Origin of the sequence: Actinomadura roseirufa (assembly GCF_900659635.1) — a bacterium.
Lineage (GTDB): Bacteria > Actinomycetota > Actinomycetes > Streptosporangiales > Streptosporangiaceae > Spirillospora > Spirillospora roseirufa.
The window spans coordinates 1-57,606 of the sequence record NZ_CAACVB010000025.1 but is presented as its reverse complement, the minus strand read 5'-3'; the positions used below and the strand labels follow the sequence as shown (position 1 = coordinate 57,606).

The 57,606-nt window shown below is 72.4% G+C and carries 51 protein-coding genes and 2 tRNA genes; 27 read left to right on the top strand and 26 right to left on the bottom strand.

Annotated elements, in window-relative coordinates:
* The 3 genes from E1291_RS08445 to E1291_RS08435 form a co-directional block, all read right to left on the bottom strand.
* A partial coding sequence (locus E1291_RS08445) for a hypothetical protein (RefSeq protein ID WP_242614024.1) occupies window positions 1–195 on the bottom strand: 195 nt, incomplete at its 3' end.
* A gap of 13 nt (window positions 196–208) precedes the next feature.
* Window positions 209–823, bottom strand: a complete 615-nt coding sequence (locus tag E1291_RS08440) for an RNA polymerase sigma factor (RefSeq protein ID WP_131737175.1) — start codon at window positions 821–823, stop codon at window positions 209–211.
* 162 nt (window positions 824–985) lie between these two features.
* Window positions 986–2,230: a vanadium-dependent haloperoxidase gene (locus E1291_RS08435; RefSeq protein ID WP_242614023.1), complete on the bottom strand. Its 1,245-nt coding sequence runs from the start codon at window positions 2,228–2,230 to the stop codon at window positions 986–988.
* 136 nt (window positions 2,231–2,366) lie between these two features.
* Here E1291_RS08435 and E1291_RS08430 point away from each other — a divergent pair, with 136 nt between their 5' ends.
* The 4 genes from E1291_RS08430 to E1291_RS08415 all read left to right on the top strand — a co-directional run bounded on the left by E1291_RS08430 (window position 2,367) and on the right by E1291_RS08415 (window position 4,553).
* Complete coding sequence (locus E1291_RS08430) at window positions 2,367–2,831, top strand: hypothetical protein (protein ID WP_131737174.1); 465 nt, start codon at window positions 2,367–2,369, stop codon at window positions 2,829–2,831.
* 208 nt (window positions 2,832–3,039) lie between these two features.
* Entirely contained in the window at window positions 3,040–3,369 is a 330-nt protein-coding gene (locus E1291_RS08425) for a hypothetical protein (RefSeq protein WP_131737173.1), read from the top strand.
* 141 nt (window positions 3,370–3,510) lie between these two features.
* Window positions 3,511–3,933, top strand: coding sequence for an SPW repeat protein (locus E1291_RS08420; RefSeq protein ID WP_131737172.1), 423 nt, complete (start codon window positions 3,511–3,513; stop codon window positions 3,931–3,933).
* Between the two features lie 179 nt (window positions 3,934–4,112).
* Window positions 4,113–4,553, top strand: a complete 441-nt coding sequence (locus E1291_RS08415; protein WP_131737171.1) for a DUF1622 domain-containing protein — start codon at window positions 4,113–4,115, stop codon at window positions 4,551–4,553.
* A gap of 24 nt (window positions 4,554–4,577) precedes the next feature.
* On the opposite strand, the gene E1291_RS08410 is transcribed toward E1291_RS08415, so the two are convergent.
* On the bottom strand, window positions 4,578–6,005 hold the full coding sequence (locus E1291_RS08410) for an MFS transporter (RefSeq protein WP_165495019.1): 1,428 nt from the start codon (window positions 6,003–6,005) through the stop codon (window positions 4,578–4,580).
* 165 nt (window positions 6,006–6,170) lie between these two features.
* Here E1291_RS08410 and E1291_RS08405 point away from each other — a divergent pair, with 165 nt between their 5' ends.
* Window positions 6,171–7,094 carry an ankyrin repeat domain-containing protein gene (locus E1291_RS08405; RefSeq protein WP_131737169.1) on the top strand — a complete coding sequence of 308 codons (924 nt, stop codon included), beginning with the start codon at window positions 6,171–6,173 and terminating at the stop codon, window positions 7,092–7,094.
* Between the two features lie 59 nt (window positions 7,095–7,153).
* On the opposite strand, the gene E1291_RS08400 is transcribed toward E1291_RS08405, so the two are convergent.
* Both E1291_RS08400 and E1291_RS08395 read right to left on the bottom strand, forming a co-directional pair.
* Window positions 7,154–7,396, bottom strand: a complete 243-nt coding sequence (locus tag E1291_RS08400; protein WP_131737168.1) for a hypothetical protein — start codon at window positions 7,394–7,396, stop codon at window positions 7,154–7,156.
* A gap of 85 nt (window positions 7,397–7,481) precedes the next feature.
* Window positions 7,482–8,543, bottom strand: a complete 1,062-nt coding sequence (locus tag E1291_RS08395) for an enoyl-CoA hydratase/isomerase family protein (protein WP_131737167.1) — start codon at window positions 8,541–8,543, stop codon at window positions 7,482–7,484.
* A 68-nt stretch (window positions 8,544–8,611) separates the two neighbouring features.
* Here E1291_RS08395 and E1291_RS08390 point away from each other — a divergent pair, with 68 nt between their 5' ends.
* On the top strand, window positions 8,612–9,220 hold the full coding sequence (locus E1291_RS08390; RefSeq protein ID WP_131737166.1) for a TetR/AcrR family transcriptional regulator: 609 nt from the start codon (window positions 8,612–8,614) through the stop codon (window positions 9,218–9,220).
* A 19-nt stretch (window positions 9,221–9,239) separates the two neighbouring features.
* Here E1291_RS08390 and E1291_RS08385 read toward each other — a convergent pair whose 3' ends face one another.
* The 5 genes from E1291_RS08385 to lanL all read right to left on the bottom strand — a co-directional run bounded on the left by E1291_RS08385 (window position 9,240) and on the right by lanL (window position 17,748).
* Entirely contained in the window at window positions 9,240–10,940 is a 1,701-nt protein-coding gene (locus E1291_RS08385; protein WP_131737165.1) for an ATP-binding cassette domain-containing protein, read from the bottom strand.
* On the bottom strand, window positions 10,937–12,718 hold the full coding sequence (locus E1291_RS08380) for an ABC transporter ATP-binding protein (RefSeq protein ID WP_131737164.1): 1,782 nt from the start codon (window positions 12,716–12,718) through the stop codon (window positions 10,937–10,939). Before E1291_RS08380 ends, E1291_RS08385 begins: the two co-directional genes overlap by 4 nt.
* Window positions 12,719–12,968: 250 nt before the next feature.
* Window positions 12,969–13,124 (bottom strand): VenA family class IV lanthipeptide, encoded by a 156-nt coding sequence (locus tag E1291_RS41855; RefSeq protein ID WP_165495018.1) that lies wholly within the window; start codon window positions 13,122–13,124, stop codon window positions 12,969–12,971.
* 5 nt (window positions 13,125–13,129) lie between these two features.
* Window positions 13,130–15,007, bottom strand: a complete 1,878-nt coding sequence (locus tag E1291_RS08375; protein WP_131737163.1) for an alpha/beta hydrolase family protein — start codon at window positions 15,005–15,007, stop codon at window positions 13,130–13,132.
* Complete coding sequence (gene lanL, locus E1291_RS08370; protein WP_207400631.1) at window positions 15,004–17,748, bottom strand: class IV lanthionine synthetase LanL; 2,745 nt, start codon at window positions 17,746–17,748, stop codon at window positions 15,004–15,006. The genes E1291_RS08375 and lanL overlap by 4 nt, the downstream gene beginning before the upstream one ends.
* Before the next feature lie 695 nt (window positions 17,749–18,443).
* Here lanL and E1291_RS08365 point away from each other — a divergent pair.
* Together E1291_RS08365 and E1291_RS08360 are read left to right on the top strand one after the other, a co-directional pair.
* Entirely contained in the window at window positions 18,444–19,040 is a 597-nt protein-coding gene (locus tag E1291_RS08365) for an HDIG domain-containing metalloprotein (protein ID WP_131737162.1), read from the top strand.
* Window positions 19,041–19,231: 191 nt separating this feature from the next.
* Window positions 19,232–19,825, top strand: a complete 594-nt coding sequence (locus E1291_RS08360; RefSeq protein ID WP_207400630.1) for a GNAT family N-acetyltransferase — start codon at window positions 19,232–19,234, stop codon at window positions 19,823–19,825.
* Here the strand turns inward: E1291_RS08360 and E1291_RS08355 are convergent.
* On the bottom strand, window positions 19,757–22,042 hold the full coding sequence (locus tag E1291_RS08355) for a tetratricopeptide repeat protein (protein WP_131737161.1): 2,286 nt from the start codon (window positions 22,040–22,042) through the stop codon (window positions 19,757–19,759). The two genes, E1291_RS08360 and E1291_RS08355, sit on opposite strands and share 69 nt — an antisense overlap.
* Before the next feature lie 6 nt (window positions 22,043–22,048).
* The gene (locus E1291_RS41850; RefSeq protein ID WP_165495017.1) at window positions 22,049–22,594 is read right to left on the bottom strand and encodes a hypothetical protein; all 546 of its coding nucleotides are present in this window, start codon (window positions 22,592–22,594) and stop codon (window positions 22,049–22,051) included.
* Window positions 22,595–23,348: 754 nt separating this feature from the next.
* On the opposite strand from E1291_RS41850, the gene E1291_RS08345 reads away from it, so the two are divergent.
* On the top strand, window positions 23,349–24,959 hold the full coding sequence (locus E1291_RS08345; protein WP_207400629.1) for a phytoene desaturase family protein: 1,611 nt from the start codon (window positions 23,349–23,351) through the stop codon (window positions 24,957–24,959).
* Window positions 24,960–25,264: 305 nt separating this feature from the next.
* Here E1291_RS08345 and E1291_RS08340 read toward each other — a convergent pair.
* The 4 genes from E1291_RS08340 to nagA all read right to left on the bottom strand — a co-directional run bounded on the left by E1291_RS08340 (window position 25,265) and on the right by nagA (window position 28,321).
* Window positions 25,265–25,338: transfer RNA gene (locus tag E1291_RS08340), tRNA-Ala, on the bottom strand.
* 56 nt (window positions 25,339–25,394) lie between these two features.
* Entirely contained in the window at window positions 25,395–25,958 is a 564-nt protein-coding gene (sepX, locus tag E1291_RS08335; protein WP_131737159.1) for a divisome protein SepX/GlpR, read from the bottom strand.
* A 224-nt stretch (window positions 25,959–26,182) separates the two neighbouring features.
* Window positions 26,183–26,824 carry a GNAT family N-acetyltransferase gene (locus E1291_RS08330; RefSeq protein ID WP_207400628.1) on the bottom strand — a complete coding sequence of 214 codons (642 nt, stop codon included), beginning with the start codon at window positions 26,822–26,824 and terminating at the stop codon, window positions 26,183–26,185.
* A gap of 369 nt (window positions 26,825–27,193) precedes the next feature.
* Window positions 27,194–28,321 carry an N-acetylglucosamine-6-phosphate deacetylase gene (gene nagA, locus E1291_RS08325; protein ID WP_131737158.1) on the bottom strand — a complete coding sequence of 376 codons (1,128 nt, stop codon included), beginning with the start codon at window positions 28,319–28,321 and terminating at the stop codon, window positions 27,194–27,196.
* 203 nt (window positions 28,322–28,524) lie between these two features.
* Between nagA and E1291_RS08320 the strand changes: the two genes are divergently transcribed.
* Entirely contained in the window at window positions 28,525–29,310 is a 786-nt protein-coding gene (locus E1291_RS08320) for a DeoR/GlpR family DNA-binding transcription regulator (RefSeq protein WP_131737157.1), read from the top strand.
* A 42-nt stretch (window positions 29,311–29,352) separates the two neighbouring features.
* On the opposite strand, the gene E1291_RS08315 is transcribed toward E1291_RS08320, so the two are convergent.
* From E1291_RS08315 to galU, 4 genes are all read right to left on the bottom strand, one after another.
* Window positions 29,353–29,835, bottom strand: coding sequence for a MogA/MoaB family molybdenum cofactor biosynthesis protein (locus tag E1291_RS08315; protein WP_131737156.1), 483 nt, complete (start codon window positions 29,833–29,835; stop codon window positions 29,353–29,355).
* The gene (gene moaC, locus E1291_RS08310; RefSeq protein WP_370770961.1) at window positions 29,832–30,314 is read right to left on the bottom strand and encodes a cyclic pyranopterin monophosphate synthase MoaC; all 483 of its coding nucleotides are present in this window, start codon (window positions 30,312–30,314) and stop codon (window positions 29,832–29,834) included. The genes E1291_RS08315 and moaC overlap by 4 nt, the downstream gene beginning before the upstream one ends.
* A gap of 5 nt (window positions 30,315–30,319) precedes the next feature.
* On the bottom strand, window positions 30,320–31,528 hold the full coding sequence (glp, locus tag E1291_RS08305) for a molybdotransferase-like divisome protein Glp (protein WP_131737154.1): 1,209 nt from the start codon (window positions 31,526–31,528) through the stop codon (window positions 30,320–30,322).
* Between the two features lie 237 nt (window positions 31,529–31,765).
* Window positions 31,766–32,671: a UTP--glucose-1-phosphate uridylyltransferase GalU gene (galU, locus tag E1291_RS08300; RefSeq protein WP_131737153.1), complete on the bottom strand. Its 906-nt coding sequence runs from the start codon at window positions 32,669–32,671 to the stop codon at window positions 31,766–31,768.
* A gap of 33 nt (window positions 32,672–32,704) precedes the next feature.
* On the opposite strand from galU, the gene E1291_RS08295 reads away from it, so the two are divergent.
* From E1291_RS08295 to mscL, 9 genes are all read left to right on the top strand, one after another.
* Entirely contained in the window at window positions 32,705–33,286 is a 582-nt protein-coding gene (locus tag E1291_RS08295; protein ID WP_131737152.1) for a 5-formyltetrahydrofolate cyclo-ligase, read from the top strand.
* Window positions 33,287–33,431: 145 nt separating this feature from the next.
* The gene (locus E1291_RS08290) at window positions 33,432–34,424 is read left to right on the top strand and encodes an NAD(P)-dependent oxidoreductase (protein WP_131737151.1); all 993 of its coding nucleotides are present in this window, start codon (window positions 33,432–33,434) and stop codon (window positions 34,422–34,424) included.
* Between the two features lie 103 nt (window positions 34,425–34,527).
* Window positions 34,528–36,012, top strand: a complete 1,485-nt coding sequence (locus tag E1291_RS08285) for a potassium/proton antiporter (RefSeq protein ID WP_131737150.1) — start codon at window positions 34,528–34,530, stop codon at window positions 36,010–36,012.
* 188 nt (window positions 36,013–36,200) lie between these two features.
* On the top strand, window positions 36,201–36,557 hold the full coding sequence (locus E1291_RS08280; RefSeq protein WP_131737149.1) for an FmdB family zinc ribbon protein: 357 nt from the start codon (window positions 36,201–36,203) through the stop codon (window positions 36,555–36,557).
* A gap of 578 nt (window positions 36,558–37,135) precedes the next feature.
* The gene (locus E1291_RS08275) at window positions 37,136–39,265 is read left to right on the top strand and encodes an MMPL family transporter (protein WP_131737148.1); all 2,130 of its coding nucleotides are present in this window, start codon (window positions 37,136–37,138) and stop codon (window positions 39,263–39,265) included.
* Between the two features lie 117 nt (window positions 39,266–39,382).
* Entirely contained in the window at window positions 39,383–40,198 is an 816-nt protein-coding gene (locus E1291_RS08270) for an S-methyl-5'-thioadenosine phosphorylase (RefSeq protein ID WP_131737147.1), read from the top strand.
* A gap of 393 nt (window positions 40,199–40,591) precedes the next feature.
* Entirely contained in the window at window positions 40,592–41,215 is a 624-nt protein-coding gene (locus E1291_RS08265) for an RcpC/CpaB family pilus assembly protein (protein WP_131737146.1), read from the top strand.
* Window positions 41,216–42,482: 1,267 nt separating this feature from the next.
* Complete coding sequence (locus tag E1291_RS08260) at window positions 42,483–42,950, top strand: hypothetical protein (RefSeq protein ID WP_131737145.1); 468 nt, start codon at window positions 42,483–42,485, stop codon at window positions 42,948–42,950.
* A gap of 150 nt (window positions 42,951–43,100) precedes the next feature.
* Window positions 43,101–43,514 (top strand): large conductance mechanosensitive channel protein MscL, encoded by a 414-nt coding sequence (gene mscL, locus E1291_RS08255; RefSeq protein ID WP_131737144.1) that lies wholly within the window; start codon window positions 43,101–43,103, stop codon window positions 43,512–43,514.
* A gap of 276 nt (window positions 43,515–43,790) precedes the next feature.
* Here the strand turns inward: mscL and E1291_RS08250 are convergent, their stop codons facing one another.
* On the bottom strand, window positions 43,791–44,819 hold the full coding sequence (locus tag E1291_RS08250; RefSeq protein WP_131737143.1) for a D-alanyl-D-alanine carboxypeptidase family protein: 1,029 nt from the start codon (window positions 44,817–44,819) through the stop codon (window positions 43,791–43,793).
* Between the two features lie 723 nt (window positions 44,820–45,542).
* Between E1291_RS08250 and E1291_RS08245 the strand changes: the two genes are divergently transcribed.
* The 6 genes from E1291_RS08245 (at window position 45,543) to E1291_RS08215 (ending at window position 52,139) form a co-directional block, all read left to right on the top strand.
* Window positions 45,543–45,615: transfer RNA gene (locus tag E1291_RS08245), tRNA-Arg, on the top strand.
* A 1,738-nt stretch (window positions 45,616–47,353) separates the two neighbouring features.
* On the top strand, window positions 47,354–48,217 hold the full coding sequence (locus tag E1291_RS08235) for a DUF192 domain-containing protein (protein WP_131737142.1): 864 nt from the start codon (window positions 47,354–47,356) through the stop codon (window positions 48,215–48,217).
* A 232-nt stretch (window positions 48,218–48,449) separates the two neighbouring features.
* On the top strand, window positions 48,450–48,890 hold the full coding sequence (locus E1291_RS08230) for a hypothetical protein (protein WP_131737141.1): 441 nt from the start codon (window positions 48,450–48,452) through the stop codon (window positions 48,888–48,890).
* Window positions 48,891–49,061: 171 nt separating this feature from the next.
* A complete protein-coding gene (locus E1291_RS08225) occupies window positions 49,062–49,346 on the top strand; it encodes a hypothetical protein (protein WP_131737140.1) in 285 nt (94 codons plus the stop codon).
* Window positions 49,343–50,854, top strand: coding sequence for a solute symporter family protein (locus tag E1291_RS08220; protein WP_131737139.1), 1,512 nt, complete (start codon window positions 49,343–49,345; stop codon window positions 50,852–50,854). Before E1291_RS08225 ends, E1291_RS08220 begins: the two co-directional genes overlap by 4 nt.
* 313 nt (window positions 50,855–51,167) lie before the next feature.
* A complete protein-coding gene (locus E1291_RS08215) occupies window positions 51,168–52,139 on the top strand; it encodes a helix-turn-helix domain-containing protein (protein WP_131737138.1) in 972 nt (323 codons plus the stop codon).
* A 712-nt stretch (window positions 52,140–52,851) separates the two neighbouring features.
* On the opposite strand, the gene E1291_RS08210 is transcribed toward E1291_RS08215, so the two are convergent.
* The 3 genes from E1291_RS08210 to E1291_RS08200 are packed head-to-tail and all read right to left on the bottom strand — an operon-like array spanning window position 52,852 to window position 55,994.
* Window positions 52,852–53,826 carry a TolB family protein gene (locus E1291_RS08210; RefSeq protein ID WP_131737137.1) on the bottom strand — a complete coding sequence of 325 codons (975 nt, stop codon included), beginning with the start codon at window positions 53,824–53,826 and terminating at the stop codon, window positions 52,852–52,854.
* A complete protein-coding gene (locus tag E1291_RS08205) occupies window positions 53,823–55,079 on the bottom strand; it encodes an MFS transporter (RefSeq protein WP_131737136.1) in 1,257 nt (418 codons plus the stop codon). The genes E1291_RS08210 and E1291_RS08205 overlap by 4 nt, the downstream gene beginning before the upstream one ends.
* A 3-nt stretch (window positions 55,080–55,082) precedes the next feature.
* Window positions 55,083–55,994 (bottom strand): alkaline phosphatase family protein, encoded by a 912-nt coding sequence (locus E1291_RS08200; protein WP_242614022.1) that lies wholly within the window; start codon window positions 55,992–55,994, stop codon window positions 55,083–55,085.
* Window positions 55,995–56,225: 231 nt separating this feature from the next.
* Between E1291_RS08200 and E1291_RS08195 the strand changes: the two genes are divergently transcribed.
* Window positions 56,226–56,582 (top strand): YchJ family protein, encoded by a 357-nt coding sequence (locus tag E1291_RS08195; RefSeq protein ID WP_242614021.1) that lies wholly within the window; start codon window positions 56,226–56,228, stop codon window positions 56,580–56,582.
* A gap of 111 nt (window positions 56,583–56,693) precedes the next feature.
* Complete coding sequence (locus E1291_RS08190) at window positions 56,694–57,353, top strand: hypothetical protein (protein ID WP_131737134.1); 660 nt, start codon at window positions 56,694–56,696, stop codon at window positions 57,351–57,353.
* A 22-nt stretch (window positions 57,354–57,375) separates the two neighbouring features.
* Here the strand turns inward: E1291_RS08190 and E1291_RS08185 are convergent.
* The coding region (locus tag E1291_RS08185; protein ID WP_242614020.1) for a hypothetical protein at window positions 57,376–57,606 on the bottom strand (231 nt) is incomplete at its 5' end.

Here is a 57,606-nt window from a genome sequence, read left to right as displayed (position 1 = left end):
GGGCGCGGCCCGGTCGCGGGCCAGGCGGCGGTGCAGCGCGGTGACGAACTCCTCGCGGGGCGCGTCCGAGCCGGGCCGGGCCGCGCGGAGCTCGATGGCCACGCGCAGCGCGTCCGCGTCGGCCTCGCCGGCCTGGAACGGCCGCGGCCGGCCACCGGACAGCAGCGTCTCGACGTAGCGTCGCAGTCCTTTCACGGTCACCACCTGCTCATCCCTGGAGGCGCGGCTCGTCGCGGGCCAGCTCGGCCGCCAGCCGCAGCGCGCGATGTTGGAGAACCTTGACGTTGCCGACGGTGATCTCGAGCTCGGCCGCGGTCTGGCGTAGCGAGTAGGAGCGCAGGAACCGCAGCTCCAGGACCTTCCGGTAGCGCTCGGGCAGCGCCGACAGCAGCCGTTCGGCCCGTCCCTCGGAGCCGCCGCCGTCCTGGGGGAGGTCGCCGTACCGCCCGCCGCCCGGCCCGCCGCCCTCGGCCACCTGCTCCAGGTCGATGCTGGTGATCTCACGTCCGAGCGTGCGCCTCCAGTGCGCGGCCAGCACGGTGCGCGCGGTGGCGAGCAGGTAGGCGCGGACCTCGCCGACCGTGGCCGACACCCGTAACGGCCGCAGCGCGGTCATGAACACCTCGGCGGTCAGGTCCTCGGCGTCGGGCCGGTTGCCGACCTTGGCGAACATCAGCCGGTAGATCCGGTCGACGTTGTGCAGATAGATCGCCTCCCAGTTCGCGTACGAGTCCGCCTGGACGAGATGCAGCGGCGCCCGGGTGTCGGGCACCGGCCCCGCCGGATCGGCGGGCTTGCGTCGGGCTGGGTTCCAGCGGCGCATGACGGTCCTTTCCGCCGTTTCCTGGAGCACGTCGGCCCGGGCCCGGAGGCTCACCCGTCCGGCGGACGGGTGAGCCTCCGCCCCGGTGGCGATCTGTGTGCCGGGGCGAGCGGACGGGGCCCGAGAGCAAGGGGGACGGCCACGTCCGCACGGGGGCCCGGCCTAGCGGGAGCGGGCGAGGACGTACCGGGCGACCCGCGCGCCGAGGACGTCCCCGGCCACGTGGTCGATGCGGGTGTGGACGCCCGCGTAGATGCGGCTGAGCCCGGCCTCGTCCGCCGCGTCCTGGTAGCGGGTGAACGACCGGGTGATGCCCGGGACGGCCTCCGAGCCCACGGTGAAGTCATCCGCGGGGCCGTAGAAGGACGTCAGCACGAGGGCTCCCGCCTCGCTCACGACGCTGTGCGCGCCCGGGTAGGACGGGTCGGGCGGCGTCGCGGCCAGCGGGTTCCAGCCGGGGTCGCCGTGCGTGGCGGGGTTGCCGTCGCCGTCCGCGAGGCGGATCGCGGTGACGGGCCGCCAGATCCGCGCGTGGTACTTGCCGTCGTAGAAGGCGATGACCGCGTCGGCGAACGTCCGGTCCAGCACGGCGAACAGCCGGGCCGTCTCGGCCAGGCCGGTGCCGTGCCGGCGCGCGGCGTCCTCGGCGATCTCGTTCCAGTAGTTCTGGATCGGCGCGGCCCAGAACCGCGCCTGCGCCGTCTGGTCGGCGGTCCGCACGGTGCTGGTGTCCTTGCCCAGGGCCTGCACCTCGTTGAGCGCCCTGGCGTACGCCGGGCCGGTCAGCGCCGGGTAGGGCCGTGGCCGGAACCGGTCGGCGCGGCCCAGCACGAAGGGCCGCACCCCCGCCCAGTGCGTGAACACCGGGGCGGCGAACGCCGGCGGCGTGGGCCGGTAGTCCCCCGGCCGGTCGCCCGGCACGAACGGCGGCGGGGTCGCCTCGGACCCGTCGTGCGCGCGGTCGGCGAGCACGGCCCCCGCGGCGTGCCGCCCCGCGCGCTCGCCCGCGTCCTTGGCCGGGCCGTCCGGGACGCCGGCGAGGTCGCCGGCGAGCTGCCGGTCCAGGTCGGCGCGCCGCGCCGGGTACAGCGCGACCAGGCTGTCGTGCCCGGCCCGGGCGGCGGCCGCCCGCGCGGACCCGCTCCGGCCCGCCGCGCCGACGGCGTCGTCGATCGCCGTGTGCATGATCGCGAAACTGCGGGTGGGATGCACGGTCGCCGGCTGCGCGCCGGGCGTCCGCACGATGCCCAGCAGGGTCCGGTTCCACTGGACGACCAGTTCCCCGCTCTCCCCGGCCCGCGCCGCCGCCGTGCCGGCGCGCGCGGGTCTGGCCTGCGGCCCGTAGGCCGCCCCCGCCGACAAGGCGGTCCCCACGGCCAGGGCCATGACGGCCAACGCTTTCCCCATCTCCAGGTCCCTTCTCCGACGGTGTTCGGCAAAGAAAGACGGTGTTCGACAAGAGATAGGCGCGGGGGTTACGCGCGGCCCGGTGTAACCCCCGCGCCTATCACCTGACAGAGCCGAACAGAGAAGGGGAGCCTCAATGCGCATGCGAGTGACGGCGGGTCTGCTGGCCACGGCGGCGGTGCTGAGCACCGCGGTGGCCACCGGCACCGCGGCCCAGGCGAAGGACCGCCCGTGCGGGCGCCCGTCGACCACCAGCGGAACCACCGCCCTGGGCACCACGTGGACGCTCAAGTCGATGTACGACGACGATGGCACGCCGCCGAACCGGCTGGTCGCCGGCGAGGAGTTCGAGATCGCCACCCAGGCGGCCGGCCAGCACTGGTCGGTCGTCTTCACCGACAACGGCAAGGAGTTCTTCCGCAACGACGACGACGTCTCCATCGCCACCGGGATCCGCGAGGTCCACCCGAACCCGGTCGGCCGCGTCGACCCGAACCACATGGCGGTGCACGCCGAGCACAAGGACGCCGCCGGCAACGTGATCGAGGTCATCGACGGCGCCGTCGACCTGGCCCCGCCCCCGCCCCGCTGCGCCCGCTGATCCAGGGACGCATCAAGGGCCTGACCGAGACGACTTCCGGTCAGGCCCTGCCCCGCCCCAGCTGAACCGGACACATGGCGCCAACCGGAAACATCACCACCGGTCGCCTATGGCGCGATGGTTATGTTCATATGGCGTCCGGTCCTGGCCTCGTGGCCACGGCCCCGTTCCCCCGCCGATCCGGGGGTCCTGCCATGAGACTGGACCGGTGGGTGGGATGGATGGCCGGAACCTGCGGTGCGAGACGACCGAATGCGCGGACGGGCTCGGCCCGTCCCCGGCACATCGAAAGCGGGACACCGGGGGCCCACCGCCTCCCGGCGCCCCCGGCGGCGGGCCGCGCTTCGATGTCGAGGGCGGCGACGGCGTCTACTTCCTCGTCGACCCCGAGTCGGGCGATATCCGGGGCACGATGCTCGACCAAGGCGGCGGCTGGTGGAAGTGCCGGACCCCCGCCGGTGACCAGCGCGAGGTCTTCGTCGAGTCGTCCGTCCCCGACCCCTGGCTGCACGTCGCGCGGCGCGTGGGGGGCACCTGACCGTCGCGACGCCCCGCCGTCCGTTTCATGCCCAACCTCCCGGATTGGGCAAATTTGAGAAACTCTCACTCGGCATGCATGAGCGGGCCTGTCCGTGGATAGGCGGAGATATAGGCATATGCCGAATGAGAGGAGGAGATCATGACGCGTTCGGTCGGTATCGATCAGCATCCTGACATCGTCGAGATGCGCGCCCGGTACGAGGCGGCGGGGCAGACCCCCATCGCCCAGGGCGTGGACGGTCTGATCGCCCTCACGGGCCTGTTCCTGGCCGTGTCGCCGTGGATCGTGGGATTCAACGGCCTGACCGCCATCACCGTCAACAACCTGATCACCGGGATCGCGCTGTCGCTGCTGGCCGCGGGCTTCGCCTCGGCCTACGGCCGTACCTATGGCATGGCCTGGGTCGTTCCCGTGATCGGACTGTGGACGGTCGTCGCGCCTTGGGCCATCAGGGGCGACATGGCCAACACGCGCACCATCTGGAGCAACGCGGTGGCAGGGGGGATCGCGATCGCCTGCGGCCTCGCGGCGATGGGCGTGGCGATGCTGCGCCGCAAGTAAATCGATTCCCGAGCCGGATCGGTGGCATCAGCGCCGGTCCGGCTTCGTCTCGGCGGGTTACAGCGGCCCGGGAACGGCAATGAGCCCCTTCAGCCGTCCCATACCGCCCTCCGAACGGGGAACCCCATGAACCCGACGATCGATGACGCCGGCACCGGGGCCGCCCCGCCGGTCCGGCCGTGACCTCCGACGAGATCGTCGAGAACGTCGGCCGGGCGGTGGACCTGGCGGGCGTCGCGATCATCGTGTGCGGCGCGGTGGCGGCCACCGCCGTCTTCGCGCACCGGGCGCTCGGGCACCGGCACGAGCTCCCCCTCGTCTACCGCTCCTACCGGCAGAGCCTCGGCCGGGCGATCCTGCTGGGCCTGGAGGTCCTGGTCGCCGGCGACATCATCCGGACCGTCGCGGTCTCGCCGACGCTCGACAGCGTCGCGGTGCTGGCCGCGATCGTCGGTGTCCGGACGTTCCTGAGCTTCTCGCTGGAGGTCGAGCTGGAGGGCCGCTGGCCATGGCAGGCCCGGCCGGAGACGGTCCGCGAGGCCCGGCCCGGGGGCCGCCCGCCCGCCGACCACGGTCCGGCCGGACGCGCGGGCGGGACCGAGGGCCCGTCGGACCGGTGACGACGCTCCCGCGACGGGACGGCCTCAACCGGCGCCCTGGGCGCCGGACTCCGACCGCTCCGAGGCCATGGCCGCGGCGACGTCGCCCGGGTAGGTGCGCCGGGCGCGCAGGAGAAGCAGCCCGTTCACCAGGAGCGGCACCAGGGCCATCAGGAACACCCGGCCCAGCCCCGTGGCGCCGCGCCCTTGGGCGCCCCCGGCGAGCACTCCGGACAGCCAGCCGAACAGCACGGGCGCGATCGCCTCACTGCTCATCCGCAAGATCGTCCGTACGCTCTCCGCGCGTCCCCAGAGCCGGTGGTGGACGACGTCCAGCCGCACCGCGTCCAGCGGCGGATTGGCCGCGGCGAGGGCACCGGAGGCCAGGGTGAACAGCAGGAGGGCGAGGAGGGCGTCGCGGGTCAGCAGGCCGGGCAGGAACAGCAGGGCCGACGCCGTATAGGCCGCGGCGGGAACGGTCACCCTCGCCGCGACCATGCCGCGGCGGACCAGCCGGTCGGCCAGCCTGCCGCCGGTGAGGACGCCCGCCAGGGCGCCCAGGCCGATCAGCGGGATGAAGGCCGTGAGCTCCAGATGCGACACGCCGTAGCGGTGCTGCACGAAGACGATCGCGAACGTGCGCAGCCCGGCGAAGAAGAAGTAGCCGAGCGCGGAGGCCACGATGATGATGGCGTTGGTGGGGATCCGCAGGACGTGCACCGTCGCCTGGAACAGGGACATGCGCACCGGGTCGGCGCGCAGCAGGCTGCGCGGCCGGGGCTCCACACCGCTCCGCGCCACCGCGCGACGCGCGAGCTCCACCCCGGGCGCCGCGCTCCCCGTCCGGTCCCCCTCCCGGCGGTACTCGCCGCCGCGTTCCGGTTCGGGCAACAGCAGCCACAAGGCCAAGGCCAGCGCGAGCCCCAGGAGCGCGACGAACCAGAACGCCGCGCGCCAGCTCGCCACGGCGGCCAGGTTCCCGCCCACGAGCAGTCCCACGCCGACGCCGACCAGTTCGCCGGCCAGGATGCGGCCGTAGACCGAGGCGCGCTCCTCCGGCGGGAACAGGTCACCGATCAGGGACGCGACCGTGGGCCCCGCCGTCGCCGTGACCGCCCCCAGCGCGACCCTCGACCCCAGCAGCCACGCGTAGGAGTCGGCCAGGCCACCGGCGATCATGGCCAGGCTCCACAGCACGATGCTCCCGGCCAGCAGCGGCACCCGCGCGACCCGGTCGGTCAGCTGGCCGACCGGGACGGTGGCGACGGCCCCGGCCGCCGCCGGGACGGCGGTCAGCAGCCCGATCCGCGTGTTGCCGATGTGCAGCGAATGCCGCAGCTCCTGGACGACCGCTCCGATCACCCCCGTATCGGCGGTGTTGAGCGCCAGGACACAGGCCAGCAGGACGACCACGCGGGCACGGCCGGGATCACGCGGACGCCGCCGCGGGACGAGCTTCGCGACGCCCCGCATCCCCTGGCCCCATGCCGGTCTCACAGCCCGTAACTGCCCCTGCGACCTGCACGTATGTAAAGGCACCGCGCGAACGCCGCACATCCGGCACGCGTCGGGCCGAACGCTCGGGTCGTCCGCCGGCCTCCGCGGACTGTCGGACCCCGGCTCCACAATCAGCGTCCTATGGACCGCAATGACTGGGCTGACATGACCTGGCGCGACCTCGCCCAGGTCCGCGCCCGCCTCGCGTCCGGCGCCGATCCGGACGTCATGAAGTTCGGGCACCTGCGTCCGCTGGACTGGGCGGTCGAGATCGGCACGCCCGAAGTGGTCGCGGAACTGGCCGGGCGGGTCCGGGACGTCGACGCCGAGCACGAGGGCCGTACCGCCCTCTGGACCGCCGTCTTCGAGAACCGTCCCGACAACGCCCGCGCCCTGGTCGAAGCCGGTGCGGACCCCTGGCGTTCCATGATGGCCGGCTGGTCGCCCAGACGGCTGTCCCTGGCCGGTCCGTATCCGGACCTGTTCGCACCGTCCCTCGCCGGGCTCTCCCCCACCAAGACCGCCATGGTCGCGGAGGCCCCCCGCCTGATCGGGGCCTTGGGCGATGTCGACGTCCTCGGCCTCAGCCTGGCCTGTGTCGCCGGCGTCACCGCTGCCGAGGCCGCCCGGCGTCTAGAGGCGCCGCTGGTCGAGGCGCCGCCGGAGCACCATGCCTTCGAGGACCCCGACGAACTCGTCCTCGGCGCGACCGACGTGCCGGGCGGGTGCGTCATCGTCCAGCCATGCGGTAACGGGGCATCGAGGCCGGGCGTGACGAAGACCCTTTCGGCGGGGACCGTCTGCTACGCCATGTACGCCAACCCGAAGAGCGGGAACCAGGGACGCGTCACCCGGGACGGCGTCGTCGAAGGCTGGGACCTGCATCCCGGAGGAGATGTCGGCGCCGGCGACACGGCCGAGGAAGTTCTTCTCGCCTACCTCTACCAGGGCAGGGCCGCGGCGTACTGCTTCGCTTACGCGGGCCTGCGACCGGTCGACTCTCGCGCGGTCACCGGCCCCGCCGACCTGTGGTTCGAGCTTCCCGCCCGCGATTACTGGCGTTGACCTGGGATTGTGGCGCGTGGCCGCACCGCAAGGGGGGCGAGCGGTGCGGCCACGCGGGATCAGGCGGTGCCGTCCGGGGTGGGGGCGGCGCCCAGGTCCGGGGTCTCCTCGATGAGCGCGGGCCGTCCCTGACGAAGCCGCTGGAAGATCAGGCCAGCCACGACGGCGGCGGCGGTGACCCCCAGCGACAGGAGGGTGGAGTGCCGGCTGCCGGGGTTGACGGCTCGCACCGGCACGCCGCGGGCGCTGGTGCGGTCCAGCGCGGACGGCGCCTCGCCCCAGCGGGCGAGCGCCAACAGCATCCGGGAACAGGTAGAGATGGCGGACCCGAGGCGCGACTCGCTCGGGCCGGTCCCCCAGATCAGCGACGTGTGAAGGAGACGATCCTCATCGCGCTCTCGGGCCGTCGGCGAGGCCGAGCTCACGGTCGCCGAGCGGCGCGAAGTAGCGGTCCACGCCGGCGGTGGTCACCGCCTCCAGCGTGGCCGGCGACCAGCGCGGCGACCGGTCCTTGTCGATCACCTGCGCGCGGATGCCCTCGACGAGGTCGTGCGAGGTCAGCGCGGCCACGGACGTCCGGTACTCCTGGTCCAGGACGGGTTCGAGGCGGCCCAGCCGGCGGGCCTGGCGCAGCGCCCGCAGCGTGACCTTCAGCGCGGTCGGCGCCTTGCCGTCGATCATCTCGGCGGCCTTGCGGGCGGCCTCCGGGCCGGTGCGCAGCCGCGTCACGATCTCCTCGACCGTGTCGGCGGCGTAGGCGGAGTCGATCCAGTCGCGGTGCGCGGCGAGGTCGGCGGCTGGAGCGGGGGTGGCGTACCGGGACACCACCTCCGCGGCGTCACCGCCGGCGAGGTCCCCGGCCAGGTCGGCGAGGCGGCCGGACGGGACGAACCGGTCGGCGAACCCGCACGCCAGGGCGTCCCCGGCGGTCATCCGCGCCGTGGTGAGCGCCAGGTGCACGCCGATCTCGCCCGGGGCCGACGCGAGCAGATGGGTGCCGCCCACGTCGGGCGCGAAGCCGATGCCGGTCTCGGGCATCGCGATGGCCGTGCGCTCGGTGACCACGCGCAGGCCGCCGTGCGCCGAGATCCCGACTCCCCCGCCCATGACGAGCCCGTCCATCAGCGCCACGTAGGGCTTGGGGTAGCGGGCGATGCGGGCGTTGAGCCGGTACTCGTCCCGCCAGAACGCCGCGCTCGCGCCACCGCCCGCCTTGGCGTCCTCGTAGATGGAACGGATGTCGCCCCCGGCGCACAGGCCGCGGTCGCCCGCCCCGTCGATCAGAACCGTGGAGATCGCGTCGTCGCCCGCCCAGGCGTCCAGGGCGGCGTCGATGTCGCGGACCATGGCATGGGTGAGGGCGTTGAGGACGCGCGGGCGGTTCAGCGTGATGTGCCCGACGCGGCCCCGGGTGCGCACGAGCACGTGCGGTTCGGCGGCGCCGGTCATCGGCCCGCCCCCGCGAGCTCCCGCGCGACGACCATGTTCATGATCTTCTCGGCCCCTTCCCCGATCCGGTGGACCCGGCGGCCAAAATATACTTTGACGTTCAATCAAGTCCACGCGGGGCCCCGGAGTCCCTACGCGCGACCGCCCGGGAGCTGTTCTACGCCGAGGGCTACGGCGTCTCGATCGACGCCGTCACCGCGCGCGCCAACGTCGCCAAGCCGACCGTGTACGCGCACTTCAGGTCCAAGGACGACCTCATCGGCACCATGCTCGCCGCCGCGTGCGAGGCGTGGTTCACCGAGGTGAACGCCGAGCTGGAACGTCATGCCGGCGACCCCGTGGCACGGTTGCTGGCGCCGTTCGACCTGCTGGCGGCGGGCCTGCCCGATCCCGCCTACCACGGGTGCATCCTGGTGAACAGCGCCGCCGCGTTCCTGGCGCCCGACCATCCCGCCCAGCGTGCGCTGGCCGTCCACGACGAGCGCATGGTGACGCTCTTCGAACGGCTGGCCACCGAGGCGGGGGCCGCGGAACCGTCCGATCTGGCCCGGCAGCTCTTGGTGCTCTACGACGGCGTCAAGGCCCGCGGCCTGGTCGACAACACCGGCGGCGCGGCTCGCGATGCCCGCACGGCGGCGGCCGCCCTCCTGCGGTCCCACGGCGCCACTTCCCCTTAGGCCGAGACCGCTTCTTGGGTCAGGTATGCCAATGGCCGACCAGTTCGGCGTACAGGGGACTGCGCGTCAGGAGCGCGTCGTGGGTGCCCACCAGGTGAGTGGATCCGTCGAGGAGGAGCACCTGGCCGGCGCGCTCGGCCGAGCTGATGCGGTGGGCGATGACGATGAGGGTCCTGCCGCGTCCGGTGAGGGCCCGCTCGGCGCGGGCCTCGGCGGCGGGATCCAGATGGCAGGTGGCCTCGTCGAGGATGACGACGGGCGCGGTGGACAGGTGCGCGCGGGTGAGGGTGACGAGCTGGCGTTCGCCTTGGGACAGCGTCCCGCCCCCCGGCGGGACCTCGGCGTCGTAGCCGCCGAGCCGCTCGACGGTCTCGGCGAGGCCCATCGCGCCTGCCGCCGCGTCGATCTCCGCGTCCGTCGCGCCGGGATTCAGGTAGGTGAGGTTCTTCCGGAGGGTCGCGGCGAAGACGTAGCTCTCCTGCGGGACGAGGGCGACCGCCGCTCTCACCCGGGCGGGATCGAGATCGCCGATGTCGGCGCCGCCGAGCGTGACACGGCCCCGCCGGGGCCGGGCGAGACCCGCCAGCAGGTTCGCGAGGGTCGACTTCCCCGTCCCGCTGGGCCCGACCACCGCCAGGTGCGCCCCCTCGGGGACGAGCAGGGACACGTCGGCCAGCACGGGGGCCGCGTGCGGGGAATAGGCGAAGGTGACATGGGCCGCCTCGATGACGGCGGACGAGGGGGCGTCCGTCCGCGCGGACGGCGGTTCGCCCGGAACGTCGCACACTTCGGCGAGCCGTCCGAGGATCACCGCGAGGCTGAGCAGCAGGGTGCCGCCCGCGTCGACCAGGATGACGATGGCCGGCTGGAGCCCGGTGACGACGTAGGCGATGCCGCCCGCGACCTGGCCTGCGGTCATCCCGTGCCGCCCGGTCAGGTACGGCGCCAGGGCGAGCAGGGCGAGCAGGGGGACATGGACGCCGAGGGCGATCACCGGCAGCCGGACGAGGCGCGAGCGGGCGAAGGACCGCAGCGCCCGCGCCTGGGCGTCGGCGACCTCGGTGACGGTGCGGGCGGCGCGGTCCTCCGCCGCGCACGCGACGACGTCCCGCACGCCCTGCACGACCACGGCGGCGGCCTCGCCGATGCGCTCGGCCTCACGGATCACGGCCCGGTAGCGGCGGACCTGGAGGCGCAGGAACGCGGCGAACACCGACAGGGCGAGGGCCACCGACGACCCGACGACCAGCGCCAGCGGCGGCGAGAGCAGCACCAGGCCGAGCAGCGCGGCGACGCCCGCCGACAGGAGCTGGCGGAGGGTGCGCAGCGCGGTGCCGGTCAGCGCGCGGACGGCCTCGGCCTGCTCGGTGACCTGCGAGACCCCGGCGCCCGCCGCGTCGGACGCCGGTCCCATCGTCCCGTGCCCCGTCATTCGGTGCAGGGCGGCGGTGACGACGCCGGTGACGAGTGAGTCGCGCATCGGCTCGACCGTGGCGGCGAGCCACGGGTAGATCTGCCGGGTACCGAGCGCGCCCGCGGCGTGCAGGACGGCCAGGGCCGCCAGCCAGCCCAGGCCGGTGAACGGACGCCCGGCCAGGAACCCCTGGTCGATCGCCCGCGCGAGCAGCAGTCCCGAGGCGAACGTGGGCAGGGACTCCAGCGCCGGCCACTGGCCGCGGGTGTGGGCGTGCAGCAGCCGGACGGCGGCGGACGCGCTCATCGCGCGCCGCCGCGCACCGGGGGCACCGGGACGTCCGCGGCGTCACTCGGCGCGGGCCCCGGCGAGAACACCGCCCGGTAGCCGGGATCGGACCACAGGTCGGCGTGCGGCCCCAGGGCCCGGACCCGTCCCGCGTCGAGCCAGGCGACGAGGTCGGCACGGGCCGCGGTGGCAGGGCGCCGTGCCACGACGAGGCTGGTGCGGCCGGCCAGGATCCGCTGGAGCGCCCTGGTCACGTGCACCTCCGTGGCGGTGTCGAGGCTGCTGGTGGCGTCGTCGAGGACGAGGATCCGCGCGTCGGTCAGCGCCGCCCTGGCCAGGCCGAGCCGCTGCGCCTCGCCGCCCGACAGCGGAGCCCGGTCGAGGGGGGTGTCGTAGCCGTCCGGCAGGGCCTGGACGAACGTGTCGGCCGCGGCGGCGCGGGCCGCCCTCCGGACCTCCTCGCGGGTCGCGTCCGGGCGGGCGTAGGCGATCGTGTCGTGCACGGTGGCGCCGAGCGGCGCGGGGCGTTCGAAGGCGTAGGCGACGGCGCGGCGCAGGTCGGGCGGCGCGACGGCGGCCACGGGCGTCCCGTCGAGCTCGACACGGCCCTGCGTGGGATCCAGCAGGCGGCCGATCAGCGCCACCAGCACGCTCTTGCCCACGCCGGAGGCGCCGACGAGGGCGACGCTCGCGCCGGCCGGCACGTCCAGGTCCAGGTGGTCGAGGACGGTCCGGCCGCCGACCCGGACGGTGACGTCCCGCAGCCGCAGCCGCCCGGGGCCGTCCGGGAGCGGCACCGGGTGCGGGGGCGGCGCGACCGCGGGGGCGGCGGCGAGGATCTCCTCGACCCGCCCGGCGCCGACCTGGCAGTTCAGCAGGGCGACGACGACGTCGAACAGACCGGCCGAGCCGACGGCGAGCGCGGTGAACGAGGCGGCCGCCACGAGGTCGCCGGTGGTGATGGCGCCCGCGGCGAGCCGTGTCCCGGCGACGCCGACCACGAGCACCTGCACCAGCGGGGCGAGCAGCGCGAGCCGCCAGGCCATGCGCCCCTGGACCTCCCAGGTGCGGTGCCCGGCCGCGCGCAGCTCGGGCAGCGGGGCCAGGACGCGGGCGGCCTCGACCGCGGTGGTCCCGCTCGCCCGGATCGTCCGCGCGCCCTGCCGGGCGTCCAGCAGCCGGGTCGCGACCGCCGCCTGGGCGCGCTGGTAGCGCGCGAACGGCTCGGCCGCCCTGGCGACGAAGACGCGCATCGCCGCCGCCATCGGCGGCACGCCGGCCAGGAGCGCCACGGCGAGCCACGGGTCGATCAGGGCCAGCCCGAGCACCGCGCCCGCCGCCGTGACCAGGGCCGCCGCGGCCGACAGCAGCAGGACCGGGAACGTGGCCGGGGCTGCGGCGTTCTCGGTGAGCCGGGAGAGGACGTCGCCGGCGGGGAACCGCCGCTGCCCGGGGACGCCCAGCGTCAGGACCCGGCCGACGAGCCGATGCCGGAGCCAGGCGGTGATGCGGCTGCCGCAGTAGGCGCCCGCGAGGTCCTCCGCCGCGTCGGCCAGGGCCGCGACGGCCAGCGCGACGGCGAGCCCGGCGACCTCGGCGCCCGGTCGCCCGCCGGAGCGGACGGCGTCGGTGGCCCTGGCGAGCATGACCGGCGTCGCCAGCGTCGCCACGACGCGGACCGCCGTGAGCGCGGACAGCAGGACCAGCGAGGACCGGAAGCGGCGGGCCGCGGCGCGCAGCAGCCGCCGCCCGTCCGCGCGCACCACGGCGGGGTCTGGAACCGTGGGATCGGGCACGGGATCCGGCACGGCTTCGGGTGCGGGCGGCCGGGCGGCGGCGGGCGGGACGCGCCGGAAAGGGGCGCGGAAGAGTCGGCGGGGCGGTGTCCGGACCACTCTCGTCGGCTCCGTTCCCTTTCGGCGCGCGTCCTTTAAAATGGGGTGTGGGTCCGGTCACGGGCCGGGTTCAGACCGGCCCGTGACCGGGATCTGCGGACGGGTGGACCCCTTCGTCAGCGGGTCCGGGTCCGCGGGTCGGACGGCGTCACTAGCAGGACGTGACGCCGACGCAGATGGTGACCAGGAGCGTCAGCAGGCCCGTGCACGAGCAGGTGCCGCCGAGCTGGAGACCATCGACCTCGATCGGGTCGGTCTCGGGCAGGTCCTGCAGGGCCGCCATGAGGTCACCGTCGAAGATGTCCATTCTTTTCACCTCCCTCCCTGGACTCGATCCACGATCCGTTCCGCCGCGAGGCAGAAGCGGACCACCGCTTCCCGCAGGACCGGGGGCCACGCCTGGACGACGTCCTGGTGGCCGTCGTCGACTTCGAGGTACTCGAAGTCGACTCCTTCGGTCCTGCCGAGTTCGAGAAGGCGCTCGCGCAGCGCCCTGGACTGTCCCGCCGGGATGATCTCGTCGCGGGTTCCGTGCGCCAGCAGCAGCGGCGCGGTGAGCGCCTCGCACACCCGCAGGACGTCCCGTCCGCCCCCGTTACCATTGCTCGTGGAGCGGCCCAGCCGCGACACCCGCTCCCCGACCGCCGCCGAGGCGCAGCGGGCCAGGCTCTCGGCCGAGGTGAAGGGCGCCAGCGCGACACAGCCCGACCATGGTTCCGGGTCGCGGCACGCGGCCAGCAGCGCCAGGTAGGCGCCGTAGCTGCCGCCGAGGAGGACCGGACCGGGCAGGCCGGCGTCCGAACGGGTCCGGGCGAGCGCCCTTCCCAGGTGAAGGACGTCGTCGAGGTCGGAGCCGCCCCAGTCGCCGATGACGGCGCGCAGATGACGCTCCCCGTAGCCGGTGCTGCCTCGCTGGTTGGGGGCGGCCACGGCGACGCCGGCGGCGGCGAGGTGCTGGAACAGCGCGTCGAACTCGAACCGCCACGCCGAGAGCGGCCCGCCGTGCAGCGCCAGCACCAGGCGGGGGCTGAGACGCCAGCCTGGCCCACCGTAGACGACCGCCTCGATGCCTCCTGCGGGTCCGGGCAGCTCGACCAGGTCGGCCCCCCTCCACCGCCGGTCCGGGTTCCGGCGCGGCCGCGAGCCCGGCGTCCAGCCCCGTGGCGGGCGGTGACGCATCGTCGCCAGCGTGGGCGGCTGGTGGGGGGCGGAGAAGCGCACGTGGATCCGGTCGCCCGTCCAGCACGCCGGCGCGGACAGGATGCCCCGCGGGCCGGGCAGCGACGTGATCCGGTCGCTCGCCGGATCGTAGATCGCGAGGCCGGACGTGGCGCCGCGCGCCTCGGCGACCAGCAGCCGCTCGCCGCCGTCGTCGAACGTCAGCGGCGTGCGGGCGCGGTCGGGCCGGTTGAGGGCCTCGGGGAACCGGACGGGTCCGCCGCCGGGGAATCTCAGCCCGATCTGCGAGGTGCCTGGTGGCTGGGCGCCGGGCGAGGTCGTCGTCACCGCCAGCACGCCCGACCGGGCGCCGTAGGCGGCGATCCGGTCGGTGGTCGTCGCGGCGACGGACCAGACCCGCCGCCAGGCGCGTTCGCGCAGGTCGACCACTATCGCGTCGGGTCTGCGCCCGTCCGCGGAGTGTCCGAGGGCGAGCGTCCGCCGGTCGTCCAGCCACACCCCGTCCGACAGCGTCCCGGGGATCCGCAGGACGGGCTCGGGGACGGGCGCGGCGTCCGCCGAGGAGACCGGCAGCCGCCAGATCCGCGAGTACGAGGCGTCCTCGATCGTGATGAGCAGCACCACCTGATCGGGTCCCGGACCGGCCAAGAGGCGGCCGTCGAGCATCGCGGGGACGGTCCAGGTGCGGACGATGGTCGGCCCGGTCCGTGCCGGTCGCGTCTCCACGACGGTGCCCGACAGGTCCCGCGCCGACGCGTCGGGGGCGGGACGGGCGATCAGGACGCGTCCGTCGTCCAGCGGCAGGGCACGGCTGCGCCGGTCGACGGCGAGGCGCGCGGGCGGTTCACCGGCGAGCGTCTGCGGGACGGGCACGGGACGGGCCAGGTTCCACCGTTCGAGGACGATCGTGTCCTCGTGGGCGGCCAGGCAGGTCGCCCAGCGGCCATGCCCGGCGAACGCGAAGTCGAATCGGCTGACGATGGGCGGCAGGTCCGGCACGGTCGTGCTCATGCGCGCCGCCCGGAGTCGATCGGCCCGGCCGCCGTCAGCGCCGACCCGGGTGCCGAGCCCGCCGTCCATTGGCGGGACGTGCCGTGCCGCAGCCGCAGCAGGAACGCCAGCACCCCGGCCGAGCCGTCGCCCCAGGACGCCGAGACCTCGCCCTGCTCGTCGGGGAACACCATCTGACCGGACCGGTGCGCGCCGGCGGCGAGGATGAGCCGCGCGAACCGGCGCGCCAACTCGCGGTACCGGTCGTCGCCGGTGAGCGCCGCCATGTCCAGCAGGAGGTCCCCGTTACCGGCCAGGCCATGACATTGGCCGAGCACGGCGCGCCAGGAGTTCTCTTCCACCGCCCTCGCCGCCTGGACGGCGGCGTCGCGGAACCGGGCGTCGCCGGTCACCTCGCCCAGCGGGGCGAGGAACCCCGCGATGCCCGCCGATCCGTGGCACCAGTACGGCGCCGTGGGCTCGTTGCCGGTGGCGGCGGCCCACATCGCCTTCCCTCCGGTGACCACCGCCGCGTCCAGCAGGGTCTCCCCGGCCCGGACGGCGAGCGCCAGATGGTCGCCGTCGCCGGTGAGCCGCGCGGCGGCGAGCAGGAAGTAGCCGACGCCCGCGGTTCCGTGGGCGAAGCCGTGATGCGAGGTTCCGGCGAGCTTGGACTCCAGCGTCGCCGGAGTGCTCCAGCTCACGGCGCCCGAGCCGCGCCGCACGGTCCCGGCCAGCGCATCGGCCGCCGCCGCGGCGCGCTCGGCGAACCGCGCGAGCCCGGTGCGGGCGTGCAGGTGCAGCGCGGTCAGCCCGATCCCCGCCGTCCCGTGGGTGATATCGGGGCTGTCGACGGCGGCGGGCAGCCGGTCGGCCGCCGCGACGGCGCGTTCGGCCAGCGAGACGTCGTGGAGGGCCAGTCCGGCGTCCAGGACCGCCCACGCGGCCCCGGCCTCACCGAAGTACAGGCCGGACGGCCGCCGCGCGTCCTCCTCCAGCCGCCGCAGGATCCACCGGGCCGCGTGGGCGAGCGCCTCGGGAAGACGCGGATCGCCGGTGACCTCGAAGTACCGGGTCAGCGCGCCCAGCGGTCCCGCTGCGCCGTGCTGGACGCAGCACGGGTCGGGGGCGCCGTGCACGCAGGACGCGGGCCACAGCCGGTCGGCCGTCTCCGCCTCCATCGTCGCGAGCAGGTGACCGACGATGCCGTCGATGGCCTCGTCGCACCGCTCGTCCGGCGAGGGCGGCGCGGCGGAGTCCAAGGGAGGACCCGGCTCGTCCAGGGACAGCAGCACGTCACGGGCGCGTGCCGGGGTCCAGCGCCGCTCGGGCCTCTCGTCCATCAGGCCGGTGAGCATCGGGATCAGCCGCGCTGCGGACTCCAGGCCCACGGTGCGCGCCCGAAGCCATGCCGCCAGGCGGTCGGCCAGGGGCCGGGCGGGCGGCTCCTCGTCCAGGAAGTAGGGCGGGGCACCGGTGATCAGGTAGCACAGCGTCGCGCCGAGGCCGTAGTAGTCCGCCGTCACGCCGGGCTCCCCGCCCGCCATCTGCTCCGGGGCCCCGTAGGCGGGGGTTCCCGCGCTCAACGGCCCACGGTGCGGGTCCTCGGGGATCAGCGCGAGCTCAAGGTCGATCAGGATGGGCCGCCCATCGGGACGCACCATGACGTTGTTGGGGTTGAAGTCCCGCAGGATGAGCCCCGCGCCGTGCGCCTCGATCATCGCCTCGGCCAACTGGAGGGCCATCTCCACCGCGGGGACCAGATGCGCGCCCCACCCCTCCCGATCGATCAGCTCGGGAACCCACTTCTGCAGCGTCATGCCCGGGATCGCCTCTTGGGCGAGGAAGAGATGCCCGCTCTGGGTGCAGAGCTCGACCGGCCGGGGCGCCAGCGCCAGGTGCTCGACCGCCTCCAGCACGCGGGCCTCCGCCCGCAGCCGGTCGCGGCAGTCCCGCCCGTCCCGTTCGGTGGCCACGAAAGGGCGCGCCTCTTTGATCACGACCGGATCCCCGGTGCGCGTGTCCACGGCCCGGTACACCCCGCCCTTGTTGGTGTGCCGGATCGCCTCCCGGACGGCGAACCGCCCGCCGAGCAGGATCCCCTCCTCGCCCGTCCTCCGCGCGGGCGGAGGCCGCTCGGGGAAAGGACAGGTCGCCCAGGACGGCGGCGTGTACCGTCCCGTCCGCTTGTCTTCGACGGGATTGCCGTCCGGATCCAGAATCATCCAGGCATAGAAACCGTCATTGGTGATCCGCCGGTCCTCCACGAACGCGCCATAGCGATAATGGACGAGGCTTCCCGGCAGATATGGGCGGTCGGAGAGAATGCGAGGACCGGGCAGGCCGGCCGTCACCCGATGCAGCTCCGCCGCCAGCCGCACGGCCTCCTCGTCGCCGTCCGGGTAGACGGTGATGAACTTGCCCGAATGACCGCGCGAGGTGTTCCGGGCGTTCAGCGCCGCGACGTGATCGGTCGACGCGGCGAGCTTGAACGCCGAACCCGCGTCGAGCAGCACCGGCAGAGAGCGCGCCAGGACCTCCTCCGCCGACGCGGCGGTGGCGGAGACGTGCAGCTTCCAGCCCTGTTGACGTCGCACACCACCGTCCGGGACGACATGACACCACGGCCCGCCGAGGCTGATCCGCCACCGCGCCGGCTCGTCCCGCGGCCCCACCGCGCCGCGCACGACGTCGACCAGGCGGCCGTCCCCAGCATCCGCGGCCGAGGCCGGCGAGAAGATGCTGAAATGGAATTCCGCCATCAATGATCTCCGCTCTCATTATGCGACGCGACTTTCCCGCCGACGCGATCTCCGGCGGCGATCGAGAACGGATACCGACCGCGACTTTCGTCCGATCGATAAGCGCTCCCGACGACCACCGACACAGTAACCACGAACCCAACATAAAGGCCAGAGCATCTTTTATCACCAAAACCCCTCTACAAAGTAGGAAATAGCCATCACCCCTGGCCGTTACCCCTGTGACGAACGAGACTCCAGAGGCGATCGTTTGTCCATTACCGGACCCTTTTCCAGGTTGACCCGATCACCGTTCCAACTTCGAGCTTGACAAAAAAATTATCGATCACGTTGCGACTCCCCGCCCCCGGCAAAGGCACCCGACCGAGATGGCCTCTATTCGATCTCTCCCTTAGCCCAAAATGCCCGGCTTGTCGGGTTTAGTGAATGCCCGGAACCACCCCCGCGAGCGCCGTCCCGCCCGCGACGCCTTCGGCCTCTCAGCCCCAGACCCGCCGCCCCGCAACGCCCGCCACTCCACCCCACGCCGTGGCACCGCCGACCGAACCGGCGAGCGACCCCGGCCCCGACCACCCCGAGCCCCGGGGTGGACCTCACCGCCCCCGGGCCGGCCCCTAAAGGCACAATTCGCGCGGCCTACCCTTCTACCGCCCAGTCGCTCTGGCGAAAAGCATCGGATGATAAGGTCCCTTGACATGCAGATCCCTACGGACAAAGAGATCCGTGCCCTGCACGAAGAGTCGGCGCCCACACCAGAGGCGTTCGAGTTGGTGTACACGCACTGTGAGATCGTCTGCGCCGTAGCCGAACAACTCATTGAACGTCGGCAACTCGCACTCGATACCGATCTTGTTCGCGCGGGATGTCTGCTCCACGACATTGGCGTCTACAGCCTGTACGACACGTCCGGTGAGTTGGACCACGCGCAGTACATACGGCACGGTGTCCTCGGTCATGAGCTTCTCCGGAGCCTGGGGTTTCCAGAGCAGATCTGCCGATTCTGTTCCTGCCACACCGGCGTGGGATTGACCCGCGACGATGTGCGCCGTCAGAACCTGCCCATCCCGGTCGACGATTACCTGGCCGAGTCGGGCGAGGAGGAACTGGTCATGTACGCGGACAAGTTCCACAGCAAGACCGACCCACCGGTACTCGTGACCTTCAACACCTACGCCGCGAGCGTGCGACGCTTCGGCGCCGATAAGGCGGTCGCGTTCACCTCGATGCGGGAACGGTACGGCGAGCCCGACCTCACCGCGTTGCAGCGAGACTTCGGCCACCCCCTGGTGTGAGGATGGCGCCCCGAGCGCCCTCGCACGGCCCATCGCGCCGTGGCTAGGAGGTCACTCTCAGCCTGGCTGCGGCACGACGACGCTCATCGGTGGGCTGTGGCTTCGGTTCGCTCGGCCGGGTTCTGCCATTGAGAAATCGGATCGCTTCGCCGCGATCGGTGTGCGACGGTAACGGCGTGCCTCAAACGATCTTGCGCACCGATCGCCTGTTGCTGGTCCCGCTCGCCGACCGGCATCTCGATCTGGAGGTTCGGCTCGACTCCGACCCCGAGGTGCTTCGCTACCTGACAGGACGGACGTCGACCAGGGACGAGGTGGTCGCCGCCCATGAGCGGCGGATGGCTCGCACGGCCAAGGTGGACGGCTTGGGCTACTGGGTGGCCTTCGTCTCCGACGGCGGAGAACCGGGCGCGACACCGCCCGAACGGGAGGAGGAGGGCGAGTTCGTCGGGCTGATGATGCTGCCCCCGGCACATGGTCCCGATCAGCCCGACGATCCCACCGTCTCAGATCTGGGGTACCGCCTCCTTCGCCGGTACTGGCGTCAGGGCTTGGCCAGCGAGGCGTCCCGCCTCCTCTTACGACATGCCTTCGACACCGTCGGGCAGAGCCGCGTGATCGCGCAGACCATGGCCGCCAACGCCGGATCCAGGGGTGTGATGCGGGCGATCGGCATGCGTTACGTGCGCACGTACTACCCGCGGTTCGACGATCCGCTACCGGATGCGCACCTTGGCGAGGTCGAGTACGAGATGACCCGCGCCATGTGGGAGGAGATCCGCTAGGCCCTGGCGAGCGATGGTTTCCCCGTGCTCATCGCCGACCTCGACGAAGATCGTCACAGCCTCGCGCCCGGCGGTGATCGCCTCCTCGAACCGCCGCACCTCAGCCAGCGCCAACGCCAGGTTGTACAGCGCCGTGCCTTCACTGTGCCGGTCCCCGGTCTCGCGAGAGATCGTGGTGACCCGCCGGTGGACTGTGATGGCCTCCTCGAACCGCCGCACCTCGACCAGCACAAGCCCCAGGTTGCCCAGCGCTGCGCCCTCGCTGTACCGGTCGCCGGTCTCCTGGAAGATGGCGACGGCATCCTGGTGAGCGGTGATCGCCTCCTCGAACCGGCGCACCTCGACCAGCACAAGCCCCAGGTTGGCCAGCGCCTGGCCTTCGCCGCGCCGGTCACCGGTCTCGCGGCAGATGGCCAGGTCCTGCCGGTGGGCGGAGACGGCCTCCTCGAACCGCCGCACCTCGGCCAGCGCGATCCCCAGGTTGGCCAGCGCCTGCCCTTCAGCGTGCCGGTCGCCCGCCTCGTGGAAGATGGCGGCTGCGTCCTGGTGGGCGGTGATCGCCTCCTCGAACCGCTGCACTGCCCAAAGAGCGGTCCCCAGATTGTTCAGCGCCGCGCCTTCGCTGTGGCTGTCGCCGGTCCCACGGAAGATGGCGGCGGCGTGCTGATGAGCGGCGATGGCGTCCTCGAACCGACGCACTGACCAGAGCGCGGCCCCCAGGTTGTTCAGCGCCCGACCTTGACCCTGCCGGTCGCCGGTGTGCTCGGCGGTGTCGCGGGCGAGGGAGAACAGGGTGATCCCGTCGTTGAACAGCCGCCGCCAGTTCAGGAAGCTGGCCAGGGCCGAGGGCAGGTTGACGGCGAAATCGGGATGGTCGGCGGCGGTGTGCGCGGCGGCCGACAGGTTGGGCAGTTCGGCGTCCAGCCACGCCAGTGCCCCCTCGCGGGTGGCGAACCCGCGCGTGACCGGATCGGCGACGGCCTGGTCCAGGTGCGCGGCGGCGGCTCTGGCGGTGTCGAGGTAGTAGCGCAGCAGCCGGCGCAGGGCTTGGTCGCGGTGGTCGGTATCAGTGTGCTCCAGGCCGAGGGTGGTGGCGTACTGGCGCACCAGGTCGTGCATCCGCCATCGGCCGGGGGCGGTACCGCGTTCGATGAGGTGCGCGCGGGCCAGGTCCCTCAGCATGGCGCGGACGGCCGCTTCGTCTCGTTCTGTGAGGACGGCGGCGGCGGTGGTGGAGGTGTCAGGGCCGGGGTTGACGGTCAGCAGCCGGAACAACCGCTGCTGGTCGAGGCTGAAGGTGCGGTAGGACAGCTCGAACGCGCGCCGGACACCTTCGTCCCCGTAGGCCAGCCCTTCGATGGGCTGGACCTGGCCGAGTTCGTCGGTGAGCGCTGCGAGAGTGAGGCCGGGGTCTTCTGCCAGCAGGGCGGCGGCGATCCGCAACGCCAGCGGCAGATACCCGCACGTCTCCGCCAGCTCGGCGGCCCCGGCGGGGTCGCCGGGGACGCGGGTGTCGTGGGGGTCGGCGATGCGCAGCGTCTCATCCAGCATCGCCACCGCGCCGTCCAGGTCCAGGACGTCCAGGTCGAGCAGGCGGGCATTGAGCATGGCCAGGGTGTGGCGGGAAGTGACGATCGCCGCGTTCACCCCGTCGGCGGGCAGCAGCAACTCCCCCTGTTGGGCGGTGTTGACGTTGTCGGCGACGACGAGGACCCGCCGGCCGCGGGCCGCGAACTCGGCCAGGATCGAGCGGTAGAGGCGGGAGCGGTCCTGAGCGTCGCCGGGGATGTGCTCGCCCGGGACGCCCAGGGCGCCGAGCATGCCCTCCAGCACCTGACCGGGGTCACGGCGGCGGTCCTGGTCGTAGCCGAACAGGTCGGCGAACAACACGCCACCGGGAAACCAGTCGCGCCGCAGCGCCGCCCGCGCGGCCTGGACGGCCAGCTCGGTCTTACCCACCCCCGCCAGCCCGCCGACCGCGGCCACCACGACCGCCCGCGCCTGCCCGTCCACTACCTGGTCGGCGGGGCCGGGCGGGGTCAGGCACTCCAGCAGCCGGTCCAGGTCACGCCGCCGTCCGGTGAAGGCCGGTGACCCCGCGGGCAGCCCCGATGTCGCCAAGGAGACCTGCGGCGGCAACACGAGGGTGATATCGCGGCCCAGGACCGCCGGGCCCACCACGATCCCGCCCGAGATCTGGTTCCGCGTCTGCGGCACCGCTGCTCAATCCCCCGCCGACTCGTCACCGGGCGGTTCGCCAGAAGCCTCCCCCGCAGGCCGCCGGGGAGAGGGCGGAGGCTGGGCAGCGACGGGCGCAGGCGCTCCGATGGAGGTGACGGGACCACTGATATCACGCCCCATCACCAACGGCCCGTAGTTCATCCCGCCGCTGAACGTATTGGACACCGTCCCGGCGGACTCCGGCCTGGCCGACCCTGATTCGGCGCTGGCCTGCGGCGGGTTGGCCGCCGGAGGACCAGAGGTGACCGGGCCGCTGATGTCACGGCCCATCACGAGCGGCCCGACGTTGGTCCCGCCGCTGAAGGTGTTACTGGTAGCGGCGGGCTGCTCGGCCTCAGGCTCGGGGCCGGCAGGACGAGGCCGCAGTGGCAGCGCCATCACGAACGCGGCCAGCGCCGCGAACGCGCTGAGCACACCGGCCAGCCACCCGGCCTGCTCCAGGCCCCGCACCAGCCAGAACACCGCCAGCACCGTCGCGGCCACCACCGCGACTCCCACGCCCGCCCACACCAGCACACGCCCGCTCATAGCGGCATCATCCCCTCTAGCCACTCGGTCAGGACGTCTCCTCAGACACACACGCCCACAAACGGCCATCCCAAAAGCCCTGCTCCAGGTGGCCGGGCCGGTCACAACCGCGCAGACGACGCACCGGCAACCTCGTTAGTGATCGAGCTCATCGGCCGCACCGACGTCCTGACGCCTCCCCAACCCGGCCAGGAGACGGCGGGTACCGGGACGCGGGCGGTGCTGGTGACCGCGGCGGCGGGGTCCTGCCGATCAATTTGCACGGTTACGCCCCCGACTCCACCACCCGGCTCGCCGCTCCGCAGGGCGTCCCGAACCTGCTGCGCGGGCTGGGCGTCCCCGACGAGATGATCCCGGCCGCGTTCGACGGCGGCCCCGGATGTACCCGGGGGGATCCAGGCCGTCCTGGACAGCGCCTCCCCCGACACCCGCGCCACAGACCACTCCGGCCGCGCCGCGCAGGTCGCCATGGGCCTGCGCCGGACTCCCCCTGGCCATTCACTTGGTCGCCGCCCAGCCCGCCGCCCACCCCCGCATGCCACTGACCGCCACGGCCGACCGGTTTGCCGAACCAGACCACCCAGCCGGAGCGCACCGACGACGACCGGACGGGCCTGCGCCCCCTCGCTGAACGGCCGCATGACGGCGCCAGGGCGGTGTCGGCGGCCACTCTCGGCCTGGGGCCTCTGCGCGCCGCCGGACTCGCACGGGCACTCGGCATTCTGGGTATCGATCGTCCATGAAGGAGACACCCGTGGCGCGAAGCGGAGGCGCCCCGCCCCCGGAAGCCTTCGACGCCGTCGTCATCGGCAGCGGCATCAACGCCCTCGTCGCCGCCGCGCGGCTCGCGCGCGGCGGCTGGCGGGTCGCGGTGTGCGAGCGCGAGGACCGACCCGGCGGCGCCATCCACACCAGCCGGAACGTCTTCCCCGGCTACACCGTGGAGCTGCTGTCCAGCTGGCACCCCCTGTTCGTCGGAGGGCCCGCCTACGCCGCCCTCGCCGACGAACTGGCCCGTCGCGGCGTCGTCTACCGCAACACCCCGCGGCCCACCGGCGTCGCGTGCCGCGATGGGGCGGCCGTCCTGGCGACCGACGCCGACGCGCTCACCGCCACCCTGACCGCCCTCGGTGACGCCGAGAACTGGTCGGCGATGATGACCGAGTTCGGCGGCAAGATCGACCTGGCGTTCGGCCTGCTCGGCACCGATTTCTGGCGCCCCGGTGCGCTACGGCTCGGCTGGCGGGCGCTGCGGCGCCTGGGCCGCCGGGGCTTGACCGCGACCGGCGCGGAGATCCTGGAGCCCGCGCGGCCGTGGCTGGAGCGGACGTTCTCCTCGCCGGTCACCCGCGCGATGCTGGCCCCCTGGGCGCTGCACGGCGGCCTCGGCCCCGACGACGCCGCCTCGGCCTTCATCACCAAGGTCATCGCCGCGGCCGTCGCCACCGGCGGCATGCCCGTCCCCGAAGGCGGCGGCGTCCGCCTCGTCGAAGCGCTGGTGGGAATCGTCACCGATGCCGGCGGTGAACTCCTCACCGATGCCGATGTCACCCAGATTCTCCTGGAACAAGGCCGCGCCACCGGTGTACGGCTCGCGGACGGACGCCCGCTGCACGCCCGCCGCGCCGTCCTCGCCTCCGTCACCCCCCGCGCCCTCTACGACGAGCTCTTGAAAGGTGGCGCTCCCGCGGATCGTGTTCAGGCGGCCCGAGCCTTCCGGCACGGCCGTGCCGCCATGCAGATCCATCTGGCCCTCGACGAGCCGCCCCGATGGAGTGACCCGGCTCTGGAGGACGTCGCCATCGTGCACGTCCTGGACGACCTGGACTCCCTGTCGGCATCGGTGAACGCCGCCTGGCGCGGCCTGCTGCCCGAACGGCCGACCGTCGCCGTCGGCCAGCCCGCCACCGTCGACCCCGGACGCGTCCCCGAGGGCAAGGGCCTGCTGTGGCTCCAACTCCAAGAACTGCCCAGGCAAGTCCGCGGCGACGCGGCCGGCGAAATCGACCCCGGAGACGGCACCTGGACACCACGGCTCCGCGACGCCTACGCCGACAGGATCCTCGGCCTCCTCCGTCCCCACATCACCAACCTGGACTCCGCCGTCACCGACCGCCTTGTGCTGGGGCCCCTCGAACTGGAGGAGATGAACGTCAACCTGGTCGGCGGCGACCCCTACGGCGGCGATTGCCGGATCGACCAGTACGCCCTGTGGCGGCCCCTGTCATCGGGCACCGGCCACGCGACCGGCGTACCGGGCCTGTGGCACATCGGCGCCTCCACGCACCCCGGCCCCGGTCTCGGCGGCGGCTCAGGTTTCCTCGTCGCCGAAAGGCTCCTGCGCACCCGACGCGGCCGCCGCTGATTTCTCAGCCCGGCCGAGCGCACGCGCACCGCTTGTCCTCGACGGAATCGAAACGGTCGAAGACGCCATCGAGCGACACCGCGGATCACGATCGTTCCTGTGCGTCGCGACCCCGCGATGGCGACGGCTTCGCGGCCCCGCCGGTGACTCGGATCGGTCGCGCAGGACTTGGCGCGTGACGGTCCTTGTCCGGCGTCGGGTCGCGTCGTCTGATGCCGTTCGGTCTTGATGGCATCTCGGTGGCAAACGACCGAGGGCCCGACCAGAATGGCTTCTGATCAGGCCCTTGACCCGTGTGTTCTCGGTGGAGCTGAGGGGATTTGAACCCCTGACCCCCTCGATGCGAACGAGGTGCGCTACCGGACTGCGCTACAGCCCCGAGGACTCCGTAAGGTTAGCAAACATCCGGGGGTGTTCGCGCATCGAGAGAGGCGGTCACTCGCCTACGGCGCGGCGGTCGTCGGCGTACTGGTCGAAGACCTCGTCGGGGGTGACGAGCTCGATGACTTCGGCGGGCTCGGTGGCCTCCTCGGCGGCCCTGGCCTGGGCCTGGGCCTTGGCGCGGGCGGCGGCGTCGGCGCGGGCGTTCGCCGCGTCCACGCCCACCGCGACGCGGAGCAGGGTGAGGTGGCCGGTGAGGAGGGCCGCCGCGGGGACGGTGGCCCACCAGGGCAGCACACCGGTCGCGGCGAGCACGACGGTGGTGAAGATGAGCAGGGTGAGGCCCGCGGTGCGGCGGCGGCGCCGGGCGATGACGGCGGCGCGGCCGGGGCGCAGGCGGGACCGGGCGGGTGTTTCCGCTGTTTCCTCCTCGGTGGGCGTGGATTCGCCGGGGACGGCGGGTTCGTCGATGGCGAGGGTCCCGTCGGAGCCGGCGGGCTCGTCCGAGCGCTTGAGGAGGCGGGTGATGCCCGCGTCGCCGTCGCGGCGCAGCCACATGGGGACGAGGACGACGGCCCACACGGCGACGATGGCGAGGTAGAGAACGGCGCTGCTCACCGGCCCACCACCGTGGGACGGCCCAGGGCACGCTTGACAGGCGGGCCGACTTTCGGCGCGCGAGCGTGCAATGGGAGCAGGGTCACGCCCCGCACGGTACGAGTCAGTGTCAGAGGTTGACGAGCATAAGGGGCGGTGTGTCGCGAGATCGATCTCGCCGTTACTCTCCGTTTGCCGATCCTTCTCGATCGCAGGATTCTTACGGCCGGAAAGTCAGCGGTGCGTCATGGCGACGGGCGGGGAAATGCCTGCCTGCGGTCGGCGAGCCAGCGGGCCCGCAGGCCACCGGGTACGTCCTCGACGGTGAGGGCGTAGCAGATGTGATCACGCCAGGCGCCGTCGATGTGCAGATGGCGGCGCCGAATTCCCTCTTCGCGGAATCCGAGCTTTTCGACGACGCGGCGGCTCGCGGCGTTCTCCGGGCGGATATTCGCCTCCACCCGGTGCAGCCCGACGGTGAAGAAACAGTGGTCGACGGCGAGGGCGACGGCGGTGGGAATCACGCCGCGGCCGGCGACGTGGCGGTCGACCCAGTAGCCGATCTGGGCGGAGCGGGCGGATCCCCACACCACGGCGCCGATGGTGAGCTGGCCGGCGAACTGGTCCTCGTAGGTGACGACCCACGGCAGGGCGAGGCCCTGGCGGGCCTCGCGGCGCATCGTGTGGACCATGCTGACATAAGGGCCGAGGCCACTGCGGAACAGCGGCGTCTCGGGGTTGGTGGGTTCCCAGGGGCGCAGCCAGTCGGCGTTGCGGACCCGGAGCTCACGCCAGACGGCGGCGTCGCGGTGCCGCAGCGGGCGCAGCCCGACCGGGCCTTCGGTCAGGGTGACCGGCCATCCCCGCAAACGTTCCACGGTTCCCATGATTCCCTGGTAGGACGGGTGGACGCCATCAATTGTCACCGACAATTCGCGTTTGCAGAACGCCCAGAAGGTGAGCGACTCGCGGGCCACGGTGGTCCGGGCGGCGTGGACGTGCGGGTCGATGACGGCGGGGTCGGCGAGAACGCGGCGGACCTCGGCGGCGCGGGCGCCCTTCGGCCGGGTCGCGATGTTGATCTTAGTATGCCGTCCGCGCCGGGGCGGAGCGAGACCGGTGCCCCGCTCCGCATCCCGGCGATCGGCCCGAGACGGCGCCGGGGCCGTGCTTCGCCTGGGAGATGCCGGCGGCCGGGTCGCCGGTCGCCCTGCGGCGGGGTGGTCACATGCGTGGCGGCGGCGTGCCTGTGGGGATCAGAGCCAGTGGCCGTTCTTCATCACGCGTTCCACTGTGAGGTCTGGGCCCAGGACGAGGAGGTCGGCGTCCTTGCCGGGCTCCAGCGAACCGGTCCGTGAGTCGATGCCGAGCGCGCGCGCCGGGGTGAGGGACGCGGCTTCGGCGGCCTTCTCGATCGGTAGGCCGACGTGGGTGACGGCACGGCGGAACCCGTCCGCCATGGTGATGGTGCTGCCCGCGATGGACCCTCCGCCCGCGAGGGTGGCGCGCCCGGCGCGCACCTCGACGTCCATGACGCCGAGCCGGTAGTCGCCGTCGCCCATTCCGGCCGCGGCCATCGCGTCGGTGATCAGCGCGACCCGGGCGGTGCCGGCGGCGGCGAAGGCGAGCCGGGCGACGGCGGGCTCGACGTGCACGCCGTCGTTGATCAGCTCGACGGTGACGCGCGGGTCGCCGAGCGCGGCGGCGATCGGGCCGCCCTCGCGGTGGTGGAGCGGCCGCATCGCGTTGAACAGGTGCGTCGCGACGCGGGCCCCCGCCTCGAACGCGGCCCGCGCGGTCTCGCCGGGGGCCTCGGTGTGCCCGACGGCGGCGATCACGCCCGCGTCCACGGCGTCCCGGACGAGGTCCAGCGCGCCGGGCAGCTCGGGCGCCAGGGTGATCATCCGGACGTGCCCGCGGCCGAGGGCGACCAGCCGCCGGAACTCGTCGCGGTCCGGGGGCCGCAGCAGGTCGGGGTCGTGGGCGCCGCACCGTGCGGGGGACAGGTAGGGGCCCTCCAGGTGGATGCCGGCGATCAGCCCGTCGGCGGCCAGGTCGGCGAGCCGGGACACGGCGTCGGCGAGGTCTCGCCGGTCGCCGGTGACGAGGCTCGCCATAGTGGTGGTGGTGCCGGCGGCGCGGTGGAAGGCGACGCCCTTGCGGACCTCGTCGTCCCGTCCCGCCTGGTAGGACGCGCCGGCGCCGCCGTGGACGTGGATGTCGACGAAGCCGGGGACGACGTGCCGCCCACCGAGGTCGACGATGTCGTCGCCGGGGGGCGGGGACGCCGGGGAGACGGCCGCGATCCGGCCGTCCTCGATGCGCAGGGAACCGTCGTGGACGCCGTCCGGGAGGACGAGGTTCGCGTTCGTGAGGGTCGTCATGGTGTGTCCAGGACGACCGAGCAGGTGTGCCCTCGCGGCGCCATCGACCCTCCCGAAACGATCTGCTCGTTATTGCTTGTTTTATAGCGAAACCGCGCACAAAAGTCCACGAAAGTGCATGGCTACAATCCTGGGGTGACTCCCGGTGTCCCCGGGGTGACCCTAGGCCCGCGCCCCGCGCGCCCGCACGGAAGGGAACCGCCGTGGCCCGGCACGAGCGCTGGAACGCGCTGCTGGAACTGCTCGCCGACGCGGGGCGGCTGACCGTCGAGGAGGCCGCGGACCGGATGGCGGTGTCCGCCGCGACGATCCGCCGCGACTTCGACCAGCTCGCCCAGCAGCAGATGCTCACCCGCACCCGCGGCGGCGCGGTCGCGCAGACCGTCAGCTACGACCTGCCGCTGCGTTACAAGAGCGCGCGGCACGCCTCCCGGAAGCAGCGGATCGCCGCCGCGACCGCCGAGCTGGCCCGGCCGGGCGCGATCATCGGGCTGAATGGCGGCACCACGACCTCCGAGGTCGCCCGGGTGCTCGCCACCCGCGCCGACCTGCACGCCGAGCGCGTGTCCCCGGCGATCACGATCGTCACGAACGCGCTGAACATCGGCGCCGAGCTCGCCGTCCGGCCGCATGTGAAGATCGTGCTGACCGGCGGGGTGCCGCGTCCGCAGTCCTATGAGCTGACCGGCCCGCTGGCCACCGTGATCTTCGACCACGTGACCCTGGACGTGGCGATCATCGGCGTCAACGGCGTGGCCGTCGAGTGCGGCGCGACCTGCGACAACGAGGGCGAGGCGGACGTGAACCGGCTGATGGCCGAGCGCGCCGACCGGGTGGTCGTCGTGGCGGACGGCTCCAAGGTGGGGCGGCGCGCGTTCGCCCGGATCTGCGACACCTCGCGGATCGACGTGCTGGTCACCGACGAGACGGTCCCCCAGGAGGACGTGGACGCCTTCATCGACGCGGGCGTCGAGGTCGTCCGCGCCTGATCCCGATCCCGGGCACATGGGCCGGCCGCCCCGGGACGGCCGTCAGGCCGGGCGCGGGTGGTCGCCGCCGTTGATCTGGTCGACGGCGTGCGCGAGGACGCGGCCGAGCACCGTCACGCCGTCGCGGACGCCGCCGGTCGAGCCCGGCAGGTTGACGATCAGCGTGCGGCCGGCGACCCCGGCGAGGCCGCGCGACAGGATCGAGGTGGGGACCCGCTCCCGGTTCTCCAGCCGGATCGTCTCGGCGATGCCGGGCACCTCCCGGTCGATCACGAGCCGGGTCATCTCGGGCGTCCGGTCGGACGGGGTGAGCCCGGTCCCGCCGGAGGTCACCACCACGTCGTACTCGGCGGAGACCGCGTCGCGGAGCACGTCCACGACCGGCTCCCCGTCCGGCACGACGACCGGGCCGTCCACCTGGCAGCCGAGGTCCTGGAGCATCTCCACCAGCACCGGACCGGACCGGTCCTCGTACACGCCCGCCGCCGCCCGGTTCGAGACGGTCACCGCCATCGCCCTGATCATCGCTCCTCCGCGCGGCGCCACACGCCGGTCTTGCCGCCGATCTTCTCCTCGACCCGCACGTCGGTGATCACCGCGGCGGGGTCGACGGCCTTCACCATGTCGACCAGCGCGAGGGCCGCGACGGTGACGGAGGTGAGGGCCTCCATCTCCACGCCCGTCCGGTCGGCGGTGCGGGTCGTGGCGACGATGGCGACGCCCGCGTCCTCGATCACGAGGTCGACGGTCACGCCGTGCAGCGCGATCGGATGGCACAGCGGGACGAGGTCGGGCACGCGCTTGGCGCCCATGATCCCGGCGACGCGGGCGACGGACAGGGCGTCGCCCTTCGGGATCTCCCCCGCGCGCAGCAGCTCGACGCACGCCGGGGACAGCCGCACGAACCCCGTCGCGGTGGCGCTGCGGGCCGAGACGCTCTTGCCCGAGACGTCGACCATCCTGGCCGAGCCCCGCTCGTCCAGATGGGTGAACTCCGACCCCATGGCACTCATGACGGCAACCTCATGACCTCGACGTGGGTGCCGGCGGGCAGGGCCTCGGCGTCCTCGGGCAGCGCGATGAGCGCGTTGGCCGCCGAGAGCGATCCGAGCTGGTGCGAGCCCTGCACGTCGGCGGGGGTGACGGTGTAGAAGCCGCGGTTGAACGCCAGCCGCCCGCGCACGTAGTGGCGGAGCCCGGCCGGGGACTTGACGTCCTCGGCCAGGACGGCGCTGACCGTCGGCATCGGTTCCGCCGGCAGCCCTTGCATGGCGCGTAGGGCGGGCCGGACGAAGACCTGGAACGAGATGTACGCGCTGACGGGATTTCCCGGGAGGGTGAAGATGGGCGTGCCGTCCAGTAGGCCGAACCCCTGGGGTTTGCCCGGCCGCATACGGACCTTGTGGAACTCGACGGTGCCGGTACCGGACAGCACCTCCTTGACGACGTCCCGCGTGCCCATCGACACGCCCCCGGAGGTGACGATCGCGTCGGCGCGGACGAGCTGGTCGCGCAGGACGTCCAGCACCTTGGCGGGCTCGTCCTCCACGGTCGACTGCCGGTAGCCGACGCCGCCCGCCTCGGCGACCGCGGCGGTCAGCATGTAGCTGTTGGACTCCCAGATCTGGCCGGGGCCGAGCGCCTCGCCGGGCTCGCGCAGCTCCGAACCCGTCGAGACCACCACGACCCGCGGCCGCGGCCGGACGGGCACGCGGGCGCGGCCCACCGCGGCGAGCATGCCGAGCTGCGCCGCGCCCAGCCGGGTGCCCTCGGCCGCGACGACCTGGCCGGCGAGGACGTCCTCGCCGGCGCGGCGGATGTAGTTGCCGGGCGGGGCCGGGCGCGCGACCCGGACCACGGCGGCGCCGCCGTCGGTCCACTCCACCGGGATGACGGCGTCGGCGCCCGCCGGCAGCGGGGCGCCCGTCATGATCCGCGCGGTCAGCCCGGGCCGGATCGCCGACACGCCGGGGTCGCCCGCGAGGATGTCGCCGACCACGGGCAGCTCGATCGGCGCGCTCTCGGTGGCCGCGGCGATGTCGGCGGCCACCACGGCGTAGCCGTCCATCGCCGAGTTGTCGAACGGAGGCAGCGGGACGGGCGCGGTGACGGGCTCGGCCAGCACCGCCCCCTGCGCCTCCAGCAGGGCCAGTTCGAGCGGCGGCAGCGCGGAGACGCTGCCGAGGATGTCCGTCAGATGCTCGTCGACCGATCGCATGACTGCATTTTCTCAATCCCGGCCCGTGCGCTCGCCTTGCGGCTCGCACCTGACCGTGCTCGTGCGAGCGCGGCGTCGTCCCGCGATCGGCCCGGGAAGGCTCGCCCGCGGCGGCGCCTCCCCGGGCCGGTCACGCGCTCGCGTGACTGCTGAGGCCGCTCGTGAAGCCGGTCCGTCCGGAGTGGGCCCGACCGGACCATGCGTATCACCGCCGTCCGGCGCGCGCCTGGTTTTGGGTCAGGCTTCGTGCTGCTTGACGAACTCTCTTAGCCACGGCATGAACTCCGGTGCGAGGTCGGGGCGCTCGGAGGCGAACTGCACGACGGTGCGCAGGTACTCCAGCTTGTTGCCCGTGTCGTAGCGGCGTCCCCGGAACTTCACCCCGTACACACCGCCGCCCTGGTCGGCGGGCAGGTCGGCGAGGGTGCGCAGCGCGTCGGTCAGCTGGATCTCGCCGCCGCGACCGGGCGGGGTCTTCTCCAGCACGTCGAACACCGCGGGGTCGCAGACGTACCGGCCGATGATGATCCAGTTGCTCGGCGCCTCCTCGACGGCGGGCTTCTCGACGAGGTCGCTGATCCGGACGACGTCGTCCTCGCCGGTGGCCTCGATCGCGGCGCAGCCGTAGGCCGACACCTGGTCGGGTTCCACCTCCATGAGCGCCACGACGCTGCCACCGTGCTCACCGCGCACCTCGATCATGCGCTTGAGCAGCTGGTCCCGGGCGTCGATCATGTCGTCGCCGAGCAGCACGGCGAACGGCTCGTTCCCGACGTGCTGGCGGGCGCAGTGCACCGCGTGGCCGAGGCCGCGCGGCTCGCCCTGCCGGACGTAGTGCATGATCGCCAGCTCGCTGGACTCGCGGACGGCGGCGAGCCGCCCGTCGTCGCCCTTGGCGCGCAGCGCCTCCTCCAGCTCGTAGGCCCGGTCGAAGTGGTCCTCGATGGACCGCTTGCTGCGTCCGGTGACCATCAGGACGTCGTTGAGGCCGGCGTCGACCGCCTCCTCTACGACGTACTGGATCGCCGGTTTGTCGACGACGGGCAGCATTTCCTTTGGAGTCGCCTTGGTGGCGGGCAAGAATCGGGTACCGAGGCCGGCCGCCGGGACGACCGCCTTGAGTACAGGTGCAATGTCGGCCATGTAGAGACCCTAGTCATCCATGAGGACGAGAGCGTGCACGACATAGTTACGAAGACCCGCCTCCGTGCGGAACTCCTGGAAAACCGCGCAGACCTGGGAGATGAGGCACGCTCCGCTGCCGGACGGTCACTGCGCGACGCGCTGCTCGCCGTTCCCGAGGTGGAGATGGCCGGGACGATCGCGGCCTACGTCTCTGTGGGCACGGAACCCGAAACTCGGAGCCTGCTGTTCGCGCTGTGGAAGCGCGGCGCGTACGTCCTGCTGCCGAGGCTCCTCCCGGACGACGACCTCGACTGGGCGTCCTACGAGGGGCCCGACTCGCTCGCGCCGGGGGCGCGCGGCCTGCTGGAGCCGACCGAGCCGCCGCGCGGGACGGGCGCCGTGGCGAGCGCCGACGTCGTGCTGGTGCCCGCGCTCGCGGTCGACCGGACGGGCATGCGTCTCGGACGCGGCGGCGGCTCCTACGACCGGGTCCTCGCACGGGTCGGCCCCGCGATCCTGACGGTGGGCCTCCTGTACGACTCGGAACTGGTGGACTCCGTGCCCGCCGAGCCGCACGACCGGCGCGTCCGCGCGGCGGCGACCCCGTCGGAGGGCCTGGTCCGGTTCGGCTGAGGACGGCCCCGCGCGTCCGGCTGCGCGCGTCCGGCGGCGCGGTCCGCCGGGACCCGTTCGGACGAGCAGCGCATAAGGTGAGGAAAGGCAAGATCGCGACATAGGGGGCGCGGTCCGGCCCGACGCGCACCCGGAGGTTCTCGGCATGACGGCTCCGTGGCAGGTCCTGTGCCTCTCCCCGCTCGGGGAGGACCTCGTGCGCGGGCTGTTCGCGCACCTCGACGGGGCCGTCGAGGTGACGTTCCCGCGGACCAGGGACCGCGCGGGCCTGCACGCCGCGCTCTCCGGCGGCGCCGAGGTCGTGATCGGCGACTTCACCGGCCGGCTGACGATGGACGCCGCGGCCGTGGCCGCCGCGCCGCGGCTGGCGTTCGTCCAGATTCCCGCGGTCGGGATCGACGGCATCGACGTCGCGGGCCTCGCCGCCGGCGGGGTGCCGCTGGCGAACGCGGCGGGCGCCAACGCGCGCGGGGTGGCCGAGTGGGCCGTCGGCGCCGCGTTCGCGCTGTGCCGCGACCTCGTGTGGAGCGACCGCGCCGTGCGCGCGGGCGGGTGGCCGCAGCTCGACCTGCTCGCGCGCGGACCCCGCGAGATCCATACGCAGCGGGTCGGGATCGCCGGCTTCGGGGCCGTCGGCGCGGAGGCGGCGCGCCTGTTCGCGGCGCTGGGCTGCGCGGTCTCCTACTGGACGCGGCGCCCCCGCCCGGAGGCGCCCGCTACCTACCGCGAGCTGGACGACCTGCTGGCCACCTCCGACATCCTCGTCCTCGCCCTGCCGCTCAACGACGAGACCCGCGGGCTGATCGGGCCCGACCGGCTCGCCCTGCTGCCCGCGAACGCCCTGCTGGTCAACGTGGCGCGCGGGGGCATCGCGCCCGACGCCGCCGTCCTGGCCGCGCTGGAGTCCGGGCGGCTCGCGGGCGCCGCGCTGGACGTGTTCGAGGACGAGCCCCCCGCCGCGGACCACCCGCTGCGCTCGCACGAGAACGTCCTGCTGTCCCCGCACGTCGCGGGGACCACCGTCCAGGCCCAGCTGGCGATCGTCTCGGTGGTGCGCGACAACGTCGTGGCGGCGGTGGAGGGACGGGACGTGCAGAACGTGGTCAACGGGGTAGATCCGCACGTCAGACGCCGGTAGAGCACGGCCGGGACACCCGATCCATCAACGTTAAATGTACAATTCGTCGCTGAATCTATAGGATTGCTCAACATTCAACTTTGACGACCCCGAAGGGCGGGATGTGCACCTCGACATCTGGCTACTCCTCGGGGCCACGCTCGTACTCAGCGCGATCATCGCGGTCAGGCTGTCCCACCAGGCGGGTCTGCCCACCCTCCTGGCCTACATGGGACTCGGCCTCCTCATCGGCGAGTCCGGCCCCCTCCACATCGACTTCGACAACGCCGAGCTCGCGGAGACGCTCGGCCTCGCCGCCCTCGTCCTGATCCTGGCCGAGGGCGGCATCACCACCAGCTGGCGGCACGTCCGGCCGTCCGTCCCCGCCGCGCTCAGCGTGTCGACCATCGGCACGCTGATCAGCATCGGCGTGGTGGCGGGCGCCGCCATCGGGCTGCTCGGCATGGACTGGCGCCCGGCGTTCCTGCTCGCCGCGGTGCTCGCGCCGACCGACGCGGCGGCCGTGTTCTCGGTGCTGCGCCGGCTGCCGCTGCCGTCCCGGCTCACCGGGCTGCTGGAGGCCGAGTCCGGCTTCAACGACGCACCCGTCGTGATCATCGTGGTCACGCTCAGCGCCCGCGCCTCCGCCCCCAACCTCCTCGAGCTGGTCGCCGTCATGGTGTACGAGCTGGCCGTCGGCGGGCTGGTCGGCATCGCGATCGGCTGGCTCGGCGCCCAGGCGCTGCGCCGCGTCGCGCTGCCCGCGTCCGGCCTCTACCCGATCGCGGTGCTGTCGCTGTCGGTCGGGGCGTACGGCGCCGCGAGCCTGCTGCACTCCAGCGGGTTCCTCGCCGTGTACGTCAGCGCGCTCGTCCTCGGCAACGCCCGGCTCCCGCACCGTCCCGCGACCCGCGGGTTCGCCGAAGGCATCGGCTGGCTGGCCCAGATCGGCCTGTTCGTGATGCTGGGCCTGCTGGCCTCGCCCGGCGAACTGCCCGGCCAGGTCGTCCCCGCCCTCGTCATCGGGTTCGTCCTGCTGCTCGTGGCGCGCCCGGTGTCGGTCGTGCTGTCCTCGATCGGGTTCAAGTTGTCGTGGGGCGAGAAGGTCTTCGCGTCCTGGGCGGGGCTGCGCGGCGCGGTCCCGATCGTCCTCGCCACCATCCCGATGGTGAAGAACGTCCCGGAGGCCGACCGGATCTTCGCCATCGTCTTCACGATCGTCGTGCTGTTCACGCTGCTCCAGGGGCCGACGCTGCCGCTGGTCGCGCGCTGGTGCCGGCTGGAGAGCGACGAGCAGACCCGCGAGCTGGACGTCGAGGCCGCGCCGCTGGAGGAGCTGCACGCCGACCTGCTGGAGGTCAGGATCCCGTCCGACTCCCGGCTGAGCGGCGTGGAGATCTTCGAGCTCCGGCTGCCGCAGGGGTCCTCGGTCACCCTCGTGGTCCGGGACGGGTCGAGCTTCGTCCCGGAGCACACCACACCGCTCCAGTCGGGCGACACGCTCCTGGTCGTGACCACCGAGGCCGCCCGCGAGGCCACCGAACGCCGCCTGCGCGCGGTCAGCCGGCAAGGCAAGCTGGCCGGCTGGTTCGGGGAGACGGGAGGCTGAAACGAGCCCATGGGGAATTCCACGCGGTGGGCCGCGGGAGAAGCGGGGCGGCGCGCGCGCAGGCGGCCTCCTCCGGGCGCAGGGAACAGACCGGGGACGAATCCTGTTCAACGCATGGGTACCATTAGCAGTCGTTCAAAGTGAGTGCCAGTCCGGATTCCACCCGGCTGAGTCAGCGAGGAGGAACCGTGCCGACGTATCAGTACGTTTGCACCGAGTGCGGCGAGCCTCTTGAGGTCGTGCAGAAGTTCAGCGACGACGCGCTGACCGACTGCCCGGCGTGCCAGGGCAAGCTCCGCAAGGTCTTCTCCGCCGCGGGGATCATCTTCAAGGGGTCGGGCTTCTACCGCACCGACAGCCGCGGCTCCGGCAAGACCTCGACCGTGACGTCCTCGTCCAACGGATCCTCCTCCGGCGGCGAGTCGGGCAAGTCCGACACGGCCGCGTCGACGCCGGCCTCGGGCGGCGACTCCTCGTCGTCCTCGTCCTCGTCGTCCACCACGCCGGCGAGCACGTCCTCGTCGTCGTCCGAGAAGGTCGCCTGACCTTCCCCCAACGACAGCCGGGGGATCGCCGCCCGACCAAGGTCCGGTAGGAGGTCCCTCGGCTTTGGCGTGCCCGGACGACGTCCGACCCGGGGCGGACCGGGCGAGTACTCCCCGTGGAGACCAACCCCCGGCGTCATCTCGCGCGCGCTCCGCGACATCCGAAGCAGCGTGGAGCCATCCCTAGGGCCGATCCCCTAGGGGTCCCCACGGCGAAGGTCCTCCCTGCCGCTCATCGGGGTCGGCCCGTCCTACATCTCCTGGGCGATCATCGCCTCCCTCCCTGCGTCGCACGAGGTAGGAACGCTCGCATCTCACGCCCGACGCGTGAGGGGTCTTCGTCCCATGACGATGGTCTGGACGAAAGAAAGCGACGGAAACGACGGCATCCCCTGAACGGGCCATGGCCATTTTCGAGGATACGACCGTCTCTTCTTAGCTCTATTTTCGAGAAGCTCGGAATGCGTGGCATCCGTCACGGTCGCGATGGCACCTGACGCTTCTCGTACGTCGAGACAGTCCCGATATCGCGACGTATCGCGACCCTCCGGCTCATGCCCCCCACAGGAGAAGGAACCATGAGTGCACCGAGCCCGGCGTCCCCCAGTCCCCCGACCCACCGGCTGGCCCGGCTGATCGCCGGCCGGCGCGCCAAGTGGGCCGTCCTGGTCCTGTGGATCATCCTGCTGGCCGCCCTCGGCCCGCTCGCCGGAAAGATCAAGGACGTCCAGAAGAACGACGCCGTCAACTGGCTGCCCGGCGGCGCCGAGTCGACCCGCGTCGTCAAGCTGCAGGAACAGTTCCGCAAGGACGAGACGGCGCTCGCCGTCATCGTCTACGAGCGCGCCGGCGGCATCACCCCGGCGGACCGCGCCAAGGCCGCCGCCGACCTGCCCGCCCTGGGCAAGCTGCCCGGTGCCCAGCAGGCCCAAGGCCCCTTCCCCTCTGCCGACGGCAAGGCGCTGCAGACCCTCGTCCCGATCCTGAGCGACGACATCACCGACGCCGTCGCCGACGCCCGCGACCTGGTCAAGCGGGGCCCACCCGGACTGGACGCGCACGTCACCGGCCCCGCGGGCGGCGCCGCCGACCAGTTCGAGGTCTTCAAGAGCCTGGACGGCTTCCTGCTCATGGCCGCCGGCCTCGTCGTCATCGTCCTGCTGCTGATCATCTACCGCAGCCCCACGCTGTGGTTCGTCCCCGTGCTCAGCGCGGTCTTCGCCCTGGTCCTCGCGCAGTCCGTCGTGTACCTGCTGGCCAAGAACGCCGGGCTGACCGTCAACGCGCAGAGCTCGGGCATCCTGACCGTCCTGGTCTTCGGCGTCGCCACCGACTACGCCCTGCTGCTCGTCGCCCGCTACCGCGAGGAGCTGCACCGGCACGACGACCGCCACGAGGCCATGGCCTTCGCGCTGCACCGCGCCGCGCCCGCCGTCATCGCCTCCGCCGCGACCGTCGCCGTCGGCCTGCTCTGCCTGCTCGCCGCCGAGATGAACTCCACCGCGGGCATGGGCCCGGTCGCCGCGGTCGGCGTCCTCACCGCCCTCGCGGCCATGACCACCCTCCTGCCCGCCCTCCTGGTCATAGCCGGCCGCTGGCTGTTCTGGCCGCTGGTGCCCCGCTACGACGCCAAGTACCTCGACCCCGACGCGTTCGAGTCCGAGCACGGCATCTGGAGCCGCGTCGCCGGCCTGGTGGGCAAGCACCCGCGCGCGCTCTGGGCCCTCACCTCGGTGGGACTGCTCGCCCTTACCTTCGGCCTGGGCTCGCTCAAGGCCGAGGGCCTGTCGGACGCGGGCCAGTTCACCGGACGCCCCGACTCCATCGTCGGCTCCGAGGCCGTCGCCCGCCACTTCCCCGCCGGTTCCGGCGCCCCCGCCGTCGTCATCGCCAAGGCGTCCGCCTCGCGACCGGTCGCGGCGGCCGTCTCCGGGACGCCGGGCGTCGCCGAGCTCAGCCGCCCGGTCACGGCGAACGGCCTGGTCCAGTACGAGGCCACCCTCCGCGACCCCGCCGACAGCCGGGCCGCCCAGAAGACGATCGACCGGCTCCGCGACACCGTGCACACCGTCCCGTCCGCCGAGGCGAAGGTCGGCGGCGTCACCGCCATCAACCTGGACATCAACCGCGCGGCAGACCGCGACAACAAGGTCATCATCCCGATCGTGCTCGCGGTGGTGTTCCTGATCCTCATCCTGCTGCTGCGCGCCCTGGTCGCGCCGCTGCTGATGATGGGCACCGTGGTCCTGTCGTTCCTGGCCTCGCTCGGCGCCTGCGCGCTGATCTTCCGGCACGCCTTCGGCTTCGAGGGCACCGACACCGTGTTCCCGCTGCTGGCCTTCATCTTCCTGGTCGCGCTCGGCGTCGACTACAACATCTTCCTGATGCACCGCGTCCGGGAGGAGTCCCAGACCCACGGCACCCGCCGCGGCATCCAGCGCGGCCTCACCGTCACCGGCGGCGTCATCACCTCCGCGGGATTCGTCCTGGCCGCCACCTTCACCGCCCTCGCGACCCTGCCGCTGGTCGCCATGGCCGAGATGGGCTTCGTGGTCGCCTTCGGCGTCCTGCTCGACACGCTGATCGTCCGTTCCCTGCTGCTGCCCGCCCTGTCCTACGACCTCGGACGGCGCATCTGGATCCCTGGACGGCTCTCGAAGGGAGACCACTCCGCCGATTCGTCCAAGGTTCTCGACGCCGTCGGCTGACACTCTGAACAGGTGAAATGGGCCCGGCCGATGGCCGGGCCCATTTCCGTGGGCGAAGTTATCCACAATCTGCGGCGCCTCTGCCGGGGGCGGGGGCGGGTGGTTAGGGTCGGCGGCATGTCCACTCCTTCCAGTTCCGCGGAGGTCGGGGTCATCGGCGGCTCCGGCTTCTACTCCTTCCTCGACGACGCCGAAGAGGTCATCGTCGACACGCCCTACGGCCCGCCGAGCGACCCAATCACGATCGGTGAGCTCGCCGGCCGGCGCGTCGCGTTCGTCCCCCGGCACGGCCGCGACCACCGCTTCCCCCCGCACCGCATCCCCTACCGCGCCAACCTGTGGGCGCTGCGCTCCCTCGGCGTCCGCCAGGTCCTCGCCCCGAGCGCCGTCGGCTCCCTGACCCCCGACCACGGCCCCGGCACGCTGGCCGTCCCCGACCAGCTCACCGACCGCACCCGGAACCGCACGCAGACCTACTACGACGACGGCGCCGCGATCCACATCTCGTTCTCCGACCCCTACTGCCCCGCCGGCCGCCAAACCGTCCTCGCCTCCGCGCGGACGGCAGGCTGGCCCCCGGTCGACGGCGGCACCCTCGTCGTCATCGAAGGCCCCCGCTTCTCCACCCGCGCCGAGTCGAAGTGGTTCGCCGCCCAGGGCTGGACCCTGATCGGCATGACCGGCCACCCCGAAGCCGTCCTGGCCCGCGAACTGGCCCTCTGCTACACGCCCCTCTGCCTCGTCACCGACTTCGACGCCGGCGTCGAAGAGGGCGAGGGAGTCACCATGGAAGAGGTCTACCGCGTCTTCGGCGAGAACATCGACCGCCTACGCACCCTCGTAACGGACGTGATCGCCTCCCTGCCCGCCGAACGCACCTGCCCCTGCCCTCGAACCCTCGACGGCATGAAACTCCCCCTAGAACTCCCCTGAACCCCACACCCACCCCGCCCCATCCCCGCCCCAAACTGACCCACCCTCCCCCCTCAGACCATCCCCACGGCCCCCTCCCCAGACAAGCCGTGGCCACAGTGCCTCACCAGCGCACAGAGCAGGCGTCCAACCGACAGGCATCCAACCGACAGGCATCCGACCGTCAGGTGTTCGACCGGCAGGTGTCGACCGGCGGGTATTCGACCGGCAGGCATCCGACCGACAGGCGTTCAACCGGCAGGCGTCCGACCGGCAGGCATCCGACCGGCCAGCGGTAACCGAAACCCCTGGCCCTTCCCGCCTTCACGCTCGCAATCGCTCTACTCGGCACGTCCAGATCGCGCGCAGTGCGCGGATCCGCTGTCCCCACGTCCCCCATCTCAGGAGAACTCCATGAGCAAGCGGTTATCTCGGCTGCGGCGACCTCTGGCCGCCCTGTTCGCCGCCGCCGCGACGGGCTCCGCCCTCACCGCGCTGCGGCCGGGCCCCGCCCCCTCCGTCCGCGTTCTCGCGGCCTCGCACGACCTTCCGGGCGGTGCCGTCCTCGCCCCACCCGATCTCCACGGGCTGGACCTGCCTCCCGCCGCCGTCCCGGCCGGTGCCCTGCGCTCAGGCGCGGCGGGCCACGTGCTGGCCGGCCCAATGCGCCGAGGCGAACCGGTCACCGACGCCCGCCTGCTCGGTGACGGTCTCCTGCACGGCTACGGCCCCGAAACCGTCGCCGCTCCCGTCCGCCTCGCGGACGCCGCCACCGCCCGTCTCCTGCACCCCGGCGACCGCATCGACGTCCTCGCCACGGGCCCACCCACGGCTGAGGCGCCACTGGAAACCGGCCCTGGCCCGCCCCCACGCCCCGAGGCCCGCCTCGTCGCCGCCGCAATCCCCGTTCTGACCATCCCGTCCCGCGACGAGACCAGCGGCCAGGACGGCGCCCTGATCGTCGTGGCCGCCACCCGCCCCCAGGCGACCGCGCTTGCAGCGGCAGGACCAGCCCTCGCCATGACCATTACCAGCTAAGGACACGCCCCCACACCCACCCCCTAGCGCACACCACAACCGCCCCCTCCACACCTGCCAACACCCCTCACAAAGCCAACCCGTTCAACCGGACACGATCACGATCCACCACCGCTACTCGCCAGCACCAAGAAGGCCGAGCGCCTCGCGAGCAAACCATCCAGCCGAGCAGCCCCGGTGAGCGCCACACTCACCCCCCAAGAGACCACGCCCGCAACAGCCCAAGACCCCAGACCCGATGAGGAACTCGCCACCACACCGCGCCGCGCAACACCCACCTGCCGTGACACCAAGCCCCAAGACAGACGCCGCCCATGCCCTGACTACGGCGCCGCGCTCACCACCGCCCAGGGAACACGGCCGCAGCGAGCCAGGACCCTAGACCCGACGAGGAACCCGCAGCGCCTCCGCGCCAGGCAACACGCGCCCGCCGGTGACACTAAGACCGAAAACAGACCCCAACCACGCCCCGACATGGGGGCCACGCTCGTCGCCGCACAGGAGCCGCCCCCACAACAGCCCAGGACCCCAGACCTGGCGACAATCTCGTCACTACCCCCACGCCATGCACACTCACCCGCCACGCCACCAAGACCGGAAGACAGACCCGGTCCGTGCCCTGACATGGCCGCCACGCGCACCACCACAGAGGGCTCACAGCCGCAGCAAGCCAGTACCCCAGGCCAGGCAAGAACCTCGCCACCGCCACCGCCACCGCGCCAGGCAACACCCGCCCGCTGTGACACCAAGACCGAAAACAGACCCCGACCACGCCCTGACATGGGGGCCACGCTCACCACCACACAGAAACCACGCCCACAAAATCCCAGGACCCCAGACCCAGCGAGGAACCCGCAGCGCCTCCGTACCAGGCAATGCGCGCCGGCCGGTGACACCAAGACCGGAAGACAGGCCCGACCATGCCCTGACCGTGAGCCCCACGCGCACCACCCAGAAGCCAACCCCCACAACAGCCCAGGACCCCAGACCCGACGAGGAACTCGCCACCACACCGCGCCGCGTAACACCCACCCGTTGGCTACACAAAGATCGGAAGGCAGACCCGACCGCGTCCTGCCGCCCTGACATGGGGCCGTGCTCGTCGCCGCACGGGGAACACGGCCGCAACGGCCCGGGGACCCCGGGTCGGTGAGGAACTTGCCGCCGGCTCCGCGCCGGGTGATGCCCGCTCGCCGGGGGCAGCAAGGCCGGAGACGGACGGGGTCCGTGGTCCGACGGCGCTCTCAACGGTCGTACGGTCGCACACATGAACACCTTGACGAGCCTGTGGGTGTGCACCGAGGCGGTCGGTCTCGTCCGCGGCGACCACGTCCGGGCGGTGTACGCGGCGAGGCCCGAGACGATCACGCAGCCCGCACTGCCGGAGGAGATCAGAGGGGCCGACGTCGCGGTCTGCGCCGAGGTGGCGCCCGGTCCAGAGGGGACGGGCGCGCGAGCCGTCATCTTGGGACGGTGCCACGAAGGCATCGTGGTCGAGGTGCTGGGGGAGCTGACCTGGCAGCTGACCATGGCCCAGCGGACACCCGAGGAGGGAGGCCCCACCTATCTCTTCCTGAACTACGAGACCGACGCCAGACCCGAGTGGGTGGTCGCTCCACAGCTCCCCCGCACCTGGCCGGAGCCTCCTCAGGCCGAGCCCGTCCCGACGTCAGGAGCGCTCGCGACGGACGAAGCCCTGCAAGCCTTGCGCGAGAAACTCTCCGCAGGGCAGTGAGAGCGCCACGGCGCCGACTTGGCAGAACACATGCCAGTTGATTACCATCCGTAACCGTCCTGTCTGGACCTTCGCGACGCAGGCATCCTGATCAGGGCAAACACCAGCGCGATCGGACGCCCCCGCGTGCCCCGACCCCCAGGAGCGATAGTGAGCGGTTTCAAGAAGTTCCTTTTCCGCGGCAACCTCGTCGACCTCGCAGTCGCGTTCGTCGTCGGCGCGGCGTTCGCGGGGCTGGTCAAGGACTTCGCGAACTCCTTCATCACCCCCCTGATCGCACTGATCGGCGGAAAGCCCGACTACACGCGGCTGGCGGTGACGATCGACGGCACGAAGTTCCCCTACGGGATCTTCGTCACGTCGGCGATCGCCTTCATGATCACCGCGGCGATCGTCTACTTTCTGGTCGTCCTCCCCACGGCCAAGCTGATCGAGCGCATGGACCGCGGCAAGGAGGCCACCGAGCACGAGTGCCCGCAGTGCCTCAGCGACATCCCGGTCAAGGCGCTGCGCTGCCGCTACTGCACCGCCCAGGTCATCCCCGCCTCCGAGCTGCCGAACTGACCGGCGCGTGACGGCCCCTGTCTCAACTCCGCCGTCACACGCGCGCCACCTGCCCGGCGGGGCAATGCCTAAAGCGAGCCCCGCCGGAAAGAGCGCGAAGCCACGCAGCGCACCGCGAGCCTGCAGACGACCTGCGGCCTGGCCAGCTACGGACGAGCCGCCCGCGCGCCGGACGACGGGTAACACCACGAACCGATCCGCGGGCCCCTGCCCGGTGTGCTCGCTCGCACGAGATCGCCCAGGGAGCGAACTCCCAAGCGAGCCCCATCACCACTGTCAGTCGTCCTGTGTGCCGTACTCCCAGTGCCAGGGCTCGAACGGATTGCTGTAGGCCCACGCAGGGTGCAGCCAGCCGTACGTCTTGGCGTTGGCCTCCATCCAGTTGAACTGGACGGAGCCCGAGTTCTGGATGCCGCCGCATAGGTCGAGGGCCTGGCCCTTGCCATGGTTGCTCGTCCCGGGAATGGCGGCGAACCCGGGCCGTTCGGCGTAGACGCGGTGCTGGTCGGCGAGGCTGCGATAGGAGTCGGTGACGCAGATCTCGTGGCCGAAGTGACGCTTGTACGCGGTGTTCAGCTTGTAGAAGGCGAGCGCCGCGTCCGCGCGCAGCTGCTTGCCCTTCTGCGGCAGCGGGCAAAGGTACTTGGACGGAATCAGCCCGTTCGGGAACTTGCGCGCGCCCGCCGCCAGCGACTTGTCGCACCCGAGTTCCAGCCGCTTGGTGGGGTCCAGCTTCTTCAGCATCGCGTCCAGCCGCGCGGTCAGCTGCGCCGATTTCGCCTTCAGCCCGTCGACCTCCTGCTGCACCCGCGTCTGCTCGACGGCACTGCGGGACTGCAGATCCTGGGCGATCGAGGCGAGCCGTCCTCGCCGCTGCTGGAGCTCATCGGCACGGTCCACAAGGGCCTGTTGTGACCGCGCGAGCAAGGTCACGTCCGCGGTGGACCGCAGCGCCGAGTCCGGTGTCCCGCCGCCGAAGACCGCCATCGAGCCGGTCGCGCCGGGCTGCTGGTAGGACGCGTTCGCCAGCCGCGCCAGCGGCTGGCGGATCTTGTTCAACTCGGCCTCCGCCGCCGCGAGGTCCTTCAGCGTCCCCCGCAGCTTGATCTGCGAGGACGCCAGCACCCGCTGGCGGCCCTGCATGTCATTCGTGGCCTTCTCCAACTCGGAGCGAGCCTTCGCGGCCTCACGGCGCAGCGTCTCCAGCGCGTCGCTCGGAGCATCCGCCCTGGCGGTACCGGACGGCACGAGCGTCGCCATCACCAGGAAGACCGCGATCAGCGCCGCCGACCCGGGGTTCGGCACGGTGGTTTTCCTCCTGATGCCCGATTACGGAACAGCGGCAGAACGCTACTACAGGTTCGGGGGCCGCCTGGGCGTAACCGGGTCAGCGAGTCCTGTGGCGATTCCGTTCACACCACCGGCGCAGGAACGGCACTTCCCACCACCCCCGCGGACACGGCGGACGCATGTCCGGGCGGCGCGGCGAACGCGGCGAGGGCCGTTTGCGCGACGGCGTCACCACCGGTGCCGGTGCCCGCTCCGGCAGGCGCGTCTCCGCCTGCGGCGCGGCCTCCGGCGGCACGTACCGCCCGTACGTCGGCTCGACCTTGGACGGGCTCGGCGCCACCGGCCGCACGGGTGCCGCGGCACCCTTCGGACGGTCCGCCGGCTCGTCCCGCAACCCGAACGCGATCACGGTCGCCAGCAGGACCGGCACCAGGAAAGCCGCGCCCAGCAAACCGAACCGCCGTGCTCGGGCCCTTCGCGGCGCTTGGGGCGCGCTCTCGGGAACCGCATCGGCACTTCTGCCACCCGGCTGCCCTCGATGCCGACCCGTCACGGCACCGAAGCGTACCCACAACGGCCCTACACGGCCTAGACCATGGACCAGCGAGTTACGGCGCCCACCATGCGCCCTTCTGGTCCAGGCCCATTTCACCTCACGATGGCCGCAAACAGACGAGCGCGCTACCCGCCCTGTCCCCTACCCTGTAGGTGCCGTCCGCTAGGCTCGTTCGGCGACGGGCCTCCGTAGCTCAGGGGATAGAGCACCACTCTCCTAAAGTGGGTGCCGCAGGTTCGAATCCTGCCGGGGGCGCACGGACCACGCTTTCACTGCGCCCCTGACCAGCCCAGATACCGGTCAGGGGCCTCTTGACGCACGTGCCCCAACGCCGATCACGCCTCGTTCAGGGTGCCCAGTGGCGTTTCGGACGCAGCCTCCGCCGCCATGAGGCCACCAACCCCTGACGACAGGGTCCCTGCCCGGCCAGCTGCGTCTCCTCCAGGTGGCCCAGTCGTCACGAACGGCGTTCAGGTGCATGCCACCCCATTGCGGAGAAGGCCGGCAGTCTGAGGCGGCCACGACGCCGAACCCGCCCCACACGTTCAGCGCGGCACATCCGAAGATCGGCGCCTCAAGGAAGAGCGCGGCATATCCGAACTCGGCGGCGCGAGGAAGAGCACAGCGAAGATCCACATCGCGACCTGGACCCGGTCGCGCACGCCCCGTCCATCCCGGACGCGGGAACCGGACCACGACATCCGGCAGCCTCATAGCGCCGACGCCGACGCCGACGCCGACCGGCGGCCGGCCGTCGGCCCTCACCTCTCGACCGTCGCCCCGCCCCGTCGCCCCCGGCCCCATCGCCCCCTGACCGCCGCCCGCCTGCCCTCGCCCCGTCGCCCCTTCACCGCCGCCCGCCGCCCCCCGCCCCCCTCACCGCCGCCCGTCGGCTCTCACCCCTCGCCCGTCCCTCCTCGCCCCTGCACCGCCACCCGCCGCCCTCGCCCCTCGCCCCTGCACCGCCGCCCGTCGCCCCTTTACCGCCGCCCGTCGGCTCTCACCGCCGCCCGCCGCCCTCGCCCCCTCACCGCCGCCCCTCGCCCCTTGCCCCTTCACCGCCGCCCCTCGCCCCTTGCCCCTTCACCGCCACCCCTCGGCTCTCACCGCCGCCCGCCGCCCTCGCCCCCTCGCCGCCGCCCCTCGGCTCTCACCCCTCGCCCGTCCCTCCTCGCGTGTCGTCCCTCGCTCCTACCCCCTCGTCCCTCGACCGCTGGTCCTCGCCCCTTGCCTGTCGGCCCGCGCCCCTCAATCAACGCCCCTCGATCGGCGGCCCCTCGCCACCTCGGTCCTTGCCCCGCGCCGCTCGATCGGCGCCGCTCGACCATCGACGGCGTTGTCGGGGTGGGTGCGGTGCCGGAATATGGCGCTGGTCCGAGGTTCGTCGTTGTTGCTGGAGTTTGGACAATCATGGTGCTGGCGATGCGGGCGGGGATTCACGATTCCGGCCGGGTGCCGAATTCGAGGAGGCGATTCGTGTGTTCTTTCCGCTGCCCAGAACTGTCACTACTGCTTCCATTAGGAGGGGGCCTGTTCGGCGGCGATTCTTGCAGACGGATGGGCTGGCAGTTGAAGACAAATCAAGTGGCTTCTTGATCTCAAGATGACCTCTCCTGGTGCCACCTTGTTCGTGGTTGTTATGGGGTTATCGACTTGGGCGGGGGGCGCGTGCCGCCGGGTCGACCATCGCGGCGGATTCGGGGTGTCGCGAGTGAATTCGGGGGTGCCGGAGGGATCATCCCGCAGGTCGTCGGGGCATTGTCGCTCGCGGGGAGGCGGCTCTCGGGGCGGATCGTCTCAAGGGTGGGCCCCAACGCGTCCTGTTCCTCTACGTCCTCACGGAGGTCTCAGGCGACGTCGATCGCAATGGGGGGTCTTTGGTTTGTAAAGAGGGTGCGGGGGTGGTGGCCCATGGTGGTCAGGGACGAACTCAGGGCAAGCGGAGTGCGTCACAGCGCTGACGCCCCTCGCCTCTGACTCGCGCGGAGTGGACATGATTCTTCTCGGCAGGCTGGCTCCGCTGCTCTTGCTGTGCGGGTGCAGTTTCGTCGGCGGGGTGAGTTATCAGCCGCCCATGCTGCCGCTGGTGTTCAGCATCGACCAGGACGGAATGTTCGCCGTGAAGGTGGGCGGCAGTGTCACGACGCCGCTCGGGCGGTTCGGCATCGACGGGGGGCTCAAGGAGGCGGGCGAGAACACGATGGTGATCGGGCTGTCGCGGGACGGGCAGCTGGGCGAGCAGAGGTTCCGCGTCAAGGGGCGGACGAGCGTCGCCGTCTGCTCGGACGGTCCGTCCATCACCTACGTGACGAAGGGGGCGGTGCGGGTGACCATGCGGCGGGCCGCCACCACGGTGCGGGTGGTCCGGGCGGACCGGGTCGCGCTGGACTGCGCAGGGAGCCCGCAGGCGGCGACCGTGCCGGGCGGAGGGGCGAGGTCGAGGATCGTCCCGAAGGCCGAGGCGCCCTCGGGACGGCTGGACCCCGCCGAGACCGCCACGGTGGTGGTCGGGGTCGGGGGCGGCGTGTACCGCATGGCGCTCGCGGACACCCCCCGGAAGACGTCCTTGGGGATGCTCGGCTGGACGAGGGGCGACCTCGGCGGACGGGCCGGGATGCTGTACCGGTATCCCGTTCCGAACTATGGATCGCACGTCATCGCCGGTTACACGTTCACCACGGACCTGCTGTTCTTCGATTCCGGCGGGAGGCTCCTCCACGGGTTCACGGGACAGCCGTGCATGCTGGGGTCCGCTTCCTGCCAGCGTTACGATCCCGGTTTCCCGTTCTCGTACGTCATCGAGGCGCCCAATGGGAATCTGCCGATCCTGCCCTTGGGAACTCTGCTGCGGTTCTAGGGCTCGCCGCAATCCCCGCTCGCCCCCGGGCTCGCCTCAGCCGGGCCGGTCACGCGCTCACGCGAAGGCCGAGGAACACTGCGTGAGCGCCGTCGTGACGGTGAACTCCGAGAGCATCACTGACCGTTAATTATGAGGGGTGGGTGCCTCGGGTCATCGAAATTGTGCACCTTCCCGGTGGCGTGCCATTAGGCTCACGCGGACGTATTCACGTTCGCGATCCGGAGGTCTCATGGTTAACACGACCAAGCTGCTGCGCCATTTGGAATCTCACCTGGAGCCCGACGAGACCGTCATCGCCGCCGTCGGCGGCCAGCTCAGGGGCGGCATCAAGAAACTGCTCGGGAAGAGTCTCGCCACGGGACTGGTCACCGGCCTCGCGACGACGGCGCTCACCGGCGGGGTCGGGGTCTTCGCGTTCTTCTCCCCGCCCCCCGTCTGGATGGTGGCCACGTCGCGGCGCGTGCTGGTCTTCGCGTGCGCCAGCGGCAGTCGCAAGCCGGGACAACTCCTCTTCGAGGCCCCGCGTGAGGCGCTGAAAGCCGACATGAAGCTTCGCGTGCTCTACCAGGTCACCCTCACGGAACGGGCTGAAGACCGGGTCATCGCCCGCTTCAACTTCGGGCTGCGGAAGAAGGCGGCCACGCAGATCGTCACCGGCATCGGGGAATGACGGCCGGATCACCGCAGGTCACGGCACTCCACTGAATCCGCCCTTGTTATATACGATTTCGTGTATGTAATGTCGAAGGAGTGGTGAGCCAGATCTCAGGGACCGGTCGGGGGCGCCGGTGCGCACGGAACGGCGCCTCGCGGCGGCCGGCGCCGAGGAAGGCGGACTTCGATGACGGGAACCCCCGGTCCCGGACCGGCCGCGCACACCCCCGCCGGCGGTCATGACGCCGCGATCGCGCGGCACAAGCGGCTCGTCCTGAGCACGGCCGCGACGACGTTCCTGCTGTTCATGGCGTTCCCCGTGCTCACCTCGTTCACGGGCGTCCTGGACGGCGTGTTCCACGGCGTCGGCGCCGGCTACGCGGCGGGCCTCTGCGTGGTCGTCGGCCCGGTGCTCGGGGCGACCGCCTACCGGCGCCGGGCGCGCCGGTTCGAGCGGGAGACGCGGCGGTGAACACGACCGCGGTGGTGATCGTCCTCGCGCTGGTCGCCGTGACGCTCGCGCTGACGGCGCGCGCCGCGCGCCGCGGCGGCGACACCGACCACCACTACGTGGCGGGCGGACGGATCGGCGGGTTGCAGAACGGCCTGGCGCTCGCCGGCGACCAGCTCTCCGCCGCCTCGTTCCTCGGGATCACCGGCGCGGTCGCGCTGACCGGTTTCCACGGGTTCTACCTGGCCGCCGGGGTACCGGCGGCCTATCTGCTGATGCTCGTGGTGATCGCGGAACCGCTGCGCAACCTCGGCCGCTACACGATCGCGGACGCGGTCGCCGCGCGCTTCGACGGCCGCGGGCTGCGCGCCTTGATGGCGGTCGCGACCCTCGTCATCAGCCTCATCTACATGATGATCCAGTTCGTCGGGGCTGGCCTGCTGGCGCAGGTGCTGCTCGGCGTGGACTTCCCCGTCGCGGTGACCCTCATCGGCGTCCTGATGACGCTCTACACCGCCCTGGGCGGCATGGTCGGCACGACGTACATCCAGGTGTTCAAGGCGGTCGTGCTGATCGCCACGGTGCTCCTTCTGTTCGTGCTGCTCACGGCGCGGACGGGCGGCAACCCGATCGGCTCCATGCAGGACGCGGCGCATCGGTTCGGCGACGGGGTCGTCACCCCCCGCCGGGGTGGCACGGCGGAGGCGCTGGAGACCGTGTCCCTGACCATGGGCATGGTGCTCGGCATGATGGGCCTGCCGCACGTCATGGTCCGGTTCCTCACGGTCCGGGACGGACGGGCCGCGCGCGACTCGGCCCAGATCGCGATGTGGATCTTCGCCGCGTTCTTCCTCGCGCTGCCGATCTTCGGGTACGCCGCGCTGAACCTGGTGGGCCGGTCCGCCATCGTGGCCGACAACCGGGCGGGCAACCTCGCCGCGCCGCGGCTGGCCGGGGAACTGGGCGGCGACCTGCTGTTCGCCGTGACCGCGAGCGTGGTGATGGTGACGATCCTGGCGGTGCTCGCGGGGCTCGCCATCGCGTCCTCCGGGGCGATCGCGCACGACCTGTACACGACCGTGCTCAAGCGGGGGGACGTCTCGCCCCGCCGCCAGCTCGCCGTCGGCAGGCTCGCCGGGGCGGCCGTCTCCGTGGCCGCGATCCTCCTGGCGTTGTGGGCGCGGAAACTGAACGTCGCATTTCTCGGGAATGTGGCGTTCGCGGTCGCGGCGAGCACCACGACGCCGGTCCTCGTCCTCACCATCTACTGGCGGGGGCTCACCCGCCACGGGGCGGCGGCCGGGCTGGCGGGCGGCCTCGTCACCTCGATCGGTCTCGTTCTCGTCGGACCGGACGTCCTCGGCGACGCGCACCTGTTCCCGCTGTCGATTCCGGCGCTGGTCTCGGTGCCGGCGGGCTTCCTGTGCGCCTGGGCCGCCAGCCTCGCGACCCGGGGCCGAACCCACGCCGAGGGCATCCCCTACGACGAACTCGCCCGAAAAGCCTTCCCAATCCCAGCTCGCCGGTAAAAGGGCACTCACACGCCTTCGTCGGGTACGCGGTACTTGTATTGCCTGGTCGAGAACTTGACCATCGTCGTCCGCTGGGAAGGGACGGAGTACGGGCGGCAGAGGGCACCGGCCCCGGGGCGTGCCGGGCCGCCGGTCGCGAGGTGCGGCTGATCGCACGGCTGATCATCGCGGCATTGCGCTGAGAGCTCTTCTCTTCGGGTGGCGGCACGGCGGTGGGTCTATCTACGGTGGTAACCCCCGGGGGAGGTAACGGAGGTGAATCCAACCCCGCCACGTGTCCTTTCTCCTGCTTTCCGTGAGGTGAGCGACGGTGATCGAGTACCACCTGTCGAACGAGCACCTGCCCCCGGCGGAGCGGTTCGACGCTTGGAACAGTCTGCGGGCGGCCCAGTCACAGATGCCGAGCGTCATTCGCAGCAGCGTCGCCGACGATTATCTCGTCCGGGCCCGGCTTCTGGACTTCGGCGTCATGCGGTTATTCAGGATGACGTTTCCGCCGACGCGGGAGTACCGGACGAGCAAGCTCATCGCCCGGAGCGACCCGGAGGTGTGCCATGTGTCCTTCAGCCTTCGCGGATGGCACACCTTCGAGCAGGCCGGACGCGAGGCCACCTGGAGCCGCAGCGGGCTGCTCGTCACCGACTCCTCGCATCCCTTCCAGGGGACGATCACCGCGGAGGATCCCGGCGGGGAGCATCCCATGCTGGTGACGGCCGAGTTCCCGCGCACGCTGCTGCCGTTCAAGCCGGACGCGGTGAGCCGTCTGCTGAGCAGCCGGCTCCCGAGCGAGGGGCTGGGCGGGCTGCTCGTCCAGTGCCTGACGGAGCTCAGCCACGGGTCCACCCGGCACACCCCGGCGGACGGGGCGCGCGTCTCCTCGATCGCCGTGGACCTCATCACCGCCCTGTGCGCGCACTTCCTGGAGGCCGAGACCGCGGTCGAGCCGGAGACCCACCATCGGGTGCTCGTCACGCGGATCCGCTCGTTCATCGAGCGCAACCTCTCCGACCCCGATCTGACGCCGGCCACCATCGCGGCCGCGCACCACATCTCCACCAGTCACCTTCACCACCTCTTCAGCGGCCAGGGGACGACGGTCGCGGCGCTGATCCGTGAACGCAGGCTCCAGCGCTGCCGTCACGACCTCACCGATCCCGCCATGGACGCCCATCCCATCCACGTCATCGCCGCCCGATGGGGCTTCACCAGCAGCGCCCACTTCAGCCGGCTCTTCCGGGCGGCCTTCAGCCTGTCGCCCCGCGACTACCGGAACCTCCGGTGACCGTGGACGCAACGTCAACTTCCGGGAACGCGTGGGCAAGGACATCCCGCCGGTAGGGCCGCACACTGGAACCAGCGCATCGCCAAGGGCGCGGTGCTCGTCCATGAGGGGGCCGGGATGGCATCGCGCGCCAGACGCACGGAGGTCCTCAGAGGGGGCGGATCGGTCGCGATCGCCGCACGGGCGCCCACCGCGGTCCGCTCGGGCGGGGCCGGCGGGTCGTCAGGGGCACCTGCGGGCCGGTGAGATCCGGGCTGAACACCACATGACTCCGGTCGGGGGGGTACTCGCCCTGCCACAGGGCCTCCCGACCGGGGCTTCGTCCGCCGCTCCGAGCGGCAGCAGGGGTACCGAAAGGCGCCCGGGGACGGCCATGACGGGGCAAGGGGGCGCCCCGGCCGCGGCGCGGGACCTGCTGCGACGGGGGCCGGCGAGAGGCGGGGACCTCTGCGCCGGATCATCGGGGGGCCGCCCGGGGCGGCGGACGAGGCACGTACCGGCGTATCGCCGGCACGGGGAAGCGGGGGGACGGTCGCGGTGCGGACGCGCGCCGCGACCGTGAGTCCGGGTCCGCTGGGCCCGGCCAGTGCCCGGCGCGATGCCGGAGGGAGGGGAGGCGGGGCTCCTCTCCCTCTTCGAGGGGCATGGCGTCGCAGGAGCGCGGCGACCTCGTGGTGGTACTGGGGAACACCGCCGCGAGGTCGCCCGCTCCTCAGAAGACCGGGTTGAGGGCGGCGGTGAGCAGGAGGCGGGGGGCGCCGGTGCCGTCGACGGGGACCGTCCACAGGTCGGAGCCGAAGTCGCCGGGCAGGGAGTAGGCGACCTCTTTGGCGTTCATCCAGACGGCCTGGTCGTCCACGTTTCGGCTCTCGGCCAGGGCCGTTTCGCGCATGGTGCGCAGGTCGAGCGCGTACAGGGCCCAGGGGCGTCCCGTGGCGGGAGAGCGGACGCGTTTCTTGTAGACGATGGTGGTCCTGTCAGGGGACAGGGACGGGCATTCGACGTTCTCGTGCAATGTGCGGGCTTCACGGCGGGTGAGGTCGCCCGAGACGAGGTAGGTCTTCCCGTGCGTGGCCAGGGTCGCGTAGAAGTGGTCGTCGTCGGCGAAGGTGACGCCCCAGAAGTTGATGTCGGCCGAACGGTAGTGGGAGCCGTCCTTGAGGACGGTGAAGTCCTCCAGTGAGGGGATGAGCCGTCCCGTGCGGGTGTCGAGGATGCTGGTGCGGGTGGAGAAGTTCGGGCCGCCGTAGGAGTCGCCGCTGACGAACACCGTCCACGCGGCCATGTGGCCGCTCGGCGACACCCGTGTGCGGGACGGGAGGCCGGCGCCTCTAAAATGGCGCCGTTCGCGGAGGGCCCCGTCCACGAGGACCGCGTCGTAGGACGGTGTCAGGCCGGGCCGGTTGCGCAGGCACAGCCCGGTTCCGGACGCCGCGTGGAAGCGCGCGCAGACCAGGGCGCCGTTGACGCGCGGGCCCGTGGGCGCCGTGGACGGGACGGCGGCGAGGTGGTCCTTGCCGGCGCCCATCCGCATGTCCCGGAAGACGATGCGTCCCGGGGCGCCGAGGGTGAGGGGCACGATCCGGGGCGTCCCGTGGCCGGCGGTGTGAAGCGTGTAGCCCGTCGCGGCGACGGCGAGCACCACGGTGGCCGCGAGGAGGATCAGCAGGCGCGTGCGCACGGTCATGCGGTCTCCTTTCGCGTCCCGAGGAGCGCCGCGGCGCCGGCCCCGGCGGCCGTGAGCAGCAGGGCCGCCGCCCACAGCGCGGTGCGCGGCCCCCACCACGTCCACGCGGCGCCGAAGGCCAGGGACGCGGCGAAGCGGGCCATGGCCTGGCCGGTCTGCAGGACCGCGAGCCCTCCCCCGCGGGTGCCCTCGGGGAGCATCGGCCCGGCGAGCGCCATGAGGACGCCGTCGGTGGCGGCGTAGAAGGCGCCGTGCAGGGCGAGGCAGCAGGCCACCAGCACCATACCGTTCAGCGGGGACAGCAGGACGGCGTAGGCGGCGAGCAGGGCGGCGTGCCCGGCGAGGAAGACGCGGCGGCGCCCGGCGCGGTCGGCGGCCAGGCCGAGCGGCACGGCGAGCAGCAGGTACGTCGCGGCGGTGCCGACGGGCAGCAGCGGGAAGTAGCGGACGGGCAGGTCGGTGAAGCGCTGGAGCAGCAGGTACAGGAACGAGTCGCTGACCGTGACGGCGCCGAGCAGGACGGCGCCGGCGCAGACCCGCGCGAACTCGGCCCTGCGCAGCACCGCCAGCGTCGCCCTGACGGTGCCGCCCGTCGCGCCCTCCCGGTCGCGGACGAACAGGGCGAGCACGAGCACGCCGAGGACGGCGACGCAGAAGCTGACCACGAACACCGGGTCGTACTCCTGGTGCGCGGCGGCCAGGACGCCGAACGCGGCGAGCGGGCCGAGGAGCGCGCCGGTGGTGTCCATGGCGCGGTGCACGCCGAAGGCGCGGCCCTGCGCGCCGGGCGGGCTCGACAGCGAGATGAGCGCGTCGCGGGGCGCGGTGCGCACGCCCTTGCCGGCGCGGTCGGCGACGAGCACGGCGGCGACGGCGGGCACCGAGGCGGCGAGCATCAGCGCGGGCTTGCACAGCGCCGACAGGGCGTAGCCGGTGCCCGCGACGAGCTTGTGCCGGGAGCGCCGGTCGGCCGCGTGCCCGCCGACCAGCCGGACGAGGGCCGTCGCGCCGCCGTACAGGCCGTCGAGGAATCCGAACGCGAGCGGCGACAGGCCGAGCCCGGCGACGAGGTAAAGGGGAAGGACCGCCGTCACCATCTCGGACGAGACGTCGGTGATGAGGCTGACCGCGCCGAGCGCGACCACGTTGGGCGCCACGAGCCGCAGCGCCCGGCGCCGTGATCCCCGCCGGGGACGCGGCGGGCGGTCCACACCGCTCGCCGCGTCCGCGACGCGTCCAGAGGACAGGTACACCGGCTACTGCCAGATCGCCGTGATGGGCGAGGCCGTGCCCGCGTTGCCCGCGTGCGTGGTTCCGTACATGTCCTCGATGGTGCGGAGGAGGTTGTAGTGGTTGTACTGGGTCGCGTCCGGGCCCGTCTTGACGTGGGCGCCGTAGAACACCGTCGCGATCTTGTTACCGGCGGAGCCGTTGTCCTCGTCGAAGGTCACGACCAGGACGGAGTTGTGGGTCTTGGCCCACTGCGCGTATCCGTCGATCTTGTTCTTGAGCCAGGTGTCGCCCGTGCCGACCGAGCAGTCGTGCATGTCGTTGCACAGGTTCGGGACGACGAAGGAGACGGTGGGCAGGGTGGTGAAGTCGGTCGGCCACTGGGCGAAGGTGTGCCCGGTGGAGGCGGGCAGGTTGCTGAAGGAGAACCACGGGTTGTGCTTGCGCGCGTACTTGCCGGCACTGTTGGAGCAGACCGTGGACCCTTCCGAGGGCAGGCCCTCGTTGTAGCTGCCCCAGCTGCGGCCGACGTTGCGGACCTCGGTACCGAGGTTGGCCCTGTTGTACGGGGACCCGGGCGGCGGGCACGCGTCGTCGGTGATGCCCTGGGTGCTGCCCGAGAACAGCGCGAAGTAGTTCGGCTCGCTCGGGTGGGTCTCGGCGAAGAAGTTGGTCAGGTTCGCGCCGCCGTTCGCCAGCGAGTTGATGTACGGCGCGCTGGAGCTGCCGATGATCTGCGAGTAGTTGTGGTTCTCGAACACCACGACGACCACGTGGTCCGGGGTCGGCACGGCGGCGGCGTAGGCGCCGCGGCGCGGGCCCGCGGCGGCGAGGGCGAGCACGGACGCGATGGCCGTGAGCGCGGCCAGGGCGATCAGCAGCGCCAGGCGTCCGGGGGACCGGAACGCGAATCGATCATGGACGGATGGGTCGGGCACGGTGGCCTCCTGCGAGTTCGTCCGCTGCCGGGCCTAGGGGGGTCGCCCGGCCCCGCGAAGATGGCACCGTAGCGTCACCGTCCAGGGACGGTGAGTCTTCCGTCCGGCAGCCCCTCGGTCAACGGTAGGTAAAGTCGCAGCTCCAGTCCGTGATCAACTCTGTCAGTCGGCATGTCCGTCTTACCCCCGCGGACACGTCATCATTCTGGTGTGGCCAGGTGTCCTTGTGGGGTGGGTTCGGTGTATCGGGAGTGCTGCGGGCCGGTGCACCGCGGCGAGCGGCGGGCGGAGACCGCCGAGGAGCTGATGCGGTCGCGCTACAGCGCGTTCGCCCGGCGGGACGAGGAGTACCTGCTGCGCAGCTGGCATCCCGCGACGCGGCCGGAGCGGGTCGGGTTCGACGACCGGACGCGGTGGGTGCGGCTGGAGATCCTCGCCGTCGACGCGGGCGGCCCCGGCGACGACCGGGGCACCGTGGAGTTCCGCGCCCATTACCTGGACGGGACCGAGCCCGGCGAACTCCACGAGGTCAGCCGTTTCACGCGGCATGACGGCGCGTGGGTCTACGTCCGCGGCAAGGTGAGCTGACCCCCCTTCACGGGGGAGGCGCGGGGGACCTGCGGGGGAGGTCCGGCCGGGGGCGCCGCTGCGAGCTTGGTGGGGAGCGGGCGACGGCGCCCGCGGGAGAGGAGAACCCACATGTCGCAGGGACGACGCGCCCCCGCCAAGGGGCTGATCGCCGGACTGGCCGTGCTGATCACCGCCGGCGCGGCCGGGAGCGGGAGCGCGCTGGCCGACGGCGAGGACCCCGGCCCGTTCAAGGAGGCCCACGTCACCGGTGACGCGTGGCTGAACTTCCCCGGTGACACCGAGTACCCGTACCGGCGGTTCATCGTGGACGCGCACGGCGCGCCGTGGAAGTTCGTCAACGGCAAGCTCGTCCTCGGCGCGGCGCGGGGGACGGTGAAGTTCGACCACTACGCGCCGGACGTGCCGGGCGGGCCGTCCAAGCACCACTGGGGCTGGATCAAGGTCGACTACGTGATGGCGACCGGGCCGGTGGCGATCGTCTCGGGCATCCGGCAGGACGGCGCGCCGGCGAACGAGAAGCGCGCGAACCTGACGTTCTACCAGTCGCCGCGCGGGCACGAGTTCGACCGGGCGGGGTTCTCCTGGGGTGTGACCTTGCCGCAGTGCCAGCAGATGGGCAACGGACCCGCGCCGTTCAGCGCCGCCAGCGCCGGGCCCTTCGGCAAGTGGCTGCGTGGGTACACGGTGAAGGACGCCCCGCTGCCGATCCCGAAGGGCGCGTTCCAGCCGCCCGACCTGCCGGAGGACTGCAGCTTCCGCGCCAAGTAGGCCGTCCGGCCGATGCGCGAGGTCACCGCACCGATCTCGTCCTGGCCGACCCGGGCCGGACCGTTCCCGGGGCCGGAGCGCCCGGGGCGGCCGTCCCCGCGGTGAGGACGTCGAGCATGCCCGCGATCGTCGTCGTCCACGGGTAGCGCTCGGCTCGGGCGCGCGCGGCGGCCCGCCGCGCGGCGGCGGGAAGGCTCAGCACCTCCTCGACGCCGTCGGCGAACCCCGCGGCGCGGGGCGCGACGACGGCCCC

Excerpts from the sequence above, each read along its gene's own strand:
- E1291_RS08440 (WP_131737175.1), bottom strand. The coding sequence starts at position 823 with ATGCGCCGCTGGAACCCAGCCCGACGCAAGCCCGCCGATCCGGCGGGG.
- E1291_RS08315 (WP_131737156.1), bottom strand. The coding sequence starts at position 29,835 with ATGATCAGGGCGATGGCGGTGACCGTCTCGAACCGGGCGGCGGCGGGC.
- glp (WP_131737154.1), bottom strand. The coding sequence starts at position 31,528 with ATGCGATCGGTCGACGAGCATCTGACGGACATCCTCGGCAGCGTCTCC.
- E1291_RS08265 (WP_131737146.1), top strand. The coding sequence starts at position 40,592 with ATGAGCAAGCGGTTATCTCGGCTGCGGCGACCTCTGGCCGCCCTGTTC.
- E1291_RS08375 (WP_131737163.1), bottom strand. The coding sequence starts at position 15,007 with ATGAGCACGACCGTGCCGGACCTGCCGCCCATCGTCAGCCGATTCGAC.
- E1291_RS08400 (WP_131737168.1), bottom strand. The coding sequence starts at position 7,396 with ATGCTGTTGGCGCTCGCCCGCTGGGGCGAGGCGCCGTCCGCGCTGGAC.
- E1291_RS41850 (WP_165495017.1), bottom strand. The coding sequence starts at position 22,594 with ATGAGCGGGCGTGTGCTGGTGTGGGCGGGCGTGGGAGTCGCGGTGGTG.
- E1291_RS08430 (WP_131737174.1), top strand. The coding sequence starts at position 2,367 with ATGCGCATGCGAGTGACGGCGGGTCTGCTGGCCACGGCGGCGGTGCTG.
- E1291_RS08365 (WP_131737162.1), top strand. The coding sequence starts at position 18,444 with ATGCAGATCCCTACGGACAAAGAGATCCGTGCCCTGCACGAAGAGTCG.
- E1291_RS08275 (WP_131737148.1), top strand. The coding sequence starts at position 37,136 with ATGAGTGCACCGAGCCCGGCGTCCCCCAGTCCCCCGACCCACCGGCTG.
- E1291_RS08405 (WP_131737169.1), top strand. The coding sequence starts at position 6,171 with ATGGACCGCAATGACTGGGCTGACATGACCTGGCGCGACCTCGCCCAG.
- lanL (WP_207400631.1), bottom strand. The coding sequence starts at position 17,748 with ATGGCGGAATTCCATTTCAGCATCTTCTCGCCGGCCTCGGCCGCGGAT.
- E1291_RS08270 (WP_131737147.1), top strand. The coding sequence starts at position 39,383 with ATGTCCACTCCTTCCAGTTCCGCGGAGGTCGGGGTCATCGGCGGCTCC.
- E1291_RS08435 (WP_242614023.1), bottom strand. The coding sequence starts at position 2,230 with ATGGGGAAAGCGTTGGCCGTCATGGCCCTGGCCGTGGGGACCGCCTTG.
- E1291_RS08235 (WP_131737142.1), top strand. The coding sequence starts at position 47,354 with ATGATTCTTCTCGGCAGGCTGGCTCCGCTGCTCTTGCTGTGCGGGTGC.
- E1291_RS08290 (WP_131737151.1), top strand. The coding sequence starts at position 33,432 with ATGACGGCTCCGTGGCAGGTCCTGTGCCTCTCCCCGCTCGGGGAGGAC.
- E1291_RS08260 (WP_131737145.1), top strand. The coding sequence starts at position 42,483 with ATGAACACCTTGACGAGCCTGTGGGTGTGCACCGAGGCGGTCGGTCTC.
- E1291_RS08420 (WP_131737172.1), top strand. The coding sequence starts at position 3,511 with ATGACGCGTTCGGTCGGTATCGATCAGCATCCTGACATCGTCGAGATG.
- nagA (WP_131737158.1), bottom strand. The coding sequence starts at position 28,321 with ATGACGACCCTCACGAACGCGAACCTCGTCCTCCCGGACGGCGTCCAC.
- E1291_RS08395 (WP_131737167.1), bottom strand. The coding sequence starts at position 8,543 with ATGACCGGCGCCGCCGAACCGCACGTGCTCGTGCGCACCCGGGGCCGC.
- E1291_RS08385 (WP_131737165.1), bottom strand. The coding sequence starts at position 10,940 with ATGAGCGCGTCCGCCGCCGTCCGGCTGCTGCACGCCCACACCCGCGGC.
- E1291_RS08210 (WP_131737137.1), bottom strand. The coding sequence starts at position 53,826 with ATGACCGTGCGCACGCGCCTGCTGATCCTCCTCGCGGCCACCGTGGTG.
- E1291_RS08190 (WP_131737134.1), top strand. The coding sequence starts at position 56,694 with ATGTCGCAGGGACGACGCGCCCCCGCCAAGGGGCTGATCGCCGGACTG.
- E1291_RS08330 (WP_207400628.1), bottom strand. The coding sequence starts at position 26,824 with ATGGGAACCGTGGAACGTTTGCGGGGATGGCCGGTCACCCTGACCGAA.
- E1291_RS08410 (WP_165495019.1), bottom strand. The coding sequence starts at position 6,005 with ATGCGGGGCGTCGCGAAGCTCGTCCCGCGGCGGCGTCCGCGTGATCCC.
- galU (WP_131737153.1), bottom strand. The coding sequence starts at position 32,671 with ATGGCCGACATTGCACCTGTACTCAAGGCGGTCGTCCCGGCGGCCGGC.
- E1291_RS41855 (WP_165495018.1), bottom strand. The coding sequence starts at position 13,124 with ATGGACATCTTCGACGGTGACCTCATGGCGGCCCTGCAGGACCTGCCC.
- moaC (WP_370770961.1), bottom strand. The coding sequence starts at position 30,314 with ATGGGGTCGGAGTTCACCCATCTGGACGAGCGGGGCTCGGCCAGGATG.
- E1291_RS08225 (WP_131737140.1), top strand. The coding sequence starts at position 49,062 with ATGACGGGAACCCCCGGTCCCGGACCGGCCGCGCACACCCCCGCCGGC.
- E1291_RS08230 (WP_131737141.1), top strand. The coding sequence starts at position 48,450 with ATGGTTAACACGACCAAGCTGCTGCGCCATTTGGAATCTCACCTGGAG.